The sequence below is a fragment of the Arcicella rosea genome, assembly GCF_040543805.1.
In the GTDB taxonomy this organism is placed as follows: domain Bacteria; phylum Bacteroidota; class Bacteroidia; order Cytophagales; family Spirosomataceae; genus Arcicella; species Arcicella rosea.
Genome location: NZ_JBEUMS010000026.1, coordinates 1 through 48,083 on the forward strand (window position 1 = coordinate 1; position 48,083 = coordinate 48,083).

General features: G+C 34.5%; 26 protein-coding genes. 19 read left to right on the top strand and 7 right to left on the bottom strand.

Annotation, left to right across the window (positions count from 1 at the left end):
* Positions 1–242 precede the first annotated feature (242 nt).
* Positions 243–2,165, top strand: a complete 1,923-nt coding sequence (locus ABID42_RS23215) for an outer membrane protein assembly factor BamB family protein (protein ID WP_367285692.1) — start codon at positions 243–245, stop codon at positions 2,163–2,165.
* Between the two features lie 301 nt (positions 2,166–2,466).
* Here ABID42_RS23215 and ABID42_RS23220 read toward each other — a convergent pair whose 3' ends face one another.
* Positions 2,467–3,918: a hypothetical protein gene (locus ABID42_RS23220; protein WP_367285693.1), complete on the bottom strand. Its 1,452-nt coding sequence runs from the start codon at positions 3,916–3,918 to the stop codon at positions 2,467–2,469.
* 473 nt (positions 3,919–4,391) lie between these two features.
* On the opposite strand from ABID42_RS23220, the gene ABID42_RS23225 reads away from it, so the two are divergent.
* Positions 4,392–6,095, top strand: a complete 1,704-nt coding sequence (locus ABID42_RS23225; protein WP_367285694.1) for a hypothetical protein — start codon at positions 4,392–4,394, stop codon at positions 6,093–6,095.
* Between the two features lie 373 nt (positions 6,096–6,468).
* On the opposite strand, the gene ABID42_RS23230 is transcribed toward ABID42_RS23225, so the two are convergent.
* Entirely contained in the window at positions 6,469–9,018 is a 2,550-nt protein-coding gene (locus tag ABID42_RS23230) for a phosphocholine-specific phospholipase C (RefSeq protein WP_367285695.1), read from the bottom strand.
* 315 nt (positions 9,019–9,333) lie between these two features.
* Entirely contained in the window at positions 9,334–12,339 is a 3,006-nt protein-coding gene (locus ABID42_RS23235; RefSeq protein ID WP_367285696.1) for an FAD-binding and (Fe-S)-binding domain-containing protein, read from the bottom strand.
* Between the two features lie 508 nt (positions 12,340–12,847).
* Here ABID42_RS23235 and ABID42_RS23240 point away from each other — a divergent pair.
* The 9 genes from ABID42_RS23240 to ABID42_RS23280 all read left to right on the top strand — a co-directional run bounded on the left by ABID42_RS23240 (position 12,848) and on the right by ABID42_RS23280 (position 34,123).
* Complete coding sequence (locus ABID42_RS23240) at positions 12,848–15,883, top strand: SusC/RagA family TonB-linked outer membrane protein (RefSeq protein ID WP_367285697.1); 3,036 nt, start codon at positions 12,848–12,850, stop codon at positions 15,881–15,883.
* Between the two features lie 86 nt (positions 15,884–15,969).
* Positions 15,970–17,502 (top strand): RagB/SusD family nutrient uptake outer membrane protein, encoded by a 1,533-nt coding sequence (locus ABID42_RS23245; protein ID WP_367285698.1) that lies wholly within the window; start codon positions 15,970–15,972, stop codon positions 17,500–17,502.
* A gap of 80 nt (positions 17,503–17,582) precedes the next feature.
* Positions 17,583–18,185 (top strand): hypothetical protein, encoded by a 603-nt coding sequence (locus ABID42_RS23250; RefSeq protein WP_367285699.1) that lies wholly within the window; start codon positions 17,583–17,585, stop codon positions 18,183–18,185.
* Positions 18,186–18,279: 94 nt separating this feature from the next.
* Positions 18,280–20,676 carry a TonB-dependent receptor gene (locus ABID42_RS23255; RefSeq protein WP_367285700.1) on the top strand — a complete coding sequence of 799 codons (2,397 nt, stop codon included), beginning with the start codon at positions 18,280–18,282 and terminating at the stop codon, positions 20,674–20,676.
* A gap of 4 nt (positions 20,677–20,680) precedes the next feature.
* On the top strand, positions 20,681–21,820 hold the full coding sequence (locus ABID42_RS23260) for a DUF4249 domain-containing protein (RefSeq protein WP_367285701.1): 1,140 nt from the start codon (positions 20,681–20,683) through the stop codon (positions 21,818–21,820).
* A 70-nt stretch (positions 21,821–21,890) separates the two neighbouring features.
* Positions 21,891–25,151, top strand: coding sequence for a VCBS repeat-containing protein (locus ABID42_RS23265; protein WP_367285702.1), 3,261 nt, complete (start codon positions 21,891–21,893; stop codon positions 25,149–25,151).
* Between the two features lie 95 nt (positions 25,152–25,246).
* Positions 25,247–27,316 (top strand): glycoside hydrolase family 97 protein, encoded by a 2,070-nt coding sequence (locus ABID42_RS23270; protein WP_367285703.1) that lies wholly within the window; start codon positions 25,247–25,249, stop codon positions 27,314–27,316.
* 37 nt (positions 27,317–27,353) lie between these two features.
* Positions 27,354–30,671 (top strand): VCBS repeat-containing protein, encoded by a 3,318-nt coding sequence (locus tag ABID42_RS23275; RefSeq protein ID WP_367285704.1) that lies wholly within the window; start codon positions 27,354–27,356, stop codon positions 30,669–30,671.
* Between the two features lie 98 nt (positions 30,672–30,769).
* Complete coding sequence (locus ABID42_RS23280; RefSeq protein WP_367285705.1) at positions 30,770–34,123, top strand: VCBS repeat-containing protein; 3,354 nt, start codon at positions 30,770–30,772, stop codon at positions 34,121–34,123.
* A gap of 65 nt (positions 34,124–34,188) precedes the next feature.
* On the opposite strand, the gene porT is transcribed toward ABID42_RS23280, so the two are convergent.
* Positions 34,189–34,941 (bottom strand): type IX secretion/gliding motility protein PorT/SprT, encoded by a 753-nt coding sequence (gene porT / locus ABID42_RS23285; protein ID WP_367285706.1) that lies wholly within the window; start codon positions 34,939–34,941, stop codon positions 34,189–34,191.
* The gene (gene ubiE / locus ABID42_RS23290) at positions 34,890–35,612 is read right to left on the bottom strand and encodes a bifunctional demethylmenaquinone methyltransferase/2-methoxy-6-polyprenyl-1,4-benzoquinol methylase UbiE (protein WP_367285707.1); all 723 of its coding nucleotides are present in this window, start codon (positions 35,610–35,612) and stop codon (positions 34,890–34,892) included. The genes porT and ubiE overlap by 52 nt, the downstream gene beginning before the upstream one ends.
* A gap of 164 nt (positions 35,613–35,776) precedes the next feature.
* Here ubiE and ABID42_RS23295 point away from each other — a divergent pair, with 164 nt between their 5' ends.
* Entirely contained in the window at positions 35,777–36,136 is a 360-nt protein-coding gene (locus ABID42_RS23295; protein WP_435521492.1) for a DoxX family protein, read from the top strand.
* On the opposite strand, the gene ABID42_RS23300 is transcribed toward ABID42_RS23295, so the two are convergent.
* Positions 36,133–36,867, bottom strand: a complete 735-nt coding sequence (locus ABID42_RS23300; RefSeq protein WP_367285708.1) for a LytR/AlgR family response regulator transcription factor — start codon at positions 36,865–36,867, stop codon at positions 36,133–36,135. The two genes, ABID42_RS23295 and ABID42_RS23300, sit on opposite strands and share 4 nt — an antisense overlap.
* A gap of 28 nt (positions 36,868–36,895) precedes the next feature.
* Positions 36,896–37,855, bottom strand: a complete 960-nt coding sequence (locus ABID42_RS23305) for a sensor histidine kinase (RefSeq protein ID WP_367285709.1) — start codon at positions 37,853–37,855, stop codon at positions 36,896–36,898.
* Positions 37,856–38,221: 366 nt separating this feature from the next.
* Between ABID42_RS23305 and ABID42_RS23310 the strand changes: the two genes are divergently transcribed.
* The 7 genes from ABID42_RS23310 (at position 38,222) to ABID42_RS23340 (ending at position 46,917) form a co-directional block, all read left to right on the top strand.
* The gene (locus tag ABID42_RS23310) at positions 38,222–38,860 is read left to right on the top strand and encodes a lanthionine synthetase LanC family protein (protein ID WP_367285710.1); all 639 of its coding nucleotides are present in this window, start codon (positions 38,222–38,224) and stop codon (positions 38,858–38,860) included.
* Between the two features lie 183 nt (positions 38,861–39,043).
* Entirely contained in the window at positions 39,044–40,255 is a 1,212-nt protein-coding gene (locus ABID42_RS23315; RefSeq protein ID WP_367285711.1) for a DUF3103 family protein, read from the top strand.
* Between the two features lie 59 nt (positions 40,256–40,314).
* Positions 40,315–40,809, top strand: a complete 495-nt coding sequence (locus ABID42_RS23320; RefSeq protein ID WP_367285712.1) for a hypothetical protein — start codon at positions 40,315–40,317, stop codon at positions 40,807–40,809.
* Positions 40,810–40,829: 20 nt separating this feature from the next.
* Entirely contained in the window at positions 40,830–41,273 is a 444-nt protein-coding gene (locus ABID42_RS23325) for a hypothetical protein (protein ID WP_367285713.1), read from the top strand.
* A gap of 3 nt (positions 41,274–41,276) precedes the next feature.
* Positions 41,277–43,622 carry a TonB-dependent receptor gene (locus ABID42_RS23330; protein WP_367285714.1) on the top strand — a complete coding sequence of 782 codons (2,346 nt, stop codon included), beginning with the start codon at positions 41,277–41,279 and terminating at the stop codon, positions 43,620–43,622.
* A 3-nt stretch (positions 43,623–43,625) separates the two neighbouring features.
* Positions 43,626–44,504 (top strand): DUF4249 domain-containing protein, encoded by an 879-nt coding sequence (locus ABID42_RS23335; protein WP_367285715.1) that lies wholly within the window; start codon positions 43,626–43,628, stop codon positions 44,502–44,504.
* A gap of 595 nt (positions 44,505–45,099) precedes the next feature.
* Complete coding sequence (locus tag ABID42_RS23340) at positions 45,100–46,917, top strand: acyl-CoA dehydrogenase family protein (RefSeq protein WP_367285716.1); 1,818 nt, start codon at positions 45,100–45,102, stop codon at positions 46,915–46,917.
* Positions 46,918–48,083: the final 1,166 nt, after the last annotated feature.

Sequence of the window (48,083 nt, forward strand, 5' to 3'; positions counted from 1 at the left end):
TTCACTCATTCACTCATTCACTCATTCACTCATTCACTCATTCACTCATTCACTCATTCACTCATTCACTCATTCACTCATTCACTCATTCACTCGAATAAGTGCAGATTTATAAGTCTGGACTCCTTAATTTTTTAGTTTCTATAGCCAATTTCTACATTTGCCACTGTTAAATCAAAATCTAAAGAGCGATTTTAATGAAAGCCCAAATCAAAAATTGCTTATCCTAAATTTATCTTCTCATGAAAAAACGAATACTTTTCATTGGTCTATGCTTAATGATTTTAAGCTTTGGTATTCATCAGAGTAACGCTACTCTTCTGACAAAATTTGAAACGCCTTCTTTCTGGAAAACCAGTTTTCCACGTGGCATTAATTGGCAAAGAATGACCGACGTTGGTATTTTGGTAGTATCAACTGATGACGCTTTGTATGGATTGAATCCTGAAAATGGACAAAAATTATGGCAACATGAATTCCTGAAAAAACTGAAAGAAGAACGTTATGACCCAATTGAAAATTCGCCTTTAGTAGCTTTGGTAGATAAGCGAGGTTTGATGTCGATGGATCATGTTATTTTAGATGTAGTCTCTGGAAAAGTATTGTGTAATACAGGCGAAATGGGTTTTAGAACGGTAGAAATGCGTACAGAATTACCGCCACTCGGAGGAATACTTTTTCTAGGCTTAAATAAATATGGTAAGAAAATCATGACTTTGGTAGATGCTGGTGATGGGCATGCAAAGTTTACACAAGAATTGAAAGACTTTGGAGGAACTGAGATGTTTGCAGGTCGTCCATTTGTTATGAATGGAGATATTTTAGTGGTAAGTAATAAGGCAATCTTTCGTTTCAATGGACAAACAGGTGAAAAGGTTTGGGAGATTGAACAAAAAAGTCCGAATGCTGAAGTCATCGTTGATAAAAGTGCTGGCTTAGGTGCTAGTATGGCAAATTCTTTAAATCCTAAATTTCGTTACTTTACACAAATTCGCCCCGGTAGAGATAAAAATAGTTTTTTCTATACCAGTAAAAAGTATGTTAATAGTTTTGATTTTGCTACAGGAAAAGCCCTTTGGGCTGATCCTGTAAAAGTTGGAGGAGAAATCGTTGAAACAATTTATGATAATGGCGGATTTATTGTTGCTACCGACGACCCTGAAATTATCATGTTGGATTATCAAAACGGTACTCGTTTGTGGGGAAAAGGTCCGAAATTAAAAGGAACATTATCATTTTATAATTACTGTGACAAAGGACTTTTGATTTCGATGGAAAGTTCAAGAGGGAAAAACTCACTCAGTATTTTAGATTTAAAAACGGGTCAACACGTATTTGATAAACCCAATAAAGTAGATGGGCAAATTGTTGACTTACAACTAACACCCAAAGGTATTTTTTATCGTACTACAGAAGAAGTAAACTTTCAAAGCTTGGAAACAGGCAAAGATTTATGGGATAAACCATTGAAGTTGAAAGAAGGAAATGTAGCTTGTCAGAAAGATTATTTACAATGGATTTATTCTGATAAGAAACTTTTTGAAGTAAATCTTCAAAGTGCAAGCATGAAAGAATTTGTTGCTGATAAAGTAAAACTGAACGAAAAAGAAGCTCCTTCAGGATTTCAAGTACGCAACGACGGTATTTTGTTGACCTCTAGTCAGAATTTAGTGAAGTTTGGTTTCGCAGGAAATGTAATGTATAGCCAATATTTTCACTCCCCAACGGCCAGCACTGCTGGAAAGATTTTCGGTGGTATTATGGCCGTTGGTGGAACTATGTTAGCGGTTGCTGCTGCGGCAAATGCAGGTTATGCAAAAGGAGCAACGGCTGGCGGAGGTAGAACTTATGAGGTTGATAGCTATATTCGTCAGCAAGAACAAGCGCAACAAATGTGGTCTGCCGTAGCTTCTGCGGGTTTTGCGATGATGAACAAACGTTTCAAAGCATCGGCGCAAACAGAAAATTATCAAGCAATTTTAACTGATGATGCCAATGACGGTTCTCAAAAAGGAGTGGGCTTGGTGAAAGTGAATAAAGACAATGGAAAGGTAGAAGCAACAGTAATTTTGGGCGATAAAAAACCAGTTTATGATCTAGATGAAATTGGTGGCTTGATGTATTATCGTTCAAAAGATAATGAGATTACGGCTTTCAAATTCTAAGTATTCGAAATAAATCAATTGATAATGTAAACCTATAAGGATTTTAAATTAGAACTCTCATTATTGGATAATTATATAAATCCTTATAGGTTTTGTAAAGTAGTTAAGAATACTTAAATGAAATAAAAGATTAAATATTTAGTGGTTAGGTTTTTAAAACTCTCGTTCAATGAGCGGGAGTTTTTTTATTGTGTAATTCAAATATTAAAACCGTAGCGGCAATCCCTTGCGGTTGCCGATGGGATGATTTATTGGAAATGTGATCGGTAACTGCAAGAGTTACCGCTACATGTTTTTTGTTTCATTTCCTCAATAAATGTTTTTCAAAGAAAGAATCATTTTTCAAAGAGTATTCCAACACCGCAGTGCTGTCGCCATACATTACTTGTTGGAAAGAAAGCATATTGTGAAATTGTTTGTAGTCGGCTTTTACGATGGTAGTTTGTGGTTTTGAGAGTAAAATACTCTTATAAACTTGATGTAAAGTCGGCAAAGTATTCACCAAGAAAAAGGCTAATCCAAGCCAAAAATAAAGTTTTCTGCTTTGGGTTTGCACAAAAACATAAGCAATGGCAACCGTCAGAATAAACATAGAAGGAACAGACGCTCTAATATTCAAATCGTTAGCAATTCCGATTTGATATAAGGGTACAATCGTCAAAAAAAATAAAGCAACATTTACCATTTTTGTAAATGGGTGTTCGAATTGTTTGAGGAAAAAGTACCAAATCAGGAAGTTAAAAACAATATAAAATAGATAAGTCCAATACCATTTTTCTATGCCAGCTTGCCACATAAATTGTGTGTTGTCGCTGTTTACGCCTTGTGTACTCAGGAAATAAATAATCAGTGGAGTAAAACCAAGAACCAAAAAAGTTTTTTCAAAGATACTCTTCAGCATAAAGAAGCTTGACCAATTATTGAAGTAATAATATAATACAAAAGGGAAAATCCCGATACTTGCCAATGGACTCCAATACATCGTTGCCAATAACATCAGCAATATTTCATCCAAATTTACTTTCTTCAGAACATTCGCCTCCAACATAAAACAAGCTCCAAAACAGGCAGGTAAAACATGCTGTGGTGCAAGGGCAAAACCTTCCCAAAATGGTGGTCGCATCAACCAAAAATCATTCAGTTTTACATGATAAGGTGGATAAATATAAGTCTGAAAGTCAAGCCAAAGCATTACTTTGTATAATAGCCAAGCATTTGAAAATAAGATAATTACAGCAATGACGGATAGGCGATATTTATCAAGAAAGGTAATAGCCCAAAGGAAAACCAAGAATGCTCCTGTGGTACTCCAAGCCAAAGAAATATAGCGACAATATTCAATGCCAACGATTTTTCCGAGTGCTGCTGTTGGAAGATAATAACCTAAATAATAGCACATATATACCTTGAAATCAGGATAATACAGTGGCCATTTATTTTGAACAAGGTCACGATACTTTAGGTTATTCGCCATGAAATCAACCGTTTGTTCACGAAATTCACCAATACCAACCAATAGATTAAGTACTAAAGCCAAGATAAAAACCAGCGAAACAGTAAGCCAAGAGAGGGGAGTTTTTAAGCGACGAATATCGTCAGATTGGGTATTTTTAAGATAATTGAAAACAAAAAGACTAATAATCAAGCAAGCACTTATTCCAATTTCCGCCCTTACCCAAGTAAGTAAAAACAGATAAGTCGGAATCAGTAAATAGACCAGCGAACTAATTTTTAGGATTTTGATAATTTTCATGACGATAGGAAACAAGGATTATACCTTAAAATTAATCGGCAAGAATGTCTTTTCAGCATTTCGCTTACTTTTTTTATAAATTGTTGGAATGGGACCTCACTGGCGTCGCCTGTGGAAGCTATTTTAAATAGTGAAAGAAAATGAAAATCTATGCAAATCTGAAAGTAGAGTCTATGTAAAAATGCAATTTGTATTGTCGGATTCAATCAATAAAAGTTAAATAATCTTGATTATTGACCATGAGACTCTTAAGGTACGTAATGTCACTCCTCTATACACAAATCAATAAAATGAAATGCTAAGCTAAGAGTTTATAAAGCAGGAAGCACAGTTGTACAGGTTGTGTTGTGAAGACAGTTTCAACCTTAATAGTGGATTACTTTTTCAGATAGTTAAGAAAACTAGAGTTATATTAATACATTCAATATTAAATTTACAAATTATACAATTATGGTAATATAACTCCTCATAAAATGAATAATACTGATATAAATGAAATTATTAATCAACTAAAAGTCGGGAATTTTAATAACCTATATTGGTCTCAAAAAGGCGTTTATTTTGATATCCTTACTAATTATGGTTTTCTTGATAATAATTTTTATGGAAATGCCAAGTCACTGATTTTTAATGAAGTTGATTTTGAGGATGTTATTTTTGAATGTGATATTACTAATCTATTTCCAAGTATTACTTTTTGTAATTGTACATTTAAGCATTTAACTTTTAAAAACTTTACAATAATTTTCCCTTTTTCTTTTCAAATTCCTAAAATGCCAATAGCACAAACTATTTTAGGTGATATTAATTTTAAGAATTGTAGTTTTAACGGATTCTTTGATATAACATATAATCCATTAAAAAACAGGAATGGAAAAAACGAAATAAGGAATATTCATATTGGAAAATGTAAGGCAGATAAGATAAATATTAATAATTTAATCACTGAATGTATTTTTATAAAAGAGAGCGAGATAGATAGTATAACCTTATATGATAAAGTTATAATTAATAACTTCTTAGCTCTTCATATGAATACTATTAACTGGATGGGGATTAAAAATATTGATATGATTGATAGAATAACAGGAAGTCAAATAGCTTACAGTTATGGTTTTTACAAGTCTTTAAATATGCGGAATAACTCAATTAAAACCCTGCGTTTAAACAATAATTTTTTTGAAAAAATCCAAATTATAAAGTCAACCATTGAAGAAGAATTCCATATTGAAAATAGTTTCGTTGGATTAATAGAGTTTTCCAAATCAACTATTAAAAATACCTATTCATCCAAAAATAAATTAAAAAAAATTGAGTTTAAGGGTAAAAATATCATTGAATATTATTCAAATGAAGATAATATTGAGGAACTTAATTTTAGTTCTTTTATAAATAAAGACTTTTTGTCAAGTTTTAATAATAGTAATATAAACTCTATAGGTTTCAATTCTTGTATAAATGAAGGAAAGATATACTTCAATAATCTATCTTATAAAAGCGAGGAAAAATATGAATTTAATGAACCAAGAATTGTCTTTAATCAAATAGGAGATTTTCTGAAAACATATTCAGTTGATGGGAAAGCTATTTCTTTTATAAATTCAGATATAGGTAACGTTAGTTTTGTGAATATAAATTGGTCTGATTATACTATTAAGTTTATTAATTCAAACATTATAAAGGCCTTTTTTTCTAATGAAATAAATTGTGATTTTCATACAAGTATTACAAACATAGACAGAAAACTTTTTTATATGCAGTTAAAAAAAGCATACGAAAATCAAGGGGACAATATCTACAGTATGCATTTAAAATGTAAAATACTTGAGATAGAAAGACAAGAAACGGATTTATTTAATAAAATTATATTATTTCTAAGTTGGCATTCAAATAGGCATAATACTAATTATTTACATTCTCTAATTTGGGTTTTCATATATCCTATCATTTTTTACTTACTTTATTTATATTCAATTGATAGATTATTAAAAGATACTTGTTTTGACTTAAATCTTGTTGGATATTATTTTGAATTTATCAATCCTACGCATAAAATAGGATTCATAGAAAGTAAACTCAATGGACTTTCTATATTTTATGACTTTTTGGGAAGAATTTTTGTAGGCTTTAGCATTTATCAATTCATAAGAGCTTTTCGGAAATATGGTGGTGCTTGAGGGTAGAATGAAGACATTCCTAATAGCAAATATAAATTGCTCACTGGTGAAACGCAATCCCATCAAAATCACGCCCCAATCCATCAAAAAGACAGGACAAGCTATCTAAAAGAATCGTCGTTCTATCTCTTTTGCGGTATTTTGCGTGAATTAGATGGCTTGATGCGTCTTTTTTGCGGGAAATTGCGTGAGAAAGATAGGCTGTCCTATCTCGGAGATAGCTTTTCCTATCTTTTTGATAGGTTTGAGGATTAAAAACCGAATAAAACCGCAAAGGGTAATAGGTTTTAGCTTTGACACCTTTTTAAAAGTTGTCAAAGCTCTTATTCTTGCGGTTGCCAACAAAAATAGACAGGTTGAAAACCTGTGCTACTTAAATTACTTGCCCCATTGCAGGGTCGGTGAAGCTTTCTTTGCCTGTTTCGATATGTCCTGCGTAGCGTTGTTCAAAGGTTTTGTTACCTTCTATTTTTACCACAAAATCATACCAAGCGTGACTTTTACTGAAATCTAAAGCTACCGTTAGGCTTTTGCCTTTGGCTACTTCTACGATTTTTTTGCCTGTTTTATAACTCAAATCTTCAATCACAAAACGAAGGTTTTGTGCTTCATTATTCTTCAAAGTCAACACACCATTACCCGTGAAAGTATTTTTAGTAAGCTGATTATTTTGGTAAATCAAAACCGTTTCAACATTCGTCAGTGCATTATTCAGTTTGAAAGATCTAAAGAAACCGTTCGGGCCATACACTTCTATTTGGGCATTTTTATCTGCCAATGCTGCTAATGACCAAGTATCTTTCAAGGTATCACCTGCTTTTACGGCATAGTTTCGGGTGCTGATTTCGTCTAAACCATTTTGGGTATAACGAGTATAAACCACAAATGCCGCTCCTGCTGATTTTGTGCCAAATGTTTTATTTCCAGCCGAAAGAGTGAGTTCAAAAGATTTTTTATCGTTACTAAAACCAGCTTCTGCATATAATTCGTAAGGCAAAGCACAAGCTTTACGAATGCCTTTTTCTTGTCTGGGCATCAAGGCTGAAGCATTGCCCAAAGTATTGGCTTCTTTGATTTCTTCGGCAGAAAGAGCCTTGAAATTGGAAGGTACATTTTTGAATTTTGCTTTATGGACACTTTCCAAAAATGGTTCTTTTGCTACAAAAGTCGGAAGAGCGATTTTCTCGCCATTGTAAGGTTTAAACACCGAAGTCAAATCACCACAAACGGTTCTTCTCCACTCCGAAATGTTTTCTTCTTTGATATTTTTCTTTGTTTTGTGGCTGAGGAATTTTTCCAAAAACTGTAAAATAGAAGTATGGTCGAAAATTTCTGAACAAACATTTCCACCTCTACTCCACGGCGAAGCAATCAAAAGAGGTACTCTAAAACCTAAACCAATCGCTCCGTCACGAGTATCTTTTTCTGGATTTTTGTAGTAATCTCTTTTCTTTTCGTGAGCCATATTTACTTGCTCTACCGAAACATCAATGCCTACCGAAACTTTTCCAGTGTTAGTTTTTTGATGATGTGGCGGAAGGAAAGGAGGGATGTGGTCGAAGTAACCGTCGTTTTCATCATAAGCCAAAATAAAAATGGTTTTCTTCCATACTTCTGGATTTTGGGTAAGAATATCCATCGTTTCTGATAAGTACCAAGCTCCGTACCACGGTGCACCGGGGTGGTCAGAAAAGTTTTCGGGAGCAACCAACCAAGTAACCGCAGGTAATTTATTATTTGCAACATCTTGGCGGAATTGGTGCAAAACATCGCCTTTGGGTACTTCTAATTTTCTGGCGGTTCCGTTATCATTATATTCCAATGAAGTAAGTTCATGGAAATGTGGGTCGTTGCGGTTGTTAGTAAAGGCTTTTTGGTGAATATTTTTCTGGAAAGTAGAAAGCTTTTCAAAATTCTCAGGTGTGTAATTAATAATATCTTCCTGAGCGATTTTTAAATAGCTTTTCTTTTGTGCCAATGCTCTTTCTGCTTTTTTCAAAGCTTCACTTCCTGCTGCAAGTGTTGGGATTTCCGCAGAAAGCTTTTCGATTTCTTTCGGTAAAAATTTCACTACTTCTTGAATATAGCGATAATATTCTGGAGAGAATTTTACTTGATATTGTTCAAACCATTCAATCGGATTATCGGTGAAATTAGCCAACCAAGCATCGCCTTCACCTTCCAAACCAGTAGGCAAACTGATTTCATTTTGATAGATTTTCCAAGAAATACCATTTTCTTCTAAACGTTCCGGAAAAGTTTTCCATTTTGCCCATCTGCCATAGTCAAGGTCTTCGTTTTTAACATTGGCTTTTGAATCAAAATCTTGCTTTTCACGAATTGTACCTGTCCACAAGTACAAACGATTGGGTGTTGTTCCTGTTAAAGACGAACAAAAATTTTGGTCACAAACCGTAAACGCATCCGCCAAAGCGTAGTAAAAAGGAATATCTTCACGGTTATAATAGCCCAAAGTTAAGGGCATATCCTTGTACTCTTTATGTCCAGATTGTTTTACATGAAGCCATTTATCATTCTTTCCGCCGTTCAAAGCATCCACTTGGTTTTCCCAAGAATGTGGTAAAGAACTCATCCAAGTAGCGTTTGAATCACGTAGATTTAGGCGAAAAGGAGCGAAGGTTTGTCCTTTTTCATTTTGTTGCAACCATACTTTATTTCTGCTTGGAAGCGTAATCGCACGAGGGTCGTTGAAACCACGGACACCTTGCAAAGTACCAAAACAATGGTCGAAAGAGCGGTTTTCTTGCATCAAAATTACAATGTGTTCTGCATCCCAGAAAGTACTTCCTTCGGCAGGATTAATTGCCATTGCTTTTTGAATTGAAGCAGGTAATATTCCCAGGAAACCAGCCCCAGAGGCTAATATAGACGCTTTTTTGATAAACTCTCTCCTTGATTCCATGTGTTGATTTTGTAATTAGCTATCAGAATTCGGTTGTCGGTAATCCGGAAAAGATTAACATAACCAATTCTTATTTATTAGTAAGTTGATACAAATACAAAGATAGAGTAGGGCGTAGGATTAAACTGTACTGATATATTATTGCTTTGTTAAGGAAATGTGATGACTAACATAAATAATAATGGAAGATGTAGCGGCAATCCCTTGCGGTTGCCGAAAAATGGAATAAAATGAAAACGGTAACCGTGAAGGTTACCGCTACATATTTGATTTTTATAGATAGAATTGTTATTTCAGCCAATTCATATCTCATATTTAAACCAACGCTTCATACAAAATCTCAACAGCATGTTTTGCTGTACGACCAGTACCATCATGAATTTGGTGACGACAACTTGTTCCAGAAGCCGCAATGATTACATCTTCTCCTTGTTTACGAATGGTTGGGAAAAGTACCAATTCACCTACTTGATTCGATAATTCAAAATGTTCTTTTTCATAACCAAAAGAACCCGCCATACCACAACATCCCGAAGGAATAATTTGTACTTCGTAGTTTTCAGGCAATGAAAGTGTTTTCTTGGCAGGTACTAAACTTGATAATGCCTTTTGCTGACAGTGTCCGTGTAGTTTTACTAAGCGTTTTTCTGTCGTAAATACTTTTTTAGAAATACGTTTTGCATCAATTTCTTTCGCTAAAAACTCTTCTATCATGAATACATTTTTGGCTAAAGCTTTTGCAGCATCTACCAAATCATCATTTACCAAATCTGGATATTCGTCACGGAAAGTAAGAATTGCCGAAGGTTCAATCCCAATTAATGGCGTTTCTGAGTTAATAACATCTTTTAAAAGACTAACGTTTTGATTTGCCAATTTCTTAGCATCATCCAAAAGTCCTTTTGATAATTGCGGACGACCAGATTCTGCATGATTTGGAATGATTACTTCATAACCCAAACGATTCAATAATTTCACGGTTGTAATACCGATTTCTACATCGTTATAATTTGTGAATTCATCGATGAATAAAAAGACTTGCTTTAACCTCACCCCCGACCCCTCTCCTGTTGAGAGGGGAGATTTTGTCTGGGTAATAGTTCCCCTCTCAGCAGGAGAGGGGTTAGGGGTGAGGTTTTTATTAGCCCACTTTTTAAAAGTAGTATTGCTCAATAAAGGCATTGTTCTGTCTGGGTGAAAACCTACGACAGTATTGGCAATTTTACGAAGAGCAGGCGTTTCAAAAATAAAATTATAAGCCCACGGAACATAAGAAGCTACTTTTGAAAGCGAAGAGAAATTTCCAACCATGCGACTACGTAATGGTACACCGTTTTCTTTGTAGTATTGGTGTAAAAATTCCATTTTTAATTTCGCTACATCCACGTTAGATGGACATTCGCCTTTACAACCTTTACAAGCTAAACACAAATCAAATACTTCTTTGATTTCTTCATGGTTGAAGCGGTTCGCTTTATCAGAATGCGTTAAAAACTCACGAAGAATATTGGCTCTGGCACGAGTCGTTTCTTTTTCATTGCGAGTAGCCATATAAGACGGACACATCGTTCCACCTGAAGCAGGCGTTTTTCTACAATCTCCCGAACCATTACATTGTTCGGCATGCTGTAAAATATCTTGGTCGTGGAAACGGAAAGTAGTTTTAAATTCAGGCGTTTGTTGGCCCGGAGTATAACGCAAAAACGTATCCATTGGCGGAGTATCCACAATTTTGTTCGGATTGAACACATTGTAAGGGTCCCAAGTACGTTTTACTTCTTTCATTAATTCATAGTTGTGGTCGCCTACCATTTGTTTGATGAACTCGCCACGCAAACGTCCGTCGCCATGTTCTCCCGAAAGCGAACCTTTATATTTTTTCACCAAAGTAGCAATCTGTTCGGCAATCAAACGGAATTGTTTATTTCCTTCAACTGTCTTTAAATTGATAATCGGACGTAAGTGAATTTCTCCAGAACCTGCATGCGCATAATGTACAGAGTACATATTATTTGCTGAAAGAATCTCATTGAATTCACGGATAAAATCTGGCAAATCGTTTACATCAACGGCAGTATCTTCAATTACAGCTACTGCCTTTTCATCGCCCGGAAGGTTTGAAAGTAAACCCAAACCTGCTTTTCTCAGATTCCAAACTTTTTTGGTGTCTTCCCCAAATACTACTGGAAAGTGATAACCCAAACCAGCAGCACGCATTTCTGCTTCCATTTCTTTGGCTTGTTGTTCAATAGTAGCCTTTGAATCAGAACGTAATTCTACGACCAAAATCGCACCCGGATCTCCTTGAACAAAGAAACGGTTTTGACTATGTTCAACACTTGCCTTAGTACATTCTAAAATATAATGATCCATCAACTCAGAAGCCGAAGGTTTGTATTTCAGTGCAATCAAATTTGCCTTTAACGATTCTTGAACATCATTGAAGTGAACGCAAACCAACCCAATTTCTTTTGGAGGTAAATCGTTCACGTGCAATTTGATTTCTGTCAAGAAACAAAGAGTACCTTCTGAACCTGCAATTAACTCACAGAAATTGAAAGGTTTTCCTCCTTCGGTATAAGGCTCGCAATTCAAAAGCATATCCAAAGCATAACCCGTATTTCTTCTTTCAATACTTGGTTTGGGAAATTCATTTCTGATTTCAGCCTGATTGGTCTCGTTAGATAATACTTCATTGGTTTTCAAGTAAATTTTATCCAACAAAGTAGCCGAACCATTTTTACGCTGTGCTGATTGAAGAAGATGATTAAAAGTAGTCAAATCATCATTCTTGAAAACCACATCCGTTCCATCTGCTAAAATGGCTTTTACTTCCATCAAATGGTCACGAGTAGAACCATAAACTACTGAATTTGAGCCACAAGAATTATTGCCGACCATTCCACCAATCATCGCACGGTTGGCAGTCGAAGTTTCAGGGCCAAAGAATAAACCATGTTTTTTGAGCTCAATGTTTAATACATCACGTACCACACCTGGTTGTACTCTCACCCAATGTTCTTCTTTATTAACTTCAAGAATTTTAGTGAAATTCTTAGAGACATCCACAACGATACCATTACCCACAACTTGTCCCGCTAAAGAAGTACCAGCCGTTCGAGGAATGATAGACGTTTTATTTTCACGTGCGAAATTTATTAATTTTCTAATATCCTCTATCGTCTTCGGAAGGGCTACAGCCTGAGGCATTTCTCTGTAAGCAGAGGCGTCAGTTGCGTATAGCGTTCGCATAACGGTATCATAATGGAGTTCACCCTCTAATTGACTGGCAAGCTGAGAAAGTATCGTTGGATTGGTCATTTTTGGATTCTACAAAGAATAATATAGTTTTTCTAAGTTCTTATTTCAGACTTCAAATTTACCAATAAAATCAATTTGAAACTTATAAAAATATTTTATTAAGGTGTTTGTATTGAAAAAGTACAAAAATACATAGGCATAATGTTGCTAATAGATTTAACATTTTTTAACAAAAAATGCTTTGAGGACATTATTTGAACGGTTATATCACAAACTGTGCTACATTTTAAGTTTTAAAAATAAGTAGAAGTACAATTTTTTAGGATTAAGTATGGAAATGTTGAATTAAATTTTTCCTTAAAAAAATTGAATTATAGAAACTTTTTCCTCTACTTTGCATTGATTTATTAGAGCAATTTTACATTTTTTATTGCGAAAATACCAAAGTTTCATACTTTACATCCTTTCCCTTTGAAACTTTAAAGTCGGTGATTTCCTTTCTTTCGCATGAAATTTTGTAAAGTTTCTCTTGATTTCATTAACCATTTTCAAATCTTAACAAAACCTTATGAATAATCATTTTTACAGATGGTTCTGTCGCTCTATGCGACAAGGTGCAGCATCAAACTCGCTAATTAAAGTAGTTATGATGGCTGTTACAATGTTTGTATCTATGAGCATGAATGCTCAAGATAGAACTGTTACGGGTAAAGTAACTGAATCAGGAGATGCTTCAGGATTACCAGGCGTATCAGTCGCAGTAAAGGGTACTAATAGAGGTACTCAAACTGATGTTAACGGTGCTTATAAAATCAGTGTGCCAAGTAATGCTACTTTAATTTTCTCTTTTGTAGGTTTTACTAAGCAGGAAATTGCTGTAGGTTCTAGTACTGAAGTAAATGTAAAGCTAGTTTCTGAAACAAAAGCTTTGGATGAAGTTGTTGTTGTTGGTTATGGTACTACTACTAAAAAGGATGCAACAGGTGGTGTTGTAGCTTTAACTGCTAAAGATTTCAACAAAGGGGTTATTGCTTCACCTGAACAATTATTACAAGGTCGTGCGGCGGGTGTTCAAATGACACCAAACAGTGGTGAGCCAGGTGCAGGTATTAATATTCGTATTCGTGGTACTACTTCAATTCGTTCAGGTAATGGTCCACTTTATGTAATTGATGGTATCCCATTAGACGGTTCAAGTACAACTGATGGTGCTGATGGGTCTGCTGGTTTTGGTAATGTTGCGGCTAAAAACCCATTAAACTTTATCAACCCTAATGATATCGAAAATATCTCAGTATTGAAAGATGCTTCTGCTGCTGCTATCTATGGTTCAAGAGGCGCTAATGGTGTTGTTTTGATTACTACTAAAAAAGGGAAGTCCGGTCAAAGCAATTTGAACTTCTCAGCAAATACTTCTATTTCATCTAATTATAAAAATTATGATGTGATGTCTCCTGCTGATTTTTTGACTAATGCAAAGGCTGCAGGATTAGATATTTCAAGTAGTTTAATTAATGGAGGAGCTAATACAGATTGGCAGAAAGAAGTGTATCGTACAGCGGTAACTCAAAACTATAACTTGAGTTATGGTGGTGGTAATGATAATACAAACTACTTTTTCTCTTTAGGTTATAATGACCAACAAGGTACAGTAAAAGGTACTGAGATGAACAAACTGACTGCCCGTGTTAATGCAACTCATAAATTGTTTGATAACAAAGTGGTTTTAGCAGTAGCTATGACAACTTCACAAATCAAAGATAAAAGTGCTGCAACAGGTGGAGATATCGGTTTTGAGGGTAACGTAATCAGTAGAGCTATTCAAACTAACCCAACTTTTCCTATCTATGCAACTGATGGTTCATACTTTACTACAGGTACTCCTTCTTTCCGTAACCCTGTATCTTTGTTAGATCAAGTACAAATTGGAGCTAATACTGCAAGAACATTAATTAATTTCAGTGCAACTTGGAACATCTTGAGTAACTTAAGTTACAAAGCTAACGTTGGTTTAGATAACTCAACTGCTGTAAGTAGAACATCTGTTGAGCCTGGAACACCTGGTTTTGCAAACAATATTCCTGGAAACCAAGGTTATGCAAGAATCTCAAACCGTTATATCACGACTTCAACGATTGAGCATACTTTGAACTATAAAACAACTTTAGGCAAATCTAAGGTTGATGCGATTGCTGGTTTCTCTTATCAAAAATTTGAAAACCAAAACAATTATGTTCAAGCAAACTACTTTATTGCAGCAGCAGGAGGTGAATTAACAAATAACCTTAGCTACGTTAACAATAGTGGAACAAATAAAGCTTATTCGGGTGGTTCAGGTAGATCGCAATATGAATTACAATCTTATTTTGGACGTGCAAACTATACATACAATGATAAGTATTTATTGACAGCTACTCTTCGTGTGGATGGTTCTTCTAAATTTGGTTTGAATAATAAATATGGTTATTTCCCATCTTTTGGTGCTGCTTGGCGTTTATCTAACGAATCATTTATCCCTAAAGAAATATTTTCTGACTTGAAATTGAGAACTGGTTATGGTATTACTGGTAACCAAGAATTCCCAACAAATACTTCTTTGGCTACTTATGCACCCAATGCTAACGCTGGTTCGGTTTCAAAAGAAAACGTTCCTAACCCAGACATTAAATGGGAAACAACAACTGCTTATGGTGTAGGTCTTGATTTCTCTTTATTAAAAGGAAGATTGTCTGGTACAGTTGATTATTTTAACAAAAGTACTGATAATTTATTGTTCCCATTTGCTGCACCTCAACCAGATGTTGCAACTACAAGATGGAGTAACATCCCTGCTGATATTAGAAATACAGGGGTTGAGTTTAGCTTAAATTATCAAATATTAGCAGGTAAAAAATTAGACTGGGATATTAGTGTTAACACTACTTTCTTGAAAAATAATGTTTCAAGATTAGACGTAGCAACAATCCAAACAGGTAATTTGTATGGTCAAGGCTTGTCAGGTGTATTCATTCAACCAATCACACAAGGCTTTCCATTATATGGATTCTTCTTACAAGATTTCTTAGGATATGATTCAAAAGGAAATACTATTTTGTCTGCTGAGAAGACTTATAAAGGAAGTCCATTCCCTACAAATACTTGGGGTTTAACAAACAACTTTACTTATGGAGCTTGGAATGCAAGTATCTTTATCAATGGTCAGTCTGGTGGTTATATTTATAATAACACTGCAACTGCTGTTTTGAATAGAGGTTCTTTGAAACAAGGTAATAACGTAACATACCAAACAATCTCAAGCACTACAGGTCAAGCTTATGGAGATGCACCAGTAGCATCAACATTCTATTTAGAGAAATCTGATTTTATCCGTGTATCTAACGTGTCAATTGGTTATAATGTAGCATTGCCTGCCAATAGCTTTGCAAAATCACTTAACCTTTCACTGACAGGTCAGAACTTGTTGTTAATTTCTAATTATACAGGATTAGATCCTGAAATTTCTAACCCTGCAGCTACAAGAAATGGTGTTCCTTCATTAGGTATTGACTACATCGCATATCCTAAAGCAAGAACATTTACAATTGGAGTTAGTGCTAATTTCTAACAAATTGAAAAGGTTAGTTTCAACAAGGACATATAAAGTATTAGGTAAACACTTCACTTTATAAAAACAATATCCGAATTAAAGAAATGAAAAATATTAGAAAAATATTTATCCCTTCATTGGTTACTATTTTGATGAGTGGGACAATTGGATGTACTAAATTAGACGATCCGCTTCTTGACAAAACAGATAAAGCTTCGACTGGAGTAGATTTGCAGTTAAAAGCGGCCTATCAAAGTTTAGGTACTTTCACCGATCAAGCTGCTATTTATGCTTTGACTGAGCATCCATCAGATGAGATGCAAGGACCAACAAGAGGAGCAGACTGGGATGATAATGGTAGATGGAGAAACCTCCATACTCACACTTGGAATAACCAAAGTGATGACGTACTAGCCGCATGGAATAACTTAAACAGAGGTCATGCTTTGGCAAATGAAGTTATTGGTGATACAAGAGCTACTAAATTGCAAGTGGCTGAAGCGAAATACTTACGTGCATTCTACATGTATTATACTGTAGATATATTCGGGCAAGTAGCTTTCAGAGATTTAGCAAATCCAAGTGCTTTGCCTAAAGCATTGTCACGTAAAGATGCTACTGCTCAAATTATATCTGAATTGAAAGCAATTTCTGGAGATTTACCAAGTGCTACTTCTTCAAATACTGGTACTGCTACTAAAGAGGCTGCTGCTTTCTTATTAGCTAAAGTTTATTTGAATAATGCTGTATTCTCTCAAGATCCTGCTTCTCCAGCTGGTCCGTTTACATTTGCAAAAGCTGATATGGATGCTGTAATTGCCAATGCAGACATAATTATTAATTCTGGGAAGTATGCTTTAACTGAAAATTATTTTGATAACTTCCACTATGAAAATAGTACAAGATCAAAAGAATTGATTTTTGTAATTCAAAATGAAAAAGGTGCTAGTAACCTTAACGGTTCTTCTCCAAGAAACCGTTATTTCATGACAACCCACTATAACCAAGTGCCAAGTGGTTGGAATGGTTTTACTACTTTGTCTGATTTCTATAACTCATTCGAGAAAACAGATAGTCGTTTTGGAGCTGCTATTCCAGGTTTGACAGATAAAAAAGGCTTACGTGCCGGTTTCCTTGCTGGTCAACAATTTGATGAAACAGGTAAAGCATTACTTGACAGATCAGGTAGCCCACTTAGCTTTACATTGAAATATGATTTTAAAGTTGCTAACGAAGCTGATGGTGTTCGTGTTATCAAATATATTCCTGATTTATCAGATATTGATTCTCCGGGTAATGATTATGTATTCTTCCGTTATGCAGATTTATTGTTAATGAAAGCTGAAGCTTTACATAGAAGTGGTAGCTCTGCAGCAGCTTTAGCTATTGTCAATAACCTACGTGCTATTCGTGGTGTTGCAGCTTTAACGTCATTGACTGATAAAGCGCTTTTAGATGAGCGTGGTCGTGAAATGTACTGGGAAGGCTGGAGAAGAAATGACCAAATCCGTTTTGGAACTTTCGCTAATCCTGTTGATAACAGAACTACAGCTTCTCCTGCTTACCGTGTTGTGTTCCCAATTCCACAAAGAGAATTAGAAATCAATGCTAACTTAAAGCAAAACTTTGGTTACTAATCAATATTAATAATTTTTGAATAAAAAAATGCTCGTCCATACGAGCATTTTTTTATTCATATCGTGTCAATACCAAATTAATGAAATCTATAAATAGGATGATTCAGTATTTCAAGCTAAGTCTTAACTCTCTACTTGTTTTGTTTATTTTTTGTTGTGTAAGTGCTTGCTCAACAGATAGACATGAACAAGAAATCTATAACTCATTAAAAGATAATCAATCAAAATTTATATTTAAAGTTGAAGGTAAGGATTTCTATCGACCTGAAAGTATTTTTAGTGGTCACCTAGAAATCGTTGAAAAATCATTCACAATTAACTTTTTTGACCAATTTGATAGTAATGTAATGATTCATTTTGGTGGAGATAAATGGTATGCCAACAGACCTATAAGAGTCCCTCTTAAACTTATTAATAATTATTCTTCAACAATCATGTTTGGAAGAATCAAAGATAAAGCTAAGCGTTTAGGAATTGGCTACTTAATGTCGGATGGTTTTTTATCAATCACAGCTTTATCAAAAGAAAAAATCATTATTAAAATAGAAGGAAAGGCAAAAAAATACCCAGAGGTTGATGAGGATGATCCAGAATATGATGTACAAGCATTCCTTGTATGTAAAAAGCCTAATATTGATTTTTTAGATGTTAATGAAAAAGAGGCGTTTTTTAGTAAAAACTAATTTGTTTTGAAACAAGTTAGTTGCTACCAGCATTCTTTATTACTTAGTAAAGACAAGTAATCAACATTTTAAAACCTATGATTTTTGATAAGTTATGATACACGTAAAACGTAAATTTTACTTAGGTTTATTGGCTTTTCTACTTATCTCAAATGTAGGATTTACCCAAAAAAAAGTATTTTCAATAAGTGGGAATGTGATTGATGCTTTGACAGGGAAACCATTAGTTGGTGCTTCTATTGGGATTGATTTTAAAAAATCTGGCATCACAAGCGATTCACTTGGTAATTATCTTATTCGTATTCCGCAAGATGAATATGTTTTGAAGGTTTCTTATGTTGGTTACAAACCTTTCCGATTGTATATTAAGTTAAATAAGAATACTGTTGTAGATGTAGCACTTCAAGATGTTACAAAACAGTTGGAAGAAGTAATCGTTTCAAGCGTATCTACTCGCAAAACTATTCTTACACCTTCATTAGGCGTATCATTATTGAGTATCAAAGGAATTAAGAAAATTCCTGCTATGATGGGCGAAGTGGATATTTTACGAAGCCTTCAAACATTACCCGGCGTTTCGTCGGTTGGCGAAGGCGCAAACGGTTTGAATGTTCGTGGTGGAGCAGTTGACCAAAATTTAATCTTTATCGACGATACGCCAATTTTCAATCCAACGCATCTTTTTGGCTTATTTTCTATTTTTGCTTCAGATGGTATTCGTGAACTTGAGCTATACAAAGGAGGAGTACCTGCTCGTTTTGGAGGAAGAACTGCTTCGGTTTTAGATATTAAAATGCTTGACCCAAGTCTTGAAAAATTCAAATTAGAAGGTGGAATTGGCCCAATTTCAAATAGATTATTATTAGATGTTCCAATCATTAAAGACAAACTTTCGATTTTAGCAGTTGGGCGTGCTTCTTTTAATGATTTTTGGTTTAAGGCTCTTGCACCAGATAATATGAAAAACACAAGAGCAAATTTTTATGATGTAGCTACCAAAATATTTTACAAGCCGAACAAAGCCAACACTATTTCTTTGATGACCTACATAAGCCATGATTTTTATCGGGTCGATTCATTATTTAGTTTAGAAAATGTAGTTGCCAAACAATCCGACTTTAATTATGGTCATTTGAATACTTCCTTAAAATGGAATCGTTACATCAGCCCAAAAGCCAGTTTTGAAATGGTTGCGGCATTCAGTCGATACAAAACTCGTACTGAGTCGCCCGATTCTGTCAATAGAATTGATTTAAAAAATAGTATTCAATATCAAAACTTGCAGGCAAGTCTGGATTATGCTTTTAATGAAAAGCACAAAACCAATGTTGGAATCAGTGCTGTTCGATATGATTTAAGTCCAGGTAGTTTGAATAGAGATATTGTTTCAAAAATCTCAAAAGTTGAATTAGAACAAGAACAAGCGCTTGAGTTAGCACTTCATGCCGACGACGAGTATAAATTGAATGAAAAGTTGACTATTCAATATGGTTTACGTTATACTCAGTTTTTGAATCTCGGACCAATTCAAGTAAGAAAGTATTTGGATGGAGAACCAAAATCTTCAAGCTCCTTAATTTCTTCGGAATTGAAAAATGGTGTTGCTAAAACTTATGGAGGTTTTGAGCCAAGACTAACGATGTTGTATGTTTTCAATCCGACAACAAGTTTGAAATTTGGTTATAACAGAATGCAGCAGTTTTTGCATTTAATTTCTAATAATACCACGCCTTTGCCGACGGCTCGCTGGAAAATTGCTGACGAAAATGTATCACCACAAGTAAGCGATTTTACTTCTTTGGGCTATTTCAAAACTTGGAATGACAACGTTTGGGAAGCTTCTTTAGAAACGTACTTCCGTGATACCAGAAATGTAGTAGATTATGTTTCAGGAGCGAATCTACAGTTGAACGAAACCTTAGAAACCCAACTTTTGAAAGGAAGAGGACGCTCTTATGGAGCTGAATTGATGATTTCAAAAAAGAAAGGCGAAGTAACAGGCTGGCTTAGTTATACTTATGCAAGGTCGTTTGTACAAACGACTGGAGCATATCCAGAACAGCGAATTAATGGTGGAAATTGGTATCCTTCCAACTATGATAAACCGCACACCATCAATGTTGTGTTTAATGCCACGCCCGACAAGCACAACAGTTTTTCATTCATTTTTGCCTATAATACAGGACGTCCTTTTTCGTCGCCTGCTGGTACTTACACACTTAATGGACAACAATTACCGCTGTATTTAAGTAGAAATAATGATAGAATTCCAGATTATCATCGTTTGGATTTTTCTTGGACTATCACCAATCCAAGTATGAAAGACAAAAGATGGGAGGGAAGTTGGATTTTTACGGTATATAATATTTACGGACGCTCTAATCCTTACTCCGTATATTTTACGAATGGCAAAGAAGGAACTAAAGTTTATCAATTAAGTGTGTTTGCAAGTCCTTTGGTGTCGTTGGCTTATAATTTTAAATTCAAATGATTTTATGAAGCGTTTTATCTTATATATCATCTTGTTTTCAACAGGACTCTGGTCTTGTATTACTGAAATCAGAGATTTTGAGCAAATTGATAGTGCTTCTTTCTTGACGGTTGAAGCAACTCTTTCTAATCAAAAAGGACCACACAAAGTAATACTTTCGTCTTCGTCGCCAAGCATCAGTATTAATGTAGAAAATAAGCCAATTTACAATGCACAAGTATTGATTACCGACGATAAAGGAGCAAGTATTCTACTTACTGAAGGTGTAAATGGTATTTATTATACGCCTGATAATTTTCAAGGAATAGTTGGAAATACTTATACTTTACATATTAGTTTGCCGAATGGTAAAAAGTACGAATCAAGCCCTGAAAAATTGAAAGCTGCTCCAGCAATTGATGCTGTAAATTATAAATTTAATGTAAAAGATAATTATCCTTTAACGGATGCCAGAAGTGTTGGTTTTGATGTCACACTTGATTTTAAAGATTCACCAGAACCAGATGAATACTATGAATGGAAATGGACACATTATGAGCGTACAGTTTTTTGTGCCAGTTGCGAGCGTGGCTATGATTATGCTTTAGGAAAATGTAGTGTTGAGATAAATTTTCCACAAGGACAAACTTTTCCTGAACTTATCAATTACGGTTGTAATGAAAATTGTTTTGATATTTCCTTTAATTCAACCTACAATATCTTGTCTGATAAATTGTTGAATGGGCAACAAATTACCAATTTGCCTATTACAAGAGTACCTTATAATAATAAAAGTCTATATTACTTGAAAGTTGAACAAAGAGCTATTTCTGAAAAAATGTTTCGCTATTTTCGGAGTATCAAAGATGTAACACAAGGCTCAGGAACTCTTTTTGACGTGCCAGCCGAAACACAGTTTAGTCCAAATATTTTTTCCTTATCCGACAGCAATGAAAAAATACTTGGAGCTTTTGAAGTATTTGGTTCACAAGAAAAACTGATTTATGTGGATAGACAAATTGGCTCAGACGGCTATTCACCTGTTTTAGTGGTTTATCCCGGTAGAGTAATTCCTGCTCCACCCGGTGCAATTAGTGGACCTAAAGCTTACTGTACTGAAGGGAAATATAGGACAAAAAAAGAACCTGAAGACTTTAGAGAATAAAGCTTTTCTAAGTTGCATAAAGATAAGTAGCTTAAAATAGATTAATTTTGGGATACATTGACCATTTGAAATGAACAAAAAAGAAACTATATATTCCTTGATGATAGGATGTCTATTCCTATTGTTTTTCGATGCTTGCAAGCAAGATAAAACACTTTTTGAAAAAGTAAATTCAGAAGAAATAGGGATAACATTTGCCAATCAAGTAAAAGAATCAGAACAAGAAAACATTCTGAATTACGAGTATTTTTATAATGGCGGTGGCGTTGCGGCTGGCGATTTTAACAATGATGGTTTAACAGATTTATACTTCACGGGCAATCAGGTCGAAAATAAATTATACCTGAATATTACTAAAGAAAGCAAACTTAATTTTGAAGATATTACCACCAAAGCAGGCGTAGCAGGACGAAAAGACGCTTGGAAAACAGGCGTAAGTATTGTTGACATCAACGCCGATGGATGGTTAGATATTTATGTTTGTTACTCTGGTAAAAGAAAACCTGAATTTCGCAAAAATCAGCTTTTTATCAATAATCATGATCTTACTTTTACCGAAAAGGCTCAAGCTTATGGCTTGGACGACTCGGGTTACTCCACTCAAGCTACTTTTTTAGATTATGATTTGGATGGCGATTTAGATTGCTTTCTTATCAACCACAATCTTGGTGGCTACCAACGCAAAGAAGCCGCTGTGATGCGTGCCTCACTTGATTATAATGCAGGTGATAAACTTTTCAGAAATGACGCTGATGGAAAAAGTGAACCGCATTTTGTGGACGTTTCAGTTGCGGCAGGCATCAAAGGCAATCCTTTGGGTTTTGGCTTGGGCGTTTCTGTTTCCGACATCAATCAAGATGGCTATCCTGATATTTATGTTACCAACGATTATGTAGAGGACGATTATCTGTACATCAATCAGAAAAATGGTACTTTCAAAGACGAATTGCGAGATAGAATTGAACATACTTCTTACTCGGCAATGGGCATTGATATTGCCGATGTGAACAATGATGAACTGCCCGATATTTTTACTTTAGATATGTTGCCAGAAGACAATGCCCGACAAAAACTTTTGCTTTGGTCGGATAGCTGGAATACCTATCAAGCACAATTGCAAAATGGTTTTTGGCATGAAAATATGCGAAATATGTTGCAGATGAACTTGGGAAATGGAGCTTTTGCAGAAGTTGGACAATTAGCTGGCGTGTCGAATACAGATTGGAGTTGGGGAACACTTTTGGCGGATTTTGATTTGGATGGCTACAAAGATATTTTCGTAAGTAATGGTTTGGGACGAGATTATACTAATGCCGATTTTATAAAATACTTTAGCGAGCAAGAAGAAAGTGGTGTTCAGAAACCCATGTTGGAACATTTAAAACAAATGCCAACCAGCCAAACGAAGAATTATATTTTTAGAAATAAGCACGATTTAACCTTTTCTAACGAACAAGTAAACTGGGGTTTTGATACGCCTACGGTTTCGAGTGGGGCAATTTATGCCGATTTGGATAATGATGGCGATTTAGAAATCATCACGAATAATTTAAACGAAACGGCTCATATTTATCAAAATAAGCGTATTGAAGAAAATCCGAATACACATTTTTTAAAAATTCATGTAAAAGGAAATGCACAAAATCCTTTTGGCATTGGGGCAAAAGTAAGACTTCGTTCGGCTGATAATGTACAAGTACAAGAAATTACTTCAACACATGGTTTTCAATCCAGTGCAGTGACAGATTTGATTTTTGGTTTACCCGAAAATACCAAAACTGTGGAAGTAAGTATCGTTTGGGCAAGTGGAAAATCACAGAAAATCAATACTCCTACGTTGAATAAAACCTTGGTTTTGGAAGAAAAAAATGCCAATATTTCTACCAATTCTGAAGCCAAAGTATTACCAACGTTGATGACAGAAATGCCTTTACCAGCATTTTTACCAAGCATAAATCCCGTTAATAATTTCGACAGACAAGTAATGTTGCCGACGCATTACTCATACACTGGGCCAAGAATGGCGGTTGGCGATGTGAATGCCGACGGCAAAAATGATGTATTTATTTGTGGTACAAAAGAACAAGTAGGAGCTTTTTTCTTGCAAAACGCTAATGGAAGTTTTAGCAAAAAAGAGTTACCCAATAATTCGCCAAAATTCAATCAAGATGCAGTAATTGCAGATTTTAACGGTGATAAATTTCCTGATTTGTACATCGTGAATGGTAATTATTCCAACGCTCAATTTGAAGAACAAAACGATGAATTGTGGCTAAACGATGGCAAAGGAAATTTCAAAAGAAGTACTTTGCTCCAAGATAAAGTCAATAGTTCTTGCGTAAAAGCAGGAGATTTTGACAAAGATGGAGACGTAGATTTATTCGTTGGCGGACATATTCAGCCCAACAGATTTCCGTTGGAAGAAGAAAGTTTCCTTTTGAAAAATGACGGTAAAGCCAATTTTACCAAAGTATCTTTAGGTGTTTTGGGCTTAGTGACAGACGCAACAGTTTTGGATACCGACAAAGATGGTTTTGAAGAAATTGTTGTAGTAGGAGAGTGGATGTCGCCAATTTTATTGAAAAATAACAAGCAATTCAAGTTTACACAAAGTAGCATGGGTGTAGCATCGGGTTGGAATTATAGAATCGAAAAAGCAGATTTGGATAATGATGGTGACGAAGATTTGGTACTGGGAAATCTGGGAACAAATACGCAAGTAAGAGCTTCTGAGGCAGAACCTGCCAGTTTGATTTATGATGATTTTGACCAAAATGGGACGATGGATTTTTTCTTGAATTATTATATTCAAGGAAAATCGTATCCAGCTTGTTCAAGAGATGAAATGGCTGAACAGATTCCAGCTTTGAAGAAAAAATTTCCGAATTATCAGACTTTCTCTGAGGCTAGTATCGAAGATTTTTTTGAGGCAAGTCAATTGGAAAAAGCCCATAAAAAAGAAATTACCAATCTGAAAACTGTTATTTTAGAGAACAATAAAGGTAAGTTTGTTGTGCATGAATTACCGATACAAGCTCAATATGCACCAGTGTATGCTATTGGCATAACAGATTTCGACCATGATGGAAAGAAAGACATTTTATTGGCAGGCAATAACAGTAAATTTAGATTGCGAATTGGTAAAGTAGATGCCAATTATGGCGTAGTTTTGTTGAACAAAGGCAATTTTAATTTCAAAAACGTATCGGTTTCACAATCAGGTATATACCTGCGTGGCGATGTTCGAGAAACTAAAATAATTGATTCGTTTATGTTTGTCGGCGTGAATAATGAAAAAGTAAGAGTATTGGCTTTGAGCCGTGAGCTATGAGCTTTGAGTTTTTTAAAATTTAAGCTCACGGCTCAAAGCTGATAGCTCAAAGCTCAAAAAAAATAACCATTTTTATCCATCAAAAATTTAATTCAATGAAGTATTTAGGCACATTTCTGATGGTGCTTTATGCCTCTTTTGTAGGCTTTGCACAAACATTAATCGAGGTGAAATCACCTGATAATCGCCTCAAATTAAATGTTTCTCTTTCACTAAAGGGAGAAATATCTTATGGTATTCATCTCAAAAATACCACTATTATCAAGCCTTCTTCGTTGGGTTTTAAATTGAATAAACCTGCTCTAACACTCAATCATTTTAGTCTGGTTTCGGCAGACACTTCCACTCATTTTGATACTTGGCAACCTGTTTGGGGAGAAGTAAAATCTATTACGAATCATTACAAAGAAGTAAAACTAAACTTGAAAGCTAATCCTTCCAACGTGTTGGTACAGGTAGTTTTCAGAGTATTTAACGATGGCATAGGATTTCGCTATGAATTTCCTGAACAAGCCAACTTCAAACATTTTATCGTAGCCGACGAATTAACGCAATTTAATTTAGCAGGCAACAACAAAACTTTTTGGATTCCGGGCGATTATGATACCAACGAGTATTTGTACAATGCCACAAAATTTAGTGAGATTCACGCACTACCAGCTTCAAATAAAGAAAAAGATATTGCTTTAAAATCGGTTATCGGTGATAATTTCGTTCAAACGCCTTTGATGATGAAAACGCCAGAAGGCATTTATGTAAACATTCATGAAGCGGCTTTGGTGAATTATCCAGTGATGCACTTGCAAGCCGACAGACAAAATTTTAAACTGTTGTCGCACTTAACGCCCGATGCCGTTGGCAACAAAGCTTATTTACAAACGCCAGCCAAAACACCGTGGAGAACGATTGTCATTAGCGATAAAGCAACCGATATTTTGGCTTCAAAAACCATTCTGAATTTGAACGAACCATCTAAAATTGAAAATACTTCTTGGATAAAACCACAGAAATTTATCGGGATGTGGTGGGAAATGCACGTGGGAAAAGCTACTTGGGAAAAAGCCAGTGGAAAACATGGAGCAAATACTGAAAATGTTAAAAAGTACATTGATTTCGCTGCTGATAATGGCTTTGATGGCGTTTTGGTAGAAGGCTGGAACGAAGGTTGGGAAGATTGGTTTGGTAATTGGAAAGAAGACGTTTTTGATTTCGTAACGCCTTATTCAGATTATAACCTTGATGAATTATTGGCTTATGCTAAACAAAGAGGAGTGAAAATTATCATGCACCACGAAACCTCTGGTTCGGCAATTAACTATGAACGTAGAATTGATAAAGCCTATCAGTTTTTGAATGAAAAAGGAATAAATACCGTAAAAACGGGTTATGTAGGAAGAATTATTCCAAGAGGCGAACACCATGATAGTCAATGGATGGTAAATCATTATAATCGTGTGGCTGATAAAGCAGTGGAGTATAAAATTATGTTAGAAGCCCATGAGTCTTCTCGCCCGACGGGTTTACACCGTACTTATCCAAACTGGCTCGCCAATGAAGCTGCTCGTGGTAATGAGTTTAACAATGCTCCCACTTTAGGTTTAGTACCCGAACACGAAACGATTTTGCCTTTTACAAGATTGATGGGTGGCCCAATGGATTATACACCGGGTTTTTTCAGAATGCACTTGAATCAATTTATTCCAGAGCGTAAAACAAGAGTAAGAACAACAATTGCCAAACAATTGGCGATGTACGTAACGATGTATAGTCCTTTGCAAATGGTGGGCGATTTACCTGAAAATTTGAAAGTTCATCCCGATGCTTTACAATTTATTAAAGATGTTCCCGTAGATTGGGATGATACCAAAATTTTGGAAGCCGAACCGGGCGATTATATTACCACGGCTCGTAAACAAAAAGGAAAAGACAATTGGTTTGTGGGAGCAGTAACAGACGAAAATGCCAGAAAAGCCAAAATTAATTTTGATTTTTTGGATAAAGGAACAAAGTATCAAGCAATTATTTATCGTGATGCTGATAATGCTGATTGGGAAAAAAATCCAGAAGTTTATACCATCGAAAAAGTAGTTGTTGATAGTAATTCAATTCTTAAAATCAATTTGGCAAAAGGCGGTGGCTGTGCTGTTAGCATTTTTAAATTATAAACTTTTAACCTATTTGCACATCAAAAATATTTTATCAATGAAAATTTTTAAAAAAATATCTTTCTTAGCTATTCTGGCAATGTGTTTTGGTTGTTCTGACAAGGGAAAAAATGCTTTGTTTGAATTAATGAAGGAAGAAGATACAGGGATTTCGTTCAACAATAAAATTGAAAATACAGAGGAATTCAATATTTTCAATTATAGAAACTTTTATAATGGTGGCGGAGTAGCCGTTGGCGATATCAATAACGATGGTTTGCCTGATGTATTTTTTACTTCAAACATGGGAAGTAACAAGCTTTATTTGAACAAAGGAAATTTTAAATTTGAAGATATTTCTGCTAAAGCTGGTATTGAAGAAGCTGATAAATGGAATACTGGAGTTGTAATGGCTGACATCAATCATGATGGATTGTTAGATATTTATGTTTGCAATGCTGGAGTAAAGAAATATACCAAACAGCAAAAAAATGCCCTTTTTATCAATAATGGTAACCTTACTTTTACAGAATCTGCGGCAAAGTATGGCTTAGACGAAGGTGGTTACACTACGCATGCCGCTTTTTTCGACTATGATTTAGATGGCGATTTAGATTGCTACATTCTCAACAATAGTTTTATTCCTGTCAATACTTTGAACTATGCCAACAACCGTGATATGCGTGCGGAGGATTGGCCTGTGAAAGATTTCTTGAAAGGTGGCGGTGATAAATTAATGCGAAATGATGATGGACATTTTCATGATGTTTCTAAAGATACAGGAATTTATAGCAGTTTAATTGGCTTTGGTTTGGGTGTAACCATTGGTGATGCCAACAACGATAGTTATCCAGATATTTATGTTTCAAACGATTTCTATGAGAAAGATTACCTCTATATCAATCAGAAAAATGGTACTTTCAAAGAAGAAATTGAGCAACGTATGAAACACATCAGCTTGGCTTCGATGGGTGCAGATATGGCTGATGTTAATAACGACGGATTCCAAGAAATCATCACTACAGATATGCTTCCACGTGATGAGTACCGTCTAAAAACAACTTCTTCATTTGATAATCATTACGTTTTTAAACTGAAAAAAGACCGTGGTTTTTATAATCAGTTTCAGCAAAACAGCCTTCAACTCAATAATCAAGATGGTACTTTTAGTGAAATCGCCAATTATGCTGGCGTAGGAGGAAGTGACTGGAGTTGGGGAGCTTTGATGTTTGATGCTGACAATGACGGTTATAATGATATTTATGTGTGCAACGGAATTTATAATGACGTAATCGATCAAGATTTTATTGATTTCTTCGCCAATGAACTCATTCAAGGAATGCAAGCGAGTGGTGTGAAAGAAGATATTAATAAAATTATTCAAAAAATGCCTTCTGTCCCGATTCCTAATTACTTCTTTCATAATACCAAAACCTTAAAGTTTGAAGAAAAGGGAGAGGAATTTGGTTTGGCCACTCCTTCGTTTTCAAACGGCGCTACTTATGCTGATTTGGATAATGATGGTGATTTAGATTTGGTTGTGAATAATGTAAATATGCCATGTTTTGTCTATAAAAACAATGCTGACAAAAAGGTGGAGAAAAGTCATTTTATCAAACTGCATTTAAAAGGAGAAGGTAAAAATACTTTTGCAATTGGCGCAAAAGCAGATGTTTTTGCCAATGGAATGGTACAAACCCGTTCGGTAATTCCGTCAAGAGGTTTTCAGTCGAGTACGGAATATAATTTAACTTTTGGTTTGGGAAATGTTGCTAAAATTGATTCAATAAAAATTACTTGGGCAGATTTACGAGAAAGTATCATCAAAAATCCTAAAGCAGACCAATTACTTACTTGTTCAATCAAAGACGCACAAGTCGTAAAAACAAAATCAAAAACCATTTTTCTTAAAAGCTATTTTGAGGTAGTAAATAGCACATTCGATAAACATCAAGAAGATGAGTATGTTGATTTTTATCAAGAGAAAAATCTTCCTGCTTTACTATCCAAAGAAGGACCGAAAGCTGCTATTGGTGATGTAAATGGTGATGGATTAGAAGATGTTTATATCGCAGGAGCGAAAGACCAAGCTGGGCAATTGTATTTGCAAACGAATAATGGTTTCAAAAAATCAATTCAAAAAGTATTTAATGATTTTACTTATTTTGAAGAAACAGCTGTACTCTTTTTTGATGCCGATAAAGATGGAGACTTGGATTTGTACGTAGGAAGTGGTGGAAATGAAGTGCATTTTGGAGAAATAGAATTGATTGATAAATTATACTTGAATGATGGGAAAGGCAATTTTACCTTTAATTCAAAAGCAATTCCAAGAAATGCAACCAATACAGCCGTGATTGCCCCTTACGATTTTGATAATGATGGTGACCTTGATTTGTTTGTTGGAAGTAGAAGTTATGCGATGGAGTACGGAAAAAATCCACCAAGTTATTTTTATGAAAATGATGGTAAAGGTGAATTTAAAGACATTGCTCAACAAGTAAATCCAGAACTGACCGAATTAGGAATGATTCGTGATGCGTATTGGGAAGATGTGAATGGCGATAAAAAGAAAGAATTAATTGTTGTTGGAGATTGGATGTCGCCAGAGATTTTTACTTTAAAAGGGAAAAAGTTAGAGAAATTAAAAACTGGTTTGGAAGAATTTACAGGCTTTTGGGGAGCATTGAAAGTAACAGACATTGATAACGACGGCGACAATGATTTGATTTTAGGAAACATGGGCGAAAACTTTACGCTGAAAGCTTCAGTGGATGCTCCTTTGAAAATTTGGGTAAAAGATTTTGATAATAATGGCTCTATCGACAAAATTATGACCAAAAGTATTGAAGGGAAAGACAAACCAGTTTTCTTGAAAAGAGAAATGGCAGAGCAATTTCCAGCCTTGAAGAAACAAATTTTGAGACATTCAGAATATGCCAATAAAACGATTGAAGATTTATTTCCTAGTAATGTTTTAGAAGGAGCGTTGGTGAAAACGGTAAAAACTTGTAAATCTTCGGTGGCGATTAACGATGGAAAAGGGAATTTTACTTTAGTGAATTTACCAGAAGTAATCCAGCTTTCGTGTATTAATGCCATTGAATGCTTTGATGTAAATAATGATGGTTTGAAAGATATTATTTTGGGAGGGAATTATACAGGTTTTATTCCGCAATTGGGCATGATTGATGCTAGTCGTGGTAATGTTTTGATGAACAAAGGCAAAGGAAAATACAAGGTATTAACAAATCAAGAAAGCGGTTTTGTGACAAATGGAGAAGTAAAGCAAATCAGTCCAATCAAGATTCAGGGAAAAGTGAACTTCCTAACTTTGTTGAATAATGAAGTACCTAAAATATTTAAATTCAAATAGTTGCTACATTTTTAAATATAGAAATGATGAGAAAAAACGATAATAAAATTAACCTCACCCCCAACCCCTCTGTTGAGAGGGAAGATTCATTCAATTTTATGACTCCCCTCTCAACAGGAGAGGGCGGTCGTCGCTGCGGGTCGGGGGTGAGGTATTTAATCTTCCTCCTCTTCCTCTTCTTCACCTCCTGCAAAACCAAAGAGCCTGACACTTTTGAATTATTAAATGCTGAAAAAACAGGGATTGATTTTTCAAATGACCTAACGCCAACCAAAGATTTAAATATCTTTACTTATATGTATTTTTATAATGGCGGAGGCGTTGGTGCTGGCGATTTTAATAATGATGGATTGGTGGATTTGTGTTTTACAGCTAATCTGAAAGATAATAAAATCTACCTCAACCGTGGAGGCATGAAGTTTGAAGACATTACTGAAAAAGCAAATTTCAAAGGAGAAAAAGGCTGGTCGAATGGTGTTTCGGTTGTGGATATTAATCAAGATGGGAAATTAGATATTTACGTTAGTCAAGTAGGTGGTTTTGAAAGTTTGAAAGGACATAATTTACTCTTTGTTTGCAAAGAGATTAACAAAGAAGGTATTCCAGTTTATGAAGAAAAATCGAAAGAGTTCGGATTGGATTTGGTAGGCTTCGGAACACAAGCTACCTTTTTTGATTATGATTTGGATGGCGATTTGGATATGTTTCAACTCAATCATTCTGTACATCAAAATGGTACTTTTGGCGTAAGAAGTACTTTTCAAGGCACTTTTCATCCTTTGGCAGGCGATAAATTTTTCAGAAATGATGATGGGAAATTTATTGAAGTAGCCGAAAAAACAGGCATTAAAAGAGACGCTTTAGGCTATGGTTTGGGTGTTGGTGTTGGCGATGTTAACTTTGATGGCTATCCAGATATGTATATTGGGAACGATTTTCATGAAAATGATTACTTGTACATCAATCAACAAAATGGTACTTTTTTAGAAAGTATTGAAAAGTCGATGATGCACACTAGCCAGTTTTCGATGGGAATTGATGTTGCTGACATTAACAATGATATTTATCCAGAAATCATGTCTTTGGATATGTTACCTTTCGACCGTGAGATTTTGAAGCGTTCTGAAGGGGAAGATTCTTATAATATTTTTCAATACAAATTAAGCTACGGCTACAATTACCAATTTGCTAGAAACAATTTGCAGTTGAATAATGGGGATGGTACTTTCTCAGAAATGGCGATGTTTGCGGGCGTACACGCAACAGATTGGTCTTGGTCTCCTTTGTTTTTTGATTTTGAAAATGACGGTCGCAAAGATTTATTCATTTCAAATGGAATTCCGAAACGAATGAACGATATTGATTATATCAGTTTTGTTTCTGCTGAAGATATTCAGATGAAATTGGAAAGAAAAGAAATGGATGAAAGTGATATTTCATTGGTGGATAAATTGCCAGAAATAAAAATTCCCAATAAATTCTTTCAAAATAAATCAGACCTGCGTTTTGAAGACAAAGAGAAAAGTATTGCAAATAATCAAGATTCGTACTCAAATGGAGCTGTTTATGCGGATTTAGATAACGATGGTGATTTGGATATTGTCACCAATAATATCAATGAAAAAGCTTTCGTTTATGAAAATAAAGCCAATGAGTATGCGCCTGAAAATACCTTTCTTCGTTTGTATTTGAAAGGTTCAGAAAAGAATTTGAATGCGATTGGTGCAAAAGTATTGGTTTTCAAAAAAGATGGAGAAACGATTTCTTATGAAAAATTTCCGGTAAAAGCTTTTCAAGCAAGTATGGAAATTCCATTGACAATTGGTTTAGGAAATAAAGCCGAAGTAGATTCTATTTATTTGATTTGGCCAGATAGAACGTTTCAAAAAATAAAACTAAAAACGGATAAAGATTCTCTCTCTCTTACTTATCAGCAGCATTTGCCAATGTTTGACTATGAGCAATTCAAACATAAGACGAAGCCATTTTCTCAGTTTACTGATGTAGCAGAATCGTTAAATTTGGCTGTTTTACATCAGGAAAATGACTTTAATGAATTTGAGCGAGAAGCGTTGATCCCTCATAAAATGTCATCTGAAGGTCCTGCTCTAGCAGTTGCTGATATTAATCATGATGGTTTAGAAGATGTATTTTTAGGTTCTTCAAAAACCTCAATGCCTCGTTTATTTTTACAAAATCCGAACGGAAAATTCAGAGAAAGTAAACAAGTGGTTTTTCAGAAAGATAGTATTTATGAAGAAATTGATGCAAAATGGGTAGATGTAAATAATGATTCTCATCTTGATTTAGTAGTGGCAGAAGGAGGGAATGAGTATTTTGGCAAATCAAATTATCTTACACCAAGAATTTACTTGAACGATGGCAAAGGAAATTTGTCTGCCAAAGAAAATGCCTTTCAAAATATTTTTATATCAGCTTCTGCCATAGAAACGCTTGATTTTAATAAAGATGGGAAAATGGATTTGTTTATTACAAGTCGTTCTGTGCCATATTCTTACGGAAAAATTCCGTCATCATATCTTTTACAAAATGATGGAACAGGAAAATTTACAGACGTAACGGATAAGTATGCCAAAGATTTGAAGAATATTGGTTTGGTGAAAAATGCTATTTTACAAGATTTAGACAAAGATGGCGACCAAGATTTAATTTTAGCTTTAGAATGGGATGGAATCTGTGAAATGGAAAATCAACAAGGAAAATTTGTCAAAAAAATGCTGACAAAAGAAAAAGGTTGGTGGAATTTTGCAATGCCTTACGACTTTGATGGTGATGGTGATTTAGACATTTTAGCTGGAAATCTCGGACAAAATAGCAGAATCAAAGCTTCGGTAACAGAACCTGTTAGAATGTATGTAAGTGATTTTGATAAGAACGGCACAACCGACCAAGTACTGAGTTATTATTTGGGAGGAACAGAAGTAATGTTTGCCAACAAAGCCGAAACCCAAAAACAATTTCCATTTACCAAAAAGAAATTTCTTTTAGCGAAGGATTTTGCCAAAGCTCGTATAGTGGACATCGTGGGAGAAAACGAGTTAGCAAATGCTAATGTTTTTGAAGCCAATTACTTTGATAATGCCATTTTAGTAAACGATGGCAAAGGAAATTTTACCTTGCAATCACTTCCAGCAAAAGCGCAATTATCGCCATTTTACACTGCTCAAATCATCGATGCCAATGGAGATAAATTGCCAGATGTATTGATGTTAGGGAATTTTTATGACTGCAATATTCAGATGGGAAGATACGATGCCGATTACGGAACAGTATTGATAAACAAAGGGAAATGCCAGTTTGAAGTAACGAAATTGAATGGAATCAATATTAAAGGACAAACAAAACGCATCAGTAATATCAAAGTAGGCAATGAAACTTTAATGGTTATTGCCAGAAATAACGATAAATTGATGGTGTTGAAAAGGAATTAAAATAAAAATCCTGAGTTATGATTTAATTTCATAACTCAGGATTAAAAGCCGATAGCTTATAGCTATTATTCAAACATCAAATACAAAGTAACGCTATGCGCATTCAATCTTTGAATATCTCTAGCGTAGTTGTTCACACTTGGGGCAATGAACAAATTCGTTAATCCATGCGAAAACCTAAGCTCAGGTGTGAATTTAAAATACTTAAAGAATTGCTCAAAACCAATACCGTATTCTAAAGAAAGGTCACTTGTTCTGGTATCTAATTTTCGGGTATTATTGGCATTTTTACGAACATTGGTTTCTAATCCAATTTTTACACCAGCATCTACATACATTCTTGAATTTCCTCTTCTCATTGATTTATACTTCAATAAAATTGGTATTTCAAGCCAAGTCGATTCACGAAGCTCAGGTGGAAAATCAGGTGAATTCGTAAAACGATAATTCAACTGACGACCATACAGCGCAATATTAATCCCAGATTTCAAATCAAAACGGTCGTTCAATTTTAAATTGACCAAACCACCAACTTGAAATGAAAAATTACCGGGCGAAACAATTGTAATGGCAGTGTCGCCTGGTGCTTGAAAATTACTGCTATGATAAACGTTGAATCTTGATGAACCAAAACCAAACAAAAAGCCAAAATGAACTAGCTTATCATCGTAATATTCATCATAAATTCGCTTGTAATTATAATTTTGCGCATTAGCATCTATCGAAGTTCCGACAGAACAAATGCCAAAAAACAAACAAGAAAGAATTACTTTCTGCCGATGTAAATAGTACTTATTCCGAAAGTGAGTGGTAAGCATTGGGTTCTGTTAAAACCTGCACGTTCGAATACTTGAATAAAATCGTTTCCATCTGGAAATGCTTGTACAGAATCGTGTAAATATGTATAAGCAGAAGTATCTTTTGAAACAATTTTACCAACTACGGGCAAGATATATTTGAAATAAAAATTATATAGCTGTTTAAATGGAAATGCTGATGGCTTCGAGAATTCAAGGACAATACAAGTACCATCCTTTTTCATCACACGGCACATATCGGTTAATCCTTTTTCCAGATGCTCAAAGTTTCGTACTCCAAAACTAACGATAACAGCATCGAAAGTATTGTCTTCAAAGTTCAATCTTTCAGAATCACCTTTTTGTAATTCAATGATTGATTCTACGCCCAATTTCTTCATTTTCTCACGACCGAAACTCAACATTCCTTCTGAAATATCTACACCAACGATTTTTTCTGGTTTCAAAGCCAAAGCTTCAATCGCAAAATCTCCCGTTCCTGTGGCAATATCCAAAATCGTTTTTGGTTGGGCTTTTCTTAATAATTTCACAGCCTTTTTACGCCATAAAATATCAATACCACCGCTTAATAAATGATTCAAAAAATCATATTTCGGTGAAACATTATCAAACATTTGAGCAACCTGCTCTTTTTTGCTTGCATTTTGCTCTTTGTAAGGAACTACGCTCATTATGTTGTTGTACGGACAACCTTGTCCGTCGGAATAATTCTATCTTAATAATTTTACAAAATTACCATACTATCGTGAAATAACATCTTGTTTGAAAATATTGTTTCTATCATTAGGCAAAGCTTTTCAGAATAATTGGTATTATTACTAAAAAAAGAACAACGATGATACAACAAATTGGTCTTTACTTGATGTCATTTCTTTATACCATTGCAGGCATCAATCATTTTATAAAACCTAAATTTTACTTAGCAATTATGCCTCCATATATTCCTGCACATGGATTAATGGTTTTTTTGAGCGGATTGGCAGAAGTGATTTTAGGAGTAGCCTTACTTTTTCCAGCAACTCGTACTTATGCAGCTTGGGGAATAATTTTGTTATTGATAGCCGTTTTACCAGCCAATATTTTTATGATTACTTCTGGAAAATTTACAAGAATTCCAGAATGGATTTTATGGCTAAGAATTCCCTTGCAATTTTTGTTGATTTGGTGGGCTTATGTTTATACAAAGCTTCTCTAAATCATTTTCCCCGAAAAATGGTTCAAAATGTTTTCTCGATAAGTAACACCGATTGGTACAGAAAGGTCGCCTAATATTACTGTATTGCCGTCTAGTCCAGAAATAGCTTGAAGGGCAACGATGTATGATTTGTGAGTTCTGATAAATTGTGTTTTGGGTAAGTGGTCTTCCAAGTATTTGAAAGTCAATAAAACTACTATTTTCTCTTGTTGAATCGTATAAATTGTAACGTAATTTCCAGAACCTTCAATCATTAAAATATCCTCAAATTTTATTTTGATGTACTTTCCTTTATGTTCTGTTTTTACGAAAATAAAATCTTCGTTATTCGTATTAATACTTTTTTCGGGAGCTTTGATTACTTGACTTTTTTCAAGTTCAATTAATTTTTCTGCCTTTTGGGCTGCTTTTAAAAACTTTTCAAACGAAATTGGTTTCATTAGATAATCAATTACGTCATGTTGATAACCTTCTAAAGCATAATCTGAATATGCAGTAGCAAAAATTACTTTACTTTTCCCTTGAATTAATTTTACTAATTCCAAGCCCGATAGTTCAGGCATGTGTATGTCTGAAAAAACTAAATCAATATTTTGTTTTTGTATTAAAATGGCAGCTTCAACAGCAGAAGTAGTGGCTAAAACTACTTCTAAAAATGGAATACGGAGTGCATAGTTTTTAAGGGCTTCAACGCTAAAAGGTTCATCGTCAACAATCAGGCAGGTTATCATAGAGTCTGTGTATTATTTTGTGGAAAACTTATTTCATTTGAATGTATAACTCAGTTTGGTAATATTGGTTATCTTTTTCGATTTTTAAAGTATGCTGTGTACCATAAGTACTTCTCAATCGTCTTTTTACATTTTCTAAACCAATGCCACTAGAACGCTCTTTACCCAATAGAGAAATTTTATTGTTTACTTTAAAATCAATGTATTGATTTTTTTCAACCTTTAAATAAATCTTTAGCGGATTTTCAATTTCGTCAATTTTACCATGTTTAAAGGCATTTTCAACAAATGAAATCAACACTAAGGGCAAAATATTGATAGATTGAATCTCTCCTTCAACCTGAAAGTCTAGTTTCATCACTGGGTTTCTTAATCGTTGTAATTCGATATAATTATTCACATAATTCAATTCATTTTCTAGCGGAACGAGTTCTCCGACTTCATGATTTTGCATAGAATACCGCATCATGTCCGAAAGTAATTCAACTGCTTTAGTAGCTTTTTGATTTTCACCTTGGACGAGAGTGTATATATACCACAAAGAATTAAACAGAAAATGAGGATTAAATTGAGCTTTTAAGTTTTCTAGCTGAGAATTTTTTAATTCAATTTCTACTTTTTGAAGATTACTTTCTATGAGTAATTTTTTCTTTTTTTCATCCCCTAATTGGTCATAATAAGTAAAGCCAAGCGCTACAAAAAGCATATTGAAATACCAGAAAAGCCCGCTTCTAATATATTTTTCAAGAGGTAATGGATTACCACCTTTTAAAACGACTAAATAATCAGCATATCCAATCGTAATCAATTGAAAGAAGGGATAAGTCATGATGAACCATAATGCTAACTTCCAATGGTTTTTACCCAAATATTTTGGATATAGGTATAGTTTGCCAAAGTAAAAAAGTGCTGCCCACGTACATACTTGTAATGTCGCTGCAAGAATATCATAGATTGTGTAAGAGTCAAATCTCCAGACAAATTGCATAATTAAATACAATAGCCAAGATATTAAATGAATCCAAAAAGTGTGTTTAAAATCATTTTTCTCATTTATAATCAAACTTTTTTCTTGAATAGAATTTTTCATACGTCAGTACTTAGCCAAAGTTGACACTTAGAATACCTTAATTGATGTATTGTTTTTGTTTTTAATGACCATTATAAACAACTTTGTTAAACAGTGTTCATGTATAAAATATAAAAAATAATTTATGAAAGCTAATAAACTCCAAATATTAACAGTAAGAAAAAAAGTTCTAACAAATTTCATTAAAGGAATTGATTATGGTAAGTTAACTGACACTGAGACAGTTTTAACAACATCACTCTTTAATTTGTAACGCTTTAGTCTGTGAAAATATCGGATATTACAAATATAAAAAAATATTACTTACCAGAAGGTCAAACAGGATGCCTATTGTCTTTGTTGAATGAACCAGATTTTAAGAACGAAAGCAAAAAGAATGAACCTTTCTTCAAAAAAGAAATAAGAATTTTAACATCCCATATCCAAGAAGTAGAGTTTTCACATCAACCAAATCAATCTCATTTCCCAATTGAGGTAAATTTAAAAACAGGTGAACGAACTTACACTAACGAATTTAGCTGGAGCCGTGGGGATTTATCAGTTTTGGTACTTCTTTATAAAACGGATAGAGCTTTTGATGAAAACCTTAATAAATTCATTGCCGATACAGTCGGACAAATAGTTGCACGAAGAAAAAGTTTGGAATTAATTAATCGAAACCCTTTTATCAGACATGGTACAGCAGGAATTGCTCAGTGTTTCTTGACGCTTTTCAATTTATCAGATAAAGGCTTTTATAAAGATGCCTACGAATATTGGATAACTAAAACTTTAGAATTATTAGAGAATAAAACCCAAGAAAGTGATAGTAATAATATTTTAGACAGTTATCAAGGCATAGATTTAGTTTTAGAAACTTACAAAACTGGTAAAAATGAATGGAGTAGGCAGATATTGCTTTAGTTTATAGTTTAGTTAGAATGCACCCAAATACGACGACGGTTGTATTTAGTTTTAATAAAAAATCTTTGCAAAGAGAGGCGGAATCTGAAAAGCCTTAATAGAGTAAGAAAAAAGCCCCAACACAGTTTGGAGACCGAAGAAGGGGCAATAGTTTAATGTTTCACATAAAACCGTTTCAAAAGTATGAAAAATTTTAGTACCAACAAATTTTCGAGTATTTTACTCAGTGTAAGTATTGCTTGTTTACTGTATTCTTGTGATAAGAATGATAGTTTCGCACCAGAAGAAAAAAGCATTGAACCTGTTTTGATTGAGCAGGTTGATTATGACCCCAAACTGGAGGCTGTAGCCAAGGCTTTGGCAGCATCAATGGGTGAGGAGTCAGTGAGAACATTAATTAAAACCGAAGCATTAAAAAAGTTTGACGGAGATTATGATGTTCTTTATCAAAATATCGGTGAAAAAGCTGTTTCAGGTAAATCATTTTCTAGTATTATTGCTCAAAATGCTCAAAAAGTAAATATTGCGAGTAGAACAATGCCTTTTAATGAGTTAACATCTCAAATTCCTTTATTAAATATTTCAGTTCCTGTTAATATTGCTAAATGGAATACTAGTAGTTTTGAACCTTTGGTTGTTGTGACACCAAAAATTAAGGACGAAACTAAGCTTACTAGAGTAAAAGCATTTGATAAAGCGGGTAATATTCACTGGCTTGATGCAAAAAAAGCACCTAATTACCCTGTAGTAGTAGTTGGACAAAATGAACGTTTAGAAATTTCAAATACTGGTGAGTTTAAGGCTAAAAAAGGATTATTGTATAATTTTGATTCTGCAATATCACTAAATAGTACTGATGAATCTTTAGATGATGGCACAGGTGGTAACGGTGGAGGCGGTGGAAGTGGAGGAGGTCAATGTTCGGGTTCTATGCCGTACTCTACTGGTGTTTATTTGTTAGGTTACAACTCTGGAAATATTAGTGCAATAGAGTCATGGTTTAATGGAGACCCTGAAATTAGAATGACTTGTGCTTATACAAATCAAAGTAATAATTCGGTGAATATTTTTGGTCAGACGACTGGTAACCTGCATAATCCTGATCGTTCATGGGTTGACGCAAAGTGGTGGAATTTGAATGATTACCTTTTTTATTGGCAGTCATCAATTGGAGATGCTGTTAGTTTTGTTCTTTGGGAAGAGGATGCAGGAACTTTAATTAACTTTCCTGTTACAGTTAAAGGTAAATTTTTAGGTGTTGAATTCAATTCATCATTTACTGTTAATATTAGTGATGATAATGAATGGATTGGTTCATTTCCAGTTTACAGAGAAGATTTCTGTAGTGGAAAAACCTTTGGGAACAATAGCTTATATTTCAAGCTAGGATATTAATTTAAAATTAACTTAATAATGGGAGAGTAATTCTCCCATTATATTAAATCAACGTAAAAATGAAAAATCAATTAATTATGTTTGTTATTTTGTGCTTCACTTTCTTTGCTTGTCAAAAAGACGAAACGCCAATCATTAACAGTTTAGTAGGGAAATGGAATGTCACGGAATTACAATTCAGTGGATATACCCAAAAAGACTCAACGGTAAAAGCGACTAATTTATCTATTGAATTTGATGCTTGTGATGCCGATAAAAATAATACAACAACGTCTGGTTGTAGTGTTTTCATTACAGAAAATGGAGTAAGGACACAATTGGTCTATCAAGTTCAAGCAAGTAAAGACGCTGGAAATACTGTATATTTGAATGGAATAGGAAGTTCTAATGTTACGAATACTCCTGCTTATCAGCAAGTATTACAAAAATGGAGCAATGGTTATGATATACTAGAGTCGGGTGATAATAAACTGGTTATCAAACGTAAATATAATTGTTCGCAATCTAATGGCGTTAATCAATGCGACTACATGAAAGTAACAGCTAGTCGCTAAGAAAAGTACAATTACATATCATGAGAAACTACTCTAAACTACTATTAGCCTTATCTATGATTCCCCTCCTTTCCTGCAAAGACGACACCATCAAACTCTTAGAAGATATGTCTGGTACTTGGAAAGTAGATGAAATAGTCTATTCAAAAGTCGGACAGACGGCTCTAGATTCTGTGGTGAAATATCCCAACAGTATTTTCCAATTGAACGAATGTGAAGATTACAAAGCAAAAGTTTGTAATGGTTTTTATAATCTTCAAGGAAATGAGAAAGTCAACATACAGTATAATGCCTCCTCTTCTTTCAATGAAGCTTCGATTTTTGTGAATGAAACAACTCGTCCAAAAATTGATTTGAATGGTTCTTATAAAGTATTCTTGGATGGTAATTCAATGATCTTAAAAGGTCCTCAAACCAGTCCAACTTACCAAGGCAAAACCATCGAACTACGTCTTAAAAAATAGCACATGAAACAATTTCTACTTTTTACTTTCTTCATCATCATAGCCTATACTTCTCAATCTCAGAAAATCACGATTAGTGGTTATGTCAGAGAGCAAGGAAGTAAAGAATCTTTAGCCAATGTTGCTGTAGCAATTCCCAACCTAAAAATTGGAACGCAAACCAATAACTATGGTTTTTACTCTCTGACGATTTCTAATGCTGAAAACCTCGAATTGGTGTTCTCGATGCTGGGTTATCAGTCTGAAAAAAGAAATGTTACGGCAAATAATAGTAAACAAATTGATATTGAGCTAAAGATTAAATCAACCGATTTAAAAGAAGTAATTGTCAATGCCGAACGTCAAGCGTATATAAGTGAAAGCGAGCAAATGAGTGTAGTTTCTGTACCTATCAAACAGATTAAAGATATTCCTGCTTTATTGGGTGAAAAAGATGTACTAAAAGTACTTCAACTGATGCCTGGCGTTCAGAAAGGGCGAGAGGGTTCGGCAGGATTGTATGTGCGTGGTGGTGGTCCCGACCAAAATTTATTGATTCTCGACGATGCCGTTGTGTATAACGCCAATCACTTGTTTGGCTTTTTTTCGGTTTTTAATGGCGATGCCCTAAAAAGTGTTGAAATGACAAAAGGTGGTTTTCCTGCTCGTTTTGGTGGGAGACTTTCGTCTGTCATAGAAATGCAAATGAAGGAAGGAAATAAAGAGAAAATTCATGGCGAAGCAGGAATTGGTTTATTATCAAGCAGAGTAACCTTAGAAGGTCCTTTGAAAAAGAATGTGTCTTCATTTTTATTTTCTGCTCGTCGTTCCTATGCTGATGCTGTATTAAAACCAATTGCTGGAGGAGATTTCCCAACCATGTATTTCTATGATTTAAACATGAAAGTAAACTACGATTTTGGACAAAAAAATAAACTCTATTTAAGTGGATACTTCGGTCGTGATGTTTTTGATTTTCAGGAAAATAGTAAAGTACGTGATTCTCAAGAAAGAAATGGCTTTAATTGGGGAAATGCTACTACTACTTTACGTTGGAATCATCTATTCAATCAAAAGTTATTTAGCAATACTTCGCTTATTTTTACCAATTATAATTTTAAGGTTTATAATGAAGAAACTACCGACAAAGGTTTTTATTCTTTAGCTTACTCGTCTGGTATCAGAGATTTCACGCTGAAATCAGATATTGATTTTTTGCCTTCTTCACAACATGCCATCCGAACAGGATTTTTGCTTACTGCTCATCGTTTTACACCAAGTGCATTGATATTAGTTGATGCTAGAACAGATACCTCAGGCATTAAAAAAAATGCTACTGATGCCTTAGAAACAGCTTTATATGCAGAGGATGTTTGGCATGTAAATGAAAAAATTACAGTTAATGCAGGACTTCGCCTCAGTAATTTTAACGTTAATTCAAAGAAGTACTTCAATCTTGAACCTCGTTTTTCGGGTGCTTATCGTTTACCTAATCATTTAGCTATCAAAGCGTCTTATGCCCGAATGAACCAATATATTCATTTACTTTCAAATTCTGGGTTGGGTTTACCAACAGATTTATGGGTTTCTGCCACGGATAAAATTCCACCGCAAACTTCTCAACAAGTTGCGGTAGGTTTAGCAAAAGATTTTCCAGATAAAAATCTGTCTTTGACCGTTGAGACTTATTATAAAAAAATGGATAATATCATCGGCTATAAAGAAGGTGCAAGTTTTTTATTGTTGGAATTTGGACCTGATGCACAAAAGACAAGCGAGGTTGATTGGCAAGAAAATGTTACTTCTGGTAAAGGAAAAGCCTACGGAATGGAAATAATGTTACAAAGAAAAGTTGGGCGATTAAAAGGCTGGGTTGGTTATACACTTTCATGGATAAAACATCAGTTTGCTGAAATAAATGATGGAAAAGAGTTTGCTCCACGCTATGACCGTCGCCATGATTTATCCATAGTAAGTACTTATCAACTAAAACCAAAAATTACACTTTCAGCTACTTGGGTGTATGGTACTGGAAATCGGTTGACCATTCCTTTGGCGAGTTCTCGTTTGGTTGGGCATACAAACGTCGATAATTCTGTTAATACCCAAGTAAGTTATTACGGAGAAAGAAATTCCTTTCAGGCAGCTGCTTATCATCGTTTGGATTTAGGTGTTCAATTTCATAAACAAAAGAAAAGAGGCGAGCGTACTTGGGAAGTAAGTATTTACAATGCGTATAACCGTGTGAATCCTTTTTATTATGACAGTGGTCAGGTTTATAATGCAAGTTCAGGTACTTACGAAAATAAACTTTATAGAAAAGGATTATTCCCCGTTGTTCCATCTGTCAGCTATAGCTTTAAATTCTAAATCATGAAAATTCAATATTTATTACTCGTTGTTATTGTACTTTTTTTCACAAGTTGTAATGATGATTTGCTTACTGTGGTAGAAGATGTCGATAATATTCCATCAAGTACAGCACCCACAATTGAGGCATTTATTTGTCCGCAAGATACTGTTCATTCTGTTCGATTGAATTATACAAGACCAATCGTCGGCACAAGTAAGTATGAAGAATGGCTGGCAAACGTAAACAAAGCCACCGTTACTATTTCTAATGGTACACAAACGGCTACTTTTGATAAACCGCTAAATTATGCAAACAGTGTTTTTTTGTTGAATGCCAAAAAATTTAAGATTGAAGCGGGCAAAACTTATACCTTAAAAGTAATTACTTACGATGGACAACAAGCGGAAGCCACCTGCACCATTCCTTTAAATAATGTAGATTTGAAAAAAATTACCGTTAAAGAAACAGGTACTTCTTCTGTGTATGGTGATAAAAATTATAACGTTAGTTGGGATGATATTCCAAATGAAGCAAATTATTATAGCATTTTTGTGTTTTCAAAAACCATCAATACAAGCCCTACTGGTGTAGTGAATGTTTACGCAACTTCCGAATATCCAGAACATTCCATTACTGATGAAAACAACGACGGTAAAAGGTTGACTTCAACCAAAAGTTTTTACCTTTCGAAAAGACAAAACCTCTATGGTGGAGACTACAGAGTTTGGGAAATCCAAGTATTAAATACCGATATTCATTATTACCGTTATCATAAAGATTTAGAGGAGAATGCACTTTCACAAGATAATCCTTTTGTTGAACCTATTAGTATTTACTCCAACATCAAAGGTGGTTTTGGTATTTTTGCTGGTTATAATCGTACAAGTGGAATTTACTGAAAGCTTTTATTTATCAATGATTTATCTTAATTTTATTGTAAATAGTTTCCAATCAAAAAACTTTCAAAATCATGATAAACAGTATTTTAACTTCAGACCTAAGCCTAATTTTATGGCAACTCTTTAATGTAATTTTATTAGGACTTTTCCTTTTCTTCATTGGAAGGTTTTTTTTGAAATCCATTAGAAAATAATACTCTCATTAGCATTGTATTTCAACATCAGTAATACCCAAGGCTATGACAAACGTGAACAAAAAAATATATTTTGTACTCTGCGGATATGCAATCTGTGTTTTATTAAGGATTGCTGTTGGTCTTTACTTCAATGATAGGGAAATAGATATTTTGCTCAATCAATTTAGTTGGCTTACAACTATTTTGTTTTTTATAACGATAATTTATGTCGGAAAAAATACCATAAATACGAAAAACGCTAAGTAAAGAGGCTTTTTTACGGAATTTTAAAGTTGTCACCCCAAATGACAACTTTTTTTGTGCTTTAAATTGAAACAGTATGCTTGCAGAATAAATTTAATGTTATTACTTTTACGCTTTATTGTATGCAAGCATAACAAGACACAAAGCCATTAACCATGAATAAGCAATATTCTCGTCGCAATCTTGATTTTATGTTGAAAGAAGTTCTGCAAGTGGCAGAACTTACTAAGTTTTCATCCTTTCAGGATTATACACCTGATATGTTCGACATGGTTTTGGATACTACCGAAGAAATTGCTGATAAAATCCTCAGAAATGCTTATGTCTCGTCTGACAGAAACCAACCTCAATTAGTTAATGGTCAAGTAAAAGTACATTCTGCTGTAAAAGATTATGTAAAAGCCATGGGCGATGCAGGAATGATTGCTGCAACCTTTGCTTATGAAAATGGCGGGCAACAATTACCTACTGTAGTCAACGCAGCAAGTGAAATGATTAGAGGTTCTGCCAATAATGCTTTCGTAATGTTTACAGGCTTAACGGCAGGTTGTGCAAATTTGATTTTTTCTTTTGGTTCGGACGAATTAAAAGAAAAATATGCCCAAAGAATGGTCACTGGCGAATGGACGGGCTCTATGTGTTTAACAGAACCACAGGCTGGTAGTTCGCTTTCGGATGTTATTACCACCGCTTTCCCACAAAGTGACGGTACTTTTAAGATTAAAGGTCAGAAAGTATTTATCTCTGCTGGCGATCATGACATTGCTGATAACATTATTCATTTAGTATTGGCAAGAATTGAAGGTGCGCCACTTGGTACTAAAGGTATTTCTTTATTTGTTGTTCCTAAATTCAGAGCAAATGCCAATGGCACTGAATTTAATGTAGATAACGATGTGATTTCTACGGGAATATATCATAAAATGGGGCAAAAAGCTACGCCCGCTATGCACTTAACCTTCGGTGATAAAGATAATGCAATCGGATATTTAGTCGGAGAAGCCAACAAAGGACTTAGCTACATGTTTCAGATGATGAATGAAGCACGTTTAGGCGTTGGCATGGGCGGAACTTACATTGCTTCTGCCGCATATTATGCTTCGTTGGAGTATGCGAAGGAACGTCCGCAAGGAAGGAAGCTAAACAATAAAAATTTAGAAGAAGAACAGACGTACATCATTAACCATCCCGATGTAAAAAGAATGTTGTTGTTTCAAAAAGCCGTTGTTGAAGGCTCTTTGGGACTTTTATTAGAATGTTATCACTGGCAAGACATGATTCATGGGCTTGGGAAAGCCTCAGAAGAAGCTAAACCTTACCAATTAATGCTTGATTTGATGACAACCGTGGCAAAAACTTACCCAGCCGAAATGGGTATCAAAGCAGTGAATGAAGGCTTGCAAGTTTTTGGCGGTTATGGTTACACAGAAGACTTTCCATTAGAACAAATGGCTCGTGATGTCAGAATTATGTCTATCTACGAAGGTACAACGGGCATACATTCTTTGAATTTGTTAGGTAGGGGAGTAACATTGAACAATGGCAAAGCACCACAGTTACTTTTCAATGAAATAATGAAGAGTATAGAGCTGGCAAATACTTTTGATGAACTAAAACCTTATGCTGAAAAGCTTGAAAAGGAGCTAGGACGTTTGCAAAAAGTAACGATGCACTTGTTAAGTATTGCTGCCAAAGGAGATAATGAGGCTTTTTTAGCAGATGCAAACCTTTACATGGAGTTTTTCGGGATTACTACCGTAGCATGGATATGGCTCAAACAAGCAATTGTAGCTAAACAAGCATTAATTACCCAAAATCTTGAAGAAAGTGAATCGTCATTTTATGAATCTAAAATTCATACGATGAAATTCTTCTACCATTATGAATTAATCAAAAATTATGCTTTAGCAACCAGATTAACAGATAATACTTTACTAACTGTCGATTCGGAAAAGCATATCGTTTTTCAATAACATTAAATTACACATACATCAAAACAAACGCATATCCCTGCTTTTTTAAGTGGGGATTTTTTTATGCACTCTTTCAATGAAGCAATTGGTGTTTTTATGAAAGCAAAGACTAATTACGGTCAATCAAATGATAATTACATTAAAACAATAATATAGTATTGTCTAGCAAAATGAAATTACAATCAAACAGCAATAAGGTACAGTTAAGCAATATTAAATTACAGTTGAACTTCTATAAGGTACAATAAAGTAAACACCAATTAAATCTAAGCAATTAGAAAGGACAGTTAAGCAAAAACTAATAATATATAAACATTATTAAAGTACTACAAATCAATGAATAATTACATTAAAGCAATAGATGGGTATATTTAAGCAGAACGTAATTATATTAAAACAATATACAGGTTCATAAAAGCAAAGAGTAATTACATGAAAGCAATTAGTAGGTTTATTCAAGAAATAAGTAATTACGATAAAGCAAAAGTAAAGTCATAATCCCTAAGGGATGATAGGATTATAGCAATAATAAGAAAGATGTTTGTAAAACCATGAAAGGGTGGCATAAACAAATTCTATGCTATTAAAATTAATTTTCAACAATTCATAAATCGTTATTGTATCACCCCTTCGGGGTTTTGTTTTAGCTGAAATGGCTTATCTATAATTCTGACATCCCTTCGGGATTTTGTTTTCTTCATGAATAATCCCGAAGGGATGTCAGAATTATAGAAAATAATATAAACGTTATTTACAAAACCCTGAAAGGGTGACACAAACGCATTTCAATGCCATGGAAATTGATTTTGAACATTAAAAATTTGGTTAAATAATTCATGAATTATTATTGTATCACCCCTTTGGGGTTTTGTTTTTGCGGAATGACTTATCTATAATCCTGACATCCCTTCGGGATTTTGTTTTCTTCATAAACAATCCCGAAGGATGATAGGATTATAGAAAATAATAAAACGTTATTTACAAAACCCTGAAAGGGTGACACAAACGCATTTCAATGCAATGGAAGTTGATTTTGAACATTAAAAATTTGGCAAAACAATTCATAAATCGTTATTGTATCACCCCTTTGGGGTTTTGTTTTTGCGGAATGACTTATCTATAATCCTGACATCCCTTCGGGATTTTGTTTTCTTCATAAACAATCC

Excerpts from the sequence above, each read along its gene's own strand:
- ABID42_RS23215 (WP_367285692.1), top strand. The coding sequence starts at position 243 with ATGAAAAAACGAATACTTTTCATTGGTCTATGCTTAATGATTTTAAGC.
- ABID42_RS23220 (WP_367285693.1), bottom strand. The coding sequence starts at position 3,918 with ATGAAAATTATCAAAATCCTAAAAATTAGTTCGCTGGTCTATTTACTG.
- ABID42_RS23225 (WP_367285694.1), top strand. The coding sequence starts at position 4,392 with ATGAATAATACTGATATAAATGAAATTATTAATCAACTAAAAGTCGGG.
- ABID42_RS23230 (WP_367285695.1), bottom strand. The coding sequence starts at position 9,018 with ATGGAATCAAGGAGAGAGTTTATCAAAAAAGCGTCTATATTAGCCTCT.
- ABID42_RS23235 (WP_367285696.1), bottom strand. The coding sequence starts at position 12,339 with ATGACCAATCCAACGATACTTTCTCAGCTTGCCAGTCAATTAGAGGGT.
- ABID42_RS23240 (WP_367285697.1), top strand. The coding sequence starts at position 12,848 with ATGAATAATCATTTTTACAGATGGTTCTGTCGCTCTATGCGACAAGGT.
- ABID42_RS23245 (WP_367285698.1), top strand. The coding sequence starts at position 15,970 with ATGAAAAATATTAGAAAAATATTTATCCCTTCATTGGTTACTATTTTG.
- ABID42_RS23250 (WP_367285699.1), top strand. The coding sequence starts at position 17,583 with ATGAAATCTATAAATAGGATGATTCAGTATTTCAAGCTAAGTCTTAAC.
- ABID42_RS23255 (WP_367285700.1), top strand. The coding sequence starts at position 18,280 with ATGATACACGTAAAACGTAAATTTTACTTAGGTTTATTGGCTTTTCTA.
- ABID42_RS23260 (WP_367285701.1), top strand. The coding sequence starts at position 20,681 with ATGAAGCGTTTTATCTTATATATCATCTTGTTTTCAACAGGACTCTGG.
- ABID42_RS23265 (WP_367285702.1), top strand. The coding sequence starts at position 21,891 with ATGAACAAAAAAGAAACTATATATTCCTTGATGATAGGATGTCTATTC.
- ABID42_RS23270 (WP_367285703.1), top strand. The coding sequence starts at position 25,247 with ATGAAGTATTTAGGCACATTTCTGATGGTGCTTTATGCCTCTTTTGTA.
- ABID42_RS23275 (WP_367285704.1), top strand. The coding sequence starts at position 27,354 with ATGAAAATTTTTAAAAAAATATCTTTCTTAGCTATTCTGGCAATGTGT.
- ABID42_RS23280 (WP_367285705.1), top strand. The coding sequence starts at position 30,770 with ATGACTCCCCTCTCAACAGGAGAGGGCGGTCGTCGCTGCGGGTCGGGG.
- porT (WP_367285706.1), bottom strand. The coding sequence starts at position 34,941 with ATGCTTACCACTCACTTTCGGAATAAGTACTATTTACATCGGCAGAAA.
- ubiE (WP_367285707.1), bottom strand. The coding sequence starts at position 35,612 with ATGAGCGTAGTTCCTTACAAAGAGCAAAATGCAAGCAAAAAAGAGCAG.
- ABID42_RS23295 (WP_435521492.1), top strand. The coding sequence starts at position 35,777 with ATGATACAACAAATTGGTCTTTACTTGATGTCATTTCTTTATACCATT.
- ABID42_RS23300 (WP_367285708.1), bottom strand. The coding sequence starts at position 36,867 with ATGATAACCTGCCTGATTGTTGACGATGAACCTTTTAGCGTTGAAGCC.
- ABID42_RS23305 (WP_367285709.1), bottom strand. The coding sequence starts at position 37,855 with ATGCAATTTGTCTGGAGATTTGACTCTTACACAATCTATGATATTCTT.
- ABID42_RS23315 (WP_367285711.1), top strand. The coding sequence starts at position 39,044 with ATGAAAAATTTTAGTACCAACAAATTTTCGAGTATTTTACTCAGTGTA.
- ABID42_RS23320 (WP_367285712.1), top strand. The coding sequence starts at position 40,315 with ATGAAAAATCAATTAATTATGTTTGTTATTTTGTGCTTCACTTTCTTT.
- ABID42_RS23325 (WP_367285713.1), top strand. The coding sequence starts at position 40,830 with ATGAGAAACTACTCTAAACTACTATTAGCCTTATCTATGATTCCCCTC.
- ABID42_RS23330 (WP_367285714.1), top strand. The coding sequence starts at position 41,277 with ATGAAACAATTTCTACTTTTTACTTTCTTCATCATCATAGCCTATACT.
- ABID42_RS23335 (WP_367285715.1), top strand. The coding sequence starts at position 43,626 with ATGAAAATTCAATATTTATTACTCGTTGTTATTGTACTTTTTTTCACA.
- ABID42_RS23340 (WP_367285716.1), top strand. The coding sequence starts at position 45,100 with ATGAATAAGCAATATTCTCGTCGCAATCTTGATTTTATGTTGAAAGAA.